The sequence below is a fragment of the Kribbella flavida DSM 17836 genome, from assembly GCF_000024345.1.
GTDB classification, from domain to species: domain Bacteria; phylum Actinomycetota; class Actinomycetes; order Propionibacteriales; family Kribbellaceae; genus Kribbella; species Kribbella flavida.
This window is the reverse complement of record NC_013729.1, coordinates 5086953-5141688: the sequence shown is the minus strand read 5'-3', so window position 1 is coordinate 5141688 and position 54736 is coordinate 5086953. Positions and strand designations below refer to the sequence as shown.

Sequence of the window (54736 nt, the reverse complement as noted above, 5' to 3'; positions counted from 1 at the left end):
ACGAAGGTGTCTCCGTTGGCGCAGGATCGGTGCTGACGACGATGGAGGCACAACGATGCTCACGAAGATCCTGCGGCGCGGCTGGACGGCCGCCGGCTACCTGCTCACGCGGTTCGCCCTCGGGATCGCCTTGCTGGCGGCGGCGCCGATCGGCCTGCTGCTGAGCTGGGCGGTGCCCGGCCTCACCGCGGGTCTGGTCGAGCTGGCCAACGCTGAACGCGCCAAGGCGAGCCGGTACCTCGGTCTGCCGGAGGAGCCGCCGCTGCCGAAGGCTGCCACCCGAAAGCCGGGTGACTTCGTCACCCTGGCCAAGGACCGCTCCGTACGACGCAGCCTGTGGTTGCTGCCGATGGTTCTGCTGACCGTGCCGGGGCTGTTCGTGGCCACGATCGCTCTGTTCGCCGCGCCCGGCGGCCTGATCGGGATCGCCCTGTGGCAGCTGGACCCCGGCGAGTTCACCATGATGGGCGTGCCGGTGGACAGCTGGCTGGACGCGCTGGTCCTCGGACCGGCGCAGGTGCTGGTCGGCCTGGCCTTTCTCGGGTGGGTCACTCCCGCAGTGGCGAGTGGATACGCCCGCGGGCTGCGCCGACTGCTCGCGCCGAGCCAGGCCGAGTTGGAGACCGCCAGACTCGCCCAGCGGGTGGACGAGCTCACCAAGAGCCGCGCCGGAGCCGTTGACTCGCACGGTGCCGAGCTGCGCCGCATCGAGCGGGACCTGCACGACGGCACGCAGGCTCAGCTCGTCTCCCTGGCGATGCGGATCGGTGTCGCCAAGCAACTGATGGCCAACGACCCGGAGAAGGCCGCTCAGCTCCTCGACGACGCCCGTGACGGCGCGGAGCAGGCGATGACCGAGCTGCGCGGCGTACTGCGGACCATGTACCCGCCGATCCTGCAGGACCGAGGCCTGGCCGGCGCGGTGTCGGCCCTGTCCGCGCGCAGCCCGATCCCGGTCGACCTGCGGGTCGGTGACCTCGGCCAGGTCCCCGCGGCGGTCGAGGCCGCGGCGTACTTCGTGGTGGCCGAGTCGCTGACCAACGTCTCCAAGCACTCGGCGGCCGGCCGGGTCGACCTGCTGCTCGAGCGCCGAGGGGCGGAGCTGTACCTGTCGATCACCGACGACGGCATCGGCGGGGCCCGGGTCGGCGACCAGCCGGACCTGCTCGGCCGGGGCAGCGGCCTGCGTGGCATGGTTCACCGGGTGGAAGCGATCGACGGACGGATGGAATTGACCAGCCCGATCGGCGGGCCGACGACGGTCGAGGTGATCCTGCCGTGCGGGTCGTGATCCTCGAGGACAACCCGATTCTCGCCGAGGGGCTCGGCCTGCTGCTCGGCAACTCCGGCTTCGAAGTGGTCGCCGTCGCCGGTGACGCCGCCGAGTTCGCCCGTGCGCTCGACGAGCAGTCGCCGCAGATCGCGATCGTCGACGTCCGGCTGCCGCCGACGTTCACCGACGAGGGGTTGCGCGCCGCGATCGAGGCCCGCCGGGTCCGGCCCGGGCTGCCGGTCCTGGTCTTCTCGCAGTACGTCGAGGAGGTGTACGCCGCCGAGTTGCTTGCCTCCGGCAGCGAAGGGGTCGGGTACCTGCTCAAGGACCGGGTCTCCCGGGTGGACGAGTTCCTCGAGGCGGTCCGCCGGGTCGCCGCGGGCGGCACGGTGCTCGACCCCGAGGTGGTCAGCCAGCTGATGACGAAGCGGAACGACCCGCTGGACCGGCTGACCCCGCGCGAGCGCGAGGTGCTCGCGCTGATGGCAGAGGGGTTGGGCAACGCGGCGATCGCCGACAAGCTGGTGATCAGCGAGGGCGCCGTGCACAAGCACGTCGGCAACGTCTTCCTCAAGCTGGACCTGCCGCCGACCGACTCCGGCCACCGCCGCGTCCTCGCGGTGCTGGCGCACCTCGGTCTGTAAGCGCTTGCTCTGACAACGAAAGCGCCGAGCCCTTGACGGCCCGTGCCGCATCGTCCACGCTGTGTCGCGAGAGCGCTCTCACCGCACCGAACCGCCCCTAGGTGAGGAGAGTCCGTCATGAAGATCTTGGTGTCCACCGCGCTGGTTGCGAGCCTGCTGGCCGTGCCCGCGCAGGCGATGGCCGCGTCCCCCGAGCAGCCGCTCGCGGTGCCGCGGCAGACCGCCGCCCTGCAGAAGGATCTCGGTCTGACCGAGCAGCAGGTCAAGGAGCTGCTCAGGGCCGAGGCCGCGGCGACGAAGCTGGTCCCGGCCGCCCAGCGAGCAGCCGGTACGGCGTTCGGCGGCACCTGGTACGACGCCGCCCGGCAGAAGCTGGTCGTCGGAGTGACCTCGCCGGCCGCGGCCGACGCGGTCCGTGCGACCGGAGCCGAGGCGTCCGTCGTGCCGGTGACCGCGGCGGTGCTCGACCGGCGCAAGGCGGCCGTCGACAAGCTGGCCGGCACGAACGTGCCGGCGGCGGTGAGCGGCTGGTCGGCCGACCCGAGGACCGGCACCGTCGTGGTCAACGTCCAGGCGGGCAAGCGCTCCGCGGCGGTCGATGCCTTCGTTGACAAAGTCGCCAAGGCCGGCGCGGTGAGCGTGCGGGAGGTCGCGGCCCAGGCCCCCCGGACCTTCGCGGCGGGCACGGTCGGGGGAGACCCGTACTACACCGGCAACGTCCGCTGCTCGATCGGCTTCTCCGTGCACGGCGGCTTCGTCACCGCCGGCCACTGCTCGGGTGCCGGGGCCCGGACCCGGGGCTGGGACGGTTCGGCCCAGGGTGTCTTCCGCGGATCGTCCTTCCCCGGCAACGACTACGCCTGGGTCCAGGTCGACAGTGGCTGGTGGACCGTGCCGGTCGTGCTCGGCTGGGGCCAGGTCAGCGACCAGCTCGTCCGCGGCTCCTGGGAGGCCCCGGTCGGTACGTCGGTCTGCCGCAGCGGGTCGACCACCCACTGGCACTGCGGCCACATCCGGGCCAAGAACGAGACGGTGAACTACGGCAACGGCCAGCTCTTCTACGGCGCGACCAAGACCAGCGTCTGCGCCGAGGGTGGTGACTCCGGCGGTTCGTTCATCACCGGTGACCAGGCCCAGGGCGTCACGTCCGGCGGTTGGGGCAACTGCTCCAGCGGCGGCGAGACCTGGTTCCAGCCGGTCAACGAGATCCTCGGAGCGTACGGGCTGACCCTGCACACCGCCTGACCACCAGCGTTGCGTCCGAAGAAGCGAGCGCAGCAGGCCCGGCTTCTTCGGACGCAACAGGGAGGTTCAGCAGATCGGGACGCCGGGCAGCTGCGCCGCCGGGTGGTCGATGTAGATGTTGGTGATGAAGCCGTTCTGGTCACGCAGCTTGGACCACCAGTTGTTGGTGTAGCCCTCGGCGGTGACCGTGTCGCCCTGCTTCTGGCAGACCACCCAGACCTGCGTCGGGCCGGCCAGCGTGCCCACGACCGGAGCGGACAGCCGGGCGTCGGAGCGGATCCGGATGCCGGATCCCCAGGTCATGAAACTGCCACCACTGCCGCCGCACCCGTTGTCGCTGGTGAGGAAGTACTGGTTGTACGAGCCGGGGTAGGCCAGACCTGATCCGTTGATGACGATGTTCTGGCCGACGCCGTTGTACAGCTGCTCGTAGTGGATGTGCGGGCCGGAGGAGTTGCCGGTACTGCCGGTGGTTCCGATCTGCTGGCCCTGGGCGACGTACGCGCCACTGGCCACGGAGAAGACGCCGAGGTGGAAGTAGTAGGTCTTCCAGCCGCCGCCGTGATCGATCGCGATGTAGTTGCCGGCTCCGCTGGGCTGGGAGTACCGGGTCGCGACACCGGCCGCCGAAGCGAGTACCGGCGTTCCGTTCGTGACGCCACCGTCCGCGCGGACGAAGTCCAGGGCGCGGCGGACCTCGGCGGAGTGGTGGCTGTAGGTCCAGCGCTGACCACAGGGGTAGGGGGCTTTGAAGTTGGGCGCGGCCTGCGCCTCGGTCGGTACCGCCACCAGCGTGGCGGCACCGACCAGGAGTGAGGCCAGAACACTGAGAATCCGTTTGAGCACGATGATCAGTCCCTCAAGCGACCGGTCACGGGCGGTGATGTCCGTGACGCCTGGAGTGATGGGCTCAAGCTAGCGCATCGCTGGTCAGCGAGAAACGGATTCGATTCAGGTGCAGTAACTGACTGACCGACGGTCGAAAACGTCAGGCCGTCTCGTTCTTCACCGGCTCCAAGGCGGGCTGCCCGTCGGCCGGCTTGGTGCTCAGCGAGTCGATCAGCTGCTTGGCCAGCGCGAAGCCGGAGCCACCCATCGTGATCGTCTTGACCAGGGTGTCCTCGATGCCCTGGGCACCGTTGAGCACGACCATGTTGCCGACCTTCTCGAACGAGCTGGCCGCGGCCTGAACGATCTGCGGGTACGCCTCGGCCAGCTGCTGGGCGACCACCGCGTCGGTGTTCGTCGCCAGCGCCTCGGCGCGGGCCTTGATGCCGGCCGCCTCGGCCATCGCCTTGGCCTGCACCGCGGCTGCCTCGGCCTTACCGGTCAGCTCGGTGGCCTTCGCCTCCGCCTCACCGCGCAGGGTGACCTCGCGGGCCTGCGCCTCGGCGGCGGCGATCTGCGCGTCGCGCGCGGCCGCGGCCAGCGTGCGCTGCTTGTACGCCTCGGCGTCGGCCGGCTTCAGCACGCTGGACTCCAGCTGCTTCTCGGCCAGCGACGCGTTCAGCTTGGCGGTCTCGGTCTCGGCGACCACGACCTCCTGGCGGGCCAGCGCCTCGGCCAGCGGGCCGGACTGCGAGGCCTTGGAGTTCGCCTGGTCGACCTCGGCCTGGTAGCCGGCCTGGGCGATCGAGCTCTGCCGGACGGCGGCGGCCTTCGCGGCGGCGGCGACCTGCTCGCGCTCGGTGGCCTCCCGGTCCCGCTCGGCCTGCGCGATCCGGGCCGCGGCCTCGACCGCGGCGGCTTGCGGACGGCCCAGGTTCTTGATGTAGCCGGACTCGTCGTCGATCTCCTGGATCTGCAGCGAGTCGACCACCAGGCCGAGCTTCTCCATGTCGCCGGCCAGCGAGCCGCGGATGTTGGTGGTCAGCGTCTCCCGGTCGTGCAGCATCTCCTCGACCGTGGTGGAGCCGACGATCGCCCGCAGGTGACCCGCGAACAGCTCGTGGATGGTGCCCATCACCTGCTCGTCGCTCTGCTCCAGGAACCGCCGCGCCGCGTTCGCGATCGAGCCGTAGTCGTCCCCGACCTTGTACGCCGTGACGCCCTTGATGTGCAGCGGGATGCCCTGGCTGGACACGCAGGTGACGGTCAGCGGTGTGGCCCGGATATCCAGCGGCAACCGGCGGACGGTCTGGAAGCCGGGCAGTACGGCGGTGCCGCGGCCGACCACGATCTTGAAGCCGAGGGTCTCGTTGACCTGCTCGTGGCTGGAGTGCGCGCCGAGGCCGGAGATGATCAGCGCCTCGTTCGGTTCCGCCACCCGCCAGACCATCCGGAACAGCAGCAGCAGGACCACCAGCGCGATGGCGCCGACGATCAGGTACGTCCAGAGCATTTCCCCTCCAGGGAACGAAGCGTTCAGAAGGCGCGGGCGACGTAGACCGAGCGGGGCGGATCGAAGTCGACGACCACCACCGGCGTGCCCACCTCGATCACCTCGTCGGCCGCCGGGTAAGCGTAGAAGGCTTCGGTGGCACCGCGGACCGGCAACATCACCTCACCGACGATGCCCGGACCGACCCGCCCGATCACGCGTCCCCGTTTCCCCACCATGACGTACCTTCCGACGCGCTCAGGACCGCTCTCGTTCCCGCACCCTATCGCCGGCCCGACCACCTACCGAGCGGCTGCACAGGTGCTGCATCGGCCGCGTTGGTTGCGCCGTGGTTCCCCAGCAGCGCGGCAAGGGACGGGTCTTCCGGGTGGTCGTGCTGCCAGGCGGCGAGGTCGGCCCAGCGCGGCGCCGCGTCGGCGCCACCCAGCCGGGTCACCGAGATCGCGGCGGTCAGCGAGCCGAACCGGACCCGCTCGGCCAGCGGCAGTCCCCACAACGTGGCGGCGATGAACCCGGCAGCGAACACGTCACCCGCACCGGTGGTGTCCACCGCCGGCACCTGGTAGGCCGGTACGACGACCCGTTCGCCGGTGCCGGCGTCGAGCGCCAGCGCGCCCTGGGCGCCGTTGGAGACGACGACGACCGGCACCAGCTCGCCGAGCCGGTCGAGGGCCTGTTCGGGACCGGCCGTGCGGGTGTAGTTCATCGCTTCGCCGGCGTTCGGCAGGAACACGTCGCAGTGCTCGAGCTGGTCCAGGACCGTGGGGTCCCAGCGCTCGGACGGGTCCCAGCCGACGTCGGCGAACACCACGCTGCCGGCCGCCTTGGCGGCGGCCAGCCACTCGTTCGGCCACGGGCCGATGTGGGCGGCGACCGCGTGGGCGGCCGGCGGCGTGGTGATCAGCTCGTCGGCCGACAGCGGGGGAGGGGTGCCCCGGGTGACCAGTGCCCGGTCGTTGTCGTAGGCAAGGGCCACCGTGAGAGGGGTCTGCCAGCCGGCGAGCGTACGGGAGAGCGACAGGTCGACGCCCTCGGTGGTGGTGAGCCGGTCGCGCAGCCGGTCGCCGAGATCGTCGGCGCCGAAGACCGCGGCCAGTCCGGTCCGGAGTCCGAGCCGGGCGAGCGCGACCGCGAAGTTCGCGATCCCGCCGGGGCTCTCGGCCGAGTCCGTCGCCCAGACCTCCGTGCCAGGGCGCGGCGGACCGGGCAGACCGAGCACGAGGTCGTGGAAGACCAGGCCGGACACCACCACATCCAGCTGGTCCATCGTCACACCCCTGCACGATCGCTCACACTCGTGCAAACAGTCTGGTCGGCTCGCGCGATCCGCGCAATAGGTCTGCATGTATTTGAGCGAATGTGACGGAGTTTGGGTGATACGGTCTTTGCTGTGTTGCCGAAGCAGCGTCAGGACCAGATCGTGCGCGCGCTCCGGGCCGACGGGGCCGGTGGCGTCAAAGTGCTGGCCGCCCAGCTGGGCGTGAGCGAGGCGACGATCCGCCGCGATCTGGAAGCCCTGCACGAGCAGGGCCGGCTGACCCGGGTGTACGGCGGTGCGCTGGCCGTCGACGGCGGTGACGAGCCGTTCGCCGAGGTGAGCGCGGTGCGGGCGGACGAGAAGAACCGGATCGCCCGCAAGGCCGCCGAGCTGATCGAGGACGGCGAGTCGGTGCTGCTGGACATCGGCACCACCGCGCACCAGCTGGCCCAGCAGCTGCACGGGCGCTCGCTGACCGTTGTCACCAGCAACCTCGCGGTGCTGGAGGAGTTGCAGAACGACGAGCAGATCGAGCTGATCGTGCTCGGTGGGTTGCTGCGCCGCAGCTACCGCTCCCTGGTCGGGTACTTGACCGAGGAGAGCCTGCGGCAGATTCACGTGGACACGTTGTTCCTCGGCACCAGCGGGGTCCGGCCGGACGGCAGGGTGATGGACAGCACGATGATCGAGGTCCCGGTGAAGCGGGCGATGATCCAGGCCGCCGACCGGGTGGTGCTGCTGGCCGACGCGAGCAAGTTCCCCGGCCACGGCGTCGCCAAGGTCTGCGACCCCGGCGAACTGACCACGGTGGTGACCGAACCCGGCGCCGACGAGGCGACCCGGGCCCAACTGGCGGAAGCGGGAGTGCAGGTGGTGCTGGCGTGAAACTGACCATGCTCGGCGGCGGAGGGTTCCGCGTGCCGCTCGTCTACCAGGCCCTGCTCTCGGATCGCGGTGAAGGCCGCATCACCTCGGTGACGCTCTACGACACCGACCGCACCCGCCTCGACGCGATCACCGCGGTGCTGAAGCAACAGGCCGACCGCACTGACGACAGTAGTTCGGCGCCCGTGGTGACGGCGACAACCGATCTGGACGAGGCTCTGCGCGGCACCGACTTCGTCTTCTCCGCGATCAGGGTGGGCGGGCTCGAAGGCCGTACGGTGGACGAGCGGGTGGCGCTCGACCTCGGCGTTCTCGGACAGGAGACGGTCGGCGCCGGCGGGATCGCGTACGGGCTACGCACGCTGCCCGTCGCCACCGCCGTCGCCCGGCGGGTCGCCGCCGTGGCGCCGGAGGCCTGGGTCATCAACTTCACCAACCCGGCCGGGATGGTGACCGAGGCGATGCTGCCGTACCTCGGCGACCGAGTGATCGGCATCTGCGACTCACCGTCCGGCCTCGGCCGGCGCGCCGCGCTCGCACTGGGACTGGACGCCTCGCAGACGTTCTACGACTACGCCGGGCTGAACCACCTCGGCTGGCTGCGTGGACTCCAGTCCGGCGGAGTGGATCACCTGCCGAAGCTGCTCGCCGACTCCGAATCGCTCGGCGACTTCGAGGAGGGCCGGCTGTTCGGCGCCTCGTGGCTGCGCTCGCTCGGCGCGATCCCCAACGAGTACCTGCACTACTACTACTTCGCCCGCGAGACCCTCGCCGCGGTGCAGTCGGTGGAGAAGACGCGCGGCAAGTTCCTGCTCGACCAGCAGTCCGACTTCTACGCCGAGACCACCCGCCGCCCCGGCGACGCGCTGGAGCTGTGGCAGAAGACCCGGGCCGAGCGCGAGTCGACGTACATGGTGGAGAGCCGGGAGGTCGCCGACGCGGGGGAGCGGGACGAGCGGGACATGTCCGCGGGCGGGTACGAACAGGTCGCGCTCTCGCTGATGCGCGCGATCGCCCACAACGAGCGCGCCTCGCTGATCCTCAACGTCCGCAACCGTGGCACGCTGAGGCACCTGGACGACGACGCCGTGGTGGAGGTCCCCTGCACGGTCGACGCCAACGGGGCCCGGCCGCTGACCGTGTCGCAGTTGACCGACCACCAGGCCGGACTGGTGAGCGCGGTCAAGGCGGTGGAGCGGTCCACGATCGAGGCCGCGGCGACGGGGTCCCGGTCGACCGCGCTGCGGGCCTTCGCCTGGCATCCGCTGATCGACTCGGTGAACACCGCCACGAAGCTGCTCGACGGGTACGCCGAGCGTCTTCCCGACCTGGCGGCGTACCGGTCCCGGATTGGTTGACGCCGGGTGGATCTGGCACAATGTCAGGCTGAGTCCGTCCGGATGTTGTGCAGCCCTCTAACTCCACCCGCCGGCCGGCCCATTCGAGCTTCCACCCGTTGTCCCCACGACGGCGTGCGGCTCACCCCATTTGTGATTCCGAGGAGACCCCACAAACGTGGCAGTCAAGATCCGTTTGAAGCGCATCGGCAAGAAGCGTGCGCCGCACTACCGCATCGTCGTGATGGACGCCCGCGCCAAGCGTGACGGCCGCGCCATCGAGGAGATCGGCAAGTACAACCCGAAGACCGAGCCGTCGTTCATCCACGTCGAGTCGGACCGGGCGCAGTACTGGCTGAGCGTCGGCGCGCAGCCGACCGAGGCCGTTCAGGCGATCTTCAAGGCCAGTGGCGACTGGCAGAAGTTCAAGGGCCTGGAGGCTCCGGCGCCGCTGCGGGTCAAGGAGCCCAAGCGGGACAAGCAGGAGATCTTCAACGAGGCCCTCGCCGAGGCGCACGGCACGCTGAAGACCGAGGCTGTGACGACCAAGAAGGCCGCCGCGAAGAAGGCCGACAAGAAGGACGACGCGGCCAAGACCGAGGCTCCGGCCGAGGCCGCCGCCGAGGCTCCGGCCGAGGCTGCTCCTGAGGCTGCCGCGCCCGAGGCGGCCGCCGAGGCCGCGCCGGCCGACGACGCCAAGGCCTGACCGTGATGGAGACCGAGGCGCTCGAGCACCTGGTCCGGGGCATCGTGGACAACCCTGACGACGTCAGCGTCCGCGCCCGGAACCTGCGCCGCGGACGCACCCTCGAGGTGCACGTGCACCCCGAGGACATCGGCAAGGTGATCGGCCGCAACGGCCGCACGGCGACCGCGATCCGTACCGTGGTCGGAGCGCTCAGCTCCGAGTCGTCGGTCCGGATCGACTTCGTCGACGAGCTCAACCGGCGCCCGCGCCGCTGAGCCGCAGCACGTCCTGGAGGGCCGTACCCGGCTGGGTGCGGCCCTTCGTCGTATCTTCGTTGTCGGATCCACGAGCGACCGGCCCGTCCGGGCCGGCGCGAGCAGAAAGAGGGACATGCGGTGTTGGTGACCGTCGGCCGGATCGGCCGGGCACACGGGATCAAGGGCGAGGTCGGGCTGGACGTCAGGACCGACGAGCCGGACCGGCGGTTCGCCGACGGCGCGACCCTGGTCACGGACACCAAGCCGCCCCGGACCCTGACCGTCGAGTCCAGCCGCTGGCACAGCGGGCGCCTGCTGGTGAAGTTCGTCGAGAGCCCGGACCGGACCGCCGCCGAGCAGCTGCGCAACCTGGTGCTGCAGGCCGAGATCGCCGAGGACGAGCGCCCGGAGGACCCCGAGGAGTACTACGACCGCGAGCTGATCGGCCTGAGCGTGCGGACGACCGACGGCGAGCAGGCCGGCGAGGTGATCGACGTCGTCCACCTGCCGTCCCAGGACCTGCTGGAGATTCGCCGCCCGGCCGGCAACGCCGTCCTGGTTCCGCTGGTCGAGCAGCTGGTGCCCAAGATCGACCTGGACGAGAAGTACGTGCTGGTGGCCGACCGGCCGGGCCTGCTCGACCCCGAGGGTGCTGAGGTGACTCCGACCGAGCCAGGCGACAGCTGATGAGGCTGGACGTCGTCTCGATCTTCCCGGAGTACCTGGCCGCGCTGGACCTCAGTCTGGTCGGCAAAGCGGCGAAGAGCGGGCTGCTGGACGTCCGGGTGCACGACCTGCGCGAGTGGACGCACGACCGGCACCGCACGGTCGACGACACCCCGTACGGCGGTGGTGCGGGCATGGTGATGAAGCCTGAACCCTGGGGGCAGGCGCTGGACGCCGTCGCACCGATCGACGGCCCGGCGCAGCCCCGGCTGATCGTGCCGACGCCTGCGGGTCGCCCGTTCACGCAGGAGCTGGCCTACGAGCTGGCGGCCGAGCCCTGGCTGGCTTTCGCCTGCGGCCGGTACGAAGGCATCGACGCGCGAGTGGCGTCGTACGCGGCTGAGCGGATGCGGGTGGACGAGGTCTCGATCGGCGACTACGTGCTGAACGGCGGCGAGGTGGCGGTGCTCGTCATGGTCGAGGCCGTGGCCCGCCTGCTGCCCGGTGTGATCGGCAACCCGGAGTCCCTGGCCGAGGAGTCCCACTCCGGCGACGGCCTGCTGGAGTACCCGGTCTACACGAAGCCGACGTCCTGGCGCGGCCACGACGTACCGGACGTGCTCCTGTCAGGTAACCACGCGCTGATCGCCAAGTGGCGCCACGAACAGGCAGTACGGCGTACTGCGGAGCGGCGGCCGGATCTCCTGGCCGCCTGGGGTGACGCCGTGACCGGGAAGGACGACGCGGCGTCGCTGGTCGAGGTGTTGCCGGCCGTGGAAAGCGACGCGGGGGAGATCCACACGCTGCAACGCGCGGCTTACCTGTCCGAGGCGCTGGCCTACGACGACTTCACCATCCCGCCGCTGGTGGAGCACCTGGACGGCACGGTCGAGCGGATCCGGCAGGGCCGGGTCTGGAAGGCCGTCGCCGGGACGAGGATCGTGGGCTCGGTGCACGTCGCCGTCGACGGGTCGGTGGGACGGATCGGCCGGCTGATGGTGGCCCCGGACTGGCAGGGCCGTGGGGTGGGGACCCGGCTGCTGAAGATCGCCGAGCAGACCGCGCCGGCCGAGGTCACGCAGTACGAGTTGTTCACCGGGGCGGACAGCGAGGGCAACCTGCGGCTCTACCGGAAGGCCGGGTACCGGGAGGTGCGCCAGGACGCGCACACCGCGAAGGTCGACCTGGTGCTGCTGGCGAAGCGACGGCGCCGTCGCTGATTTCGCCGCCGCTGCGCCGGTGTGGCAAACTTGGTCGCTGTTGCCATTCGGTGCTCCTGCCACAGGGGGTGACCACCGTCCGGCGACGCCAACCGATTCTGCACCACCGACTTTCGTGGGTGACCTGTGGCACGCGCGAGAAATGGAACACCTGATGAGCAACGTCCTGAACGAGCTCGACAACGCGAGCAAGCGCGACGACGTCCCGTCCTTCCGCCCCGGTGACACGGTGAACGTGCACGTCAAGGTGGTCGAGGGCAACCGGTCCCGCGTCCAGGTGTTCAAGGGCGTCGTGATCCGCCGCCAGGGTGGTGGCCTGCAGGAGACCTTCACGGTCCGCAAGGTCAGCTTCGGCGTCGGCGTCGAGCGCACCTTCCCGGTGCACACCCCGATCGTGGACAAGATCGAGGTCGTCACCCGCGGCGACGTCCGCCGCGCCAAGCTGTACTACCTGCGTGAGCTGCGCGGCAAGGCAGCCAAGATCAAGGAGAAGCGGGACGCCTGAGTCCCTAGCGACGACGGTCAGGTATGGCGCCGAGCACTGCGACTCGCGCTCGCCCGGTAGCCAAGAGGGCACGTCGCAGCAAAGGACGGCATCGCAGGCTGAAGCAGCGGAACCCGCTGCTCAGCCTGTTGATCGAGATGACCACGGTGACGGTGCTCGCCCTGGTCATCACGGTTGTTCTGAGGCTTTTTGTCGCCGAGGCGTTCTACGTGCCCTCGGAGTCGATGTACAACACGCTGACGACGAACGACCGCATCCTGGCCGAGAAGGTCAGTTACCTGCAGCGCGACGTCGACCGCGGCGACATCGTCGTCTTCAAGGACCCCGGCAACTGGCTGAACGAGGAGCAGGAAACCCCCGGTGCCCTGCGCCGTCTCGGTGAGTTCGTCGGCATCCTGCCGCGCAGCGGTGAGGGACACCTGGTCAAGCGGGTGATCGGCCTCGGCGGCGACCGGGTGTTCTGCTGCGACCGCTCCGGCCGGATCCTGGTCAACAAGATCCCGCTGGACGAGCAGGAGTACCTGCTGGAGGGCGCCAAGCCTTCGCTGCAGCCGTTCGACGTGGTGGTGCCGCCCGGTCACCTGTGGGTGATGGGGGACAACCGGGCCGAGTCGGCCGACTCCCGCGCCCACATGGGCGGACCCGGTGGTGGGTTCGTGCCGGTGGACAACGTGGTTGGCCGGGCCTGTTGCGTAATCTGGCCGTCTGACCGGATGACGATGCTGCGTCCTCCGGAAACCTTCAAGAAGCCGGGGCTGAAGAAGTGACCGATACATCGACGGAGACGCCGGACAAGACCCCTCGCCACCGGTCGGGACTCGCCGCCGCGGCGCGTGAGTTCGTGCTGATCGTGGTCGGGGCGCTGATCGTCTCGTCGATCCTGCGGGCCTTCGTGGGGCAGATGTTCATCATCCCCAGCGAGTCGATGCAGAACACGCTGCTCGTCGGCGACCGGGTCGTGGTCGAGAAGATCACCGACGTCGAGCGCGGTGACGTGGTCGTGTTCGAGGACCCGGGCGGCTGGCTGGGCACCGAGGAGAGCGGCCAGAAGCGCGGTTCGGTCGGCCGGTTCTTCGAGGTCGTCGGCCTGCTGCCGGACTCCAGCCACGGTCACCTGATCAAGCGACTGGTCGGCATGCCGGGCGACAAGGTCGCCTGCTGCGACGCCCAGGGTCGCCTGCTGGTCAACGGACAGCCGCTGGAGGAGTCCAGCTACCTGTTCCCCGGTGACGCCCCGTCGGCGATGGAGTTCCAGGTCACCGTGCCGGCCGGGCACGTGTTCGTGATGGGCGACCACCGCTCGGAGTCGGGCGACTCCCGGGTCCACCTCAGCGACGCCGGCTCCGAAGGCAGCACCCCCGGCGACGCGGCGTTCGTTCCGCTGGACAAGGTCACGGGCCGCGCCGTTCTGGTCGTCTGGCCGGCCAGCAACTTCGGCAAGCTCGGCGTGCCCGACACCTTCAAGAGCGTGCCGCCGGCCGTCGAACCGCCGCCCGCCAAGCCTTCGATCTCCCTGACAGCACCTCCCAAGTAAGCGGAGCACCCGTGCCCTCCACCGCACACCCGCCCACGGCACCACTTGGCGCCGCCCCGGCTCGCTCGGCCCCTCGTCCGGGGGATGCCGCCCGCGTCGGCGTACTTGCTGCGCGTCCCTCGGCTGCCGGTCTCGGTGCGGTCGCCGTACGTCGTACTGTTCTGAGCCGTGCTTCGATGCATGCTTCGATGCGTGGTGGTGTCCGCACTGTAGGGAGGACCGGATGAGCGCTCTGCCCCGCGGCAGCACCATCCGGCGGGACGCCGGTCTGTACGGCTACGAACGTGCCCTGCGCCGCGTCGGCCTCGACCCGATCGCCGGCGTCGACGAAGCCGGCCGTGGTCCGTGCGCCGGCCCGCTGGTCGCCGCCGCGGTGATCCTGCCGGACGGCAAGCGCGGTCAGATCCCCGAGCTCGCCGACTCCAAGCTGCTCACCGCCAAGGCTCGCGAACGCTGCTACGACGAGATCCGCAAGCGTGCGCTCGCCTGGTCCGTCGTCTCGATCGAGGCCGACGAGTGCGACCGCCTCGGCATGCACGTCGCCAACGTCCAGGCGCTGCGCCGGGCCCTGTTCCGCCTGGACGTGCGCCCGCAGTACGTGCTCACCGACGGCTTCGGCGTCGACGGTCTCGGCGTGCCCGGCCTGGCGATCTGGAAGGGCGACCGGGTCGCCGCCTGCATCGCCGCGGCCTCCGTCGTCGCCAAAGTGACCCGCGACCGGATCATGGAGCACTGGGACACGGTGTACCCCCAGTACGGTTTCGCGATCCACAAGGGATACTGCACCCCTGAGCACCAAGCGGCGCTGGACGAATACGGCCCGTGTCCACAACATCGACGGCGGTTCGAGAATGTCCGCCGCAGTCTGCGGCCCGATATGGGACAGAATGTGGCCAGTCCCACCGGAGTGGAGAGCCGATGAGCGAGCGTAGCGAGGTGAAGGCGTGAGCGCTGACGACCTCGAGAAGTACGAAACCGACATGGAGCTGCAGCTCTATCGGGAGTACAAGGACGTCGTCGGGATCTTCAAGTACGTCGTGGAGACCGAACGCCGGTTCTACCTGTGCAACGCGGTGGACCTGAAGGTCCGCACCGAAGGCGGTGACGTCTACTTCGAGGTGACGATGGCCGACGCCTGGGTCTGGGACGTCTACCGGTCCGCCCGCTTCGTCAAGAACGCCAAGGTCGTCACCTTCCGCGACGTCAACATCGAAGAGCTCGCCAAGTCCGACCTCGAGGTCCCCAAGGACTCCGACTTCGGCCGCTGACCCCGCAGCACTTCGTCGACGGCTTGTCGACGGGGCTGCTCCGCCCTGGCAGCATGACCTGGGCTCGCCAGGGCGCCCTGCCGCTCTCGCGATCCCACCGGTGCGACCAACGATCGGCCACGTCCCGAAGCCGCTCGCTGGTCCGCTCGTTCGAGCTCCTGCAACGCGATTGTGGTTCCAGGCGCCGAACCCGACTTCGGGGCGTCGGCTGCCGTCCCGGGGCGCCGACTTCGATCTCTGGGCGTCAACCGGGTTTCAGGGATTGGCGCGCCAGGACTGCGTCGATCGGCGGGCGATGACCCAGCGAAGCTGGTCGAGGGTGCGCCGGTCGTCGACAGAGAGCGGCTTGCGGCCGCCCAATGGTTCTGCGCCGAGCGGCGGCTGGTCATCGGGAGTCGCTGTGTCCGGCACGCGAGGCCGGGCCGCCCGATCGCGCGCGGCGGCAGCCTGGGTGGCGGCCAGGGTAGGCAGCCAGTCGGCGACCTCGCGGTCGTCCAGCATGCCCATTCGCGCGAGCGCGACGGTGGTCAGGAAGACTTCGGCCACCGCGTCACGGATCACCGCCGGCTCGGTGACCTCGCCCGCAACGATCGAGCGGACCCCGTCGACCTGCTCGCGAAAGAACCGCTCGAACTCGTCAGGATCGAACCCGATGGCCGACCATCCCCCATCGTGGTTCGTGCCGTTGCGCATCGCCATCATCCCTTTCCGAAAATCGCGTTCACCTGAGCGCACGAAGCACCCGTTCGGTTCGTGTATTGGCGCGCGAGCTGTTTGCTTACACCGAGGACGCCGGCATACCGTTTCGAGCAGGCGCGGACCGCGAAGGAAAGCTCGCGGGAACGATGAAGACGGCTCGGGGCCGCAATGGTTACCTTCCGCAAGCGGTTCGGCGGCCGGGCGTCGGACTTGTTCGCCGCCCGAGGTGGAGCCCGCAGCGCCGGGGGCGTGGACATGGCTGCCATCGAGGTCACGGCCTCGTCGGTCAAGATGATCTTCACACCGGGTAGTGCCCGTTCCGCACCCAAAGGCTGCCCAGAGCCACTCATGCGGCCGCTGTACGCAGTGATTTGGCGCTGTGGGCACTGATCGCTGTTTGCGGCCGGGAGGCGGGGCCGGGGTAGCGCGGCGCGGCTCGACAGCAGCGTCGCTCGTCGACCAACCCCGCAGCCCTCGGGGGTGTCAACAGCTCCCGAACCCCCGAGGTGAGCGACGACGAGCCGGTGCTGATTCCGACCATGTCTGGTGCCGGGCACCGGACATGGTCGCCGCCTGCTCGGACTCGTCAGGATCGATCCCAATGCTCGGCCATCCTTCGTCAGCGTCCCTACCGCTGGGCATCATGACTGCCCCCTTCTGGAAAGTCGCGTTCAAGTGACCCACCGTCTCCTCGATCGAACTGGTCTGTCCGCCGTAAAGACGTGCGCCGGGACCGATCTGCTGCGATGTCGTCAAGAAGACCGCCACCGTGCTGCTCCCCGACCCATCCGTCGGTCTCTGGCGCGCGAACCGTGCGATGACACGGAGGACGCCTTCCTCGGCCAGGCCGCTTGCCGGAGTGCTGCGGACTGCTCCGGCGTAGCGGTGGTGGCGCCACAACCTCTACGTGTCCGGGGCAGGCCACGTCCCGTTTTTCGATCCACCACTCCTGGAGGGTCGGAGGCCGCCCGCCGTAGCGCGTGTCCGAGCAGCTTGCGGTGCCGATCGTCGACTTCGGCCCGACCGGAACTCATGCACCGGTACGGCGCGAGGCGCGTCGCTTGAGGGAGACCGATCGTGTCCTCGTCATGCCGACCCACGTCCAGCAGCACACCAGCCCTCACAGGCTCCGGAGCAGCTCGTTCGCCTCGTCGACACCAGACCGGACCCGGCCGGAACAGGCGGACGCCCGGCTTGTCCGCCGCGCCGAGTGGGCCGGCCGCGCCCGAGGTCTTCAGCCGGGCCGCCATCGAGCTCCCGCCTCGTCGGTCAGACTGATTCTCACATCACTGGTACGCCGATGCTGGCCGGAAGGTTGCCCTACGGCCGGGCACAAGTGCCGATCCGGCAGCCCACCACGCCGTCGACAGGTCCGCACGCCGGCGTTCACGAGGACCAACAGCGGCCGGCGGTGCATCTCGTTCCAGGACCACGGCCGATGCTGTGGCGTACTCACCGGCGGAGGTGCGCCGCTGGCGACCTCGACCGCTGTCTCGTCATATCGGTCCGCGACACCCAGCTCGCACCGCCGTACGGGTCGTCGACGGCGTAGGCGCAGTCGGATGCCCACTTGAACCGCAACCGCTCAGGGTGCGCCCCGTTGCACGCGGCTCGAAAGCATGCGCCTGGTCGTTCGTGCGTGACCAGGAAGGGGCGTGGTGTCAGGCTGAGCCTTCTCGCGCACATGGAAGAAGAGCAGGCAGGAGCGTTCCTTCCGGTCAGTTGTCGACGGTGCTGCGTCCGCGTCGTACGGCCTGGCAGCACAGGGCTGGGTGACGGGCCGGCGGCGCGGCCTTCGGCGTTGGGTGTGGGGCGCAAGTGGCTGGACACGAGGCCGGCGGGTTGGAGCACTGCGGGAGAGGGGAACCGGCGGGAACCGACGATCCCAGGGGTCAGAGGTCAGAGGTCAGGGGTTTGGCGGGTGAGGTGCCAGCCGGTGGGGGTGTATTCGATGAGGTGCGCTTGGTCCAGGGTTTCCAGGCATTCCTGCACTGTGGCGAGGTCCAGGCCGGCGGTGATGGCTATGCGGTGGGCGGGGGCGGGGCGGAGGACCGGGACGGCGTCGAGGGTGCGGCGGAGGTCGTGGTCCAGGGCGTCGATGGGAGTGGGGGCGGCGTGGGGATAGGTGGTCAGGTGCTCGCCCAAGGGTGAGATGGCTTCGAGGATGTCGGCGACCGAGGTGGCGAGGGTGGCGTTGCGTTCCCGGATGAGGAGGTGGGCGCCTTCGGACATGCGGGAGGTGACGGCGCCGGGGACGGCGAGCACGGCGCGGCCGCATTGCTCGGCCCAGCCGGCGCTGTTGAGGGCGCCGCTGCGGATGGCGGCTTCGACGACGACGGTGCCCAGCGTGGCGGCGGCGATCAGGCGGTTGCGGGCGAGGAAGCGGAGTTTGGTGGGGGAGCAGCCGGGTGGGAGCTCGCTGAGCAGCAGCCCTTCGGCGGCGATGCGGTCGAAGAGAGCCGAGTTGCGCTTGGGATAGCTGACGTCGACGCCGCAGGCCAGGACGGCGATCGTGGTGCCGGAGCTGGCGAGGGCGCCTCGGTGGGCGGCGGCGTCGATGCCGTAGGCGCCGCCGGAGACGACGGCCGTGCCGTGGTCGCCGAGGCCGGCGGCCAGTTCGGCGGCGGTGTGCTCGCCGTACGAGGAGCAGGCTCGGGCGCCGACGATGGCTACGGAGTTGGCGAGCAGCTCGCGGAGGTTGGGGGTGCCGCGAACCCAGAGGCCGAAGGGGACGCCGCCGCGACGGCTTTGCTGTCCGGCGTCGGTGAGGACTTCGAGCTGGTCGGGCCATTCGTCGTCGCCGGGAATGATGAAGCGGCCGCCCGCCGCGTGGGCTCGGTCGAGGTCGCGGGCCGGGTCGACGTGGGGCAGGCGGGTCGACCAGCGTTCGAGGCCGGGGGCGGTGGAGTGGAGAAGGTCCCAGATCTCCAGTGGTGTGAGGCCGGCGAAGGTTGTGAGGGCGGCGGGGTCGCCGGGCTCGATGACGCGGGACAAGGCTGCTCTCGCGAACCGGTCCGAGTCGGAGGGCGCGGGGTGCGCGAGGGCTGTGGAGGGAGCCTTGTCGTCGGCGTGCGACGAGGGGTCGGAATCCCGCGTGTGCTCGGAGTCGTCGGCGGACCTCGAGCCACGGGGGTGCTCGGCGTCGGCCGCGGGGAACGTGGGAGCCAGGTGAGCGCTGGAAGGACTCGCTTGGGCTGTGGTGTCTTGTGGTGATGAGGTCGCGACAGTCGTGGCCATGGAAGAAGCCGAGGCCGGGGTGCGGCGTTGCCGGCCGCCACCTGGAGTCGGCATGCCTGACGCCGAGGTGGTGGTGATCTGGGGCGCGGTGGGGTGATTGGTCATGGGGTGAAGGGCTTTCTGAGGGGACGGGCGTCTTCGAGGGGAGTGAGGGCAGCGCCGCTGCGGAGTTGAAAGGCTTCGTTGGTGAGGGCCGGGGTCGGGGCGTCCAGGCCGGCCAGGTCCGTCAGAGTCCAGGCGAGGCGGACGACACGGTCGAAGCCGCGGGCGGTGAGGCGGCCTTCGGCGTAGTGGACTTCGAGGATCGACTGGCTGGTGTCGTCGAGCGGGTAGTCGCGGCGCAGGATCGGGCCGGGCACTTCGCAGTTCAGGTGCCACGCGGTGTCGCGGTAGCGGAAGCTCTGGCGATCACGGGCTGTGCGGACGCGAGCAGCGACCTCGGCGGTGGACTCGGGACGTTCGCCGGTGCCGACGCCGCGGGCCGCCGGAAGGATCTGGCGCTGGATGTCCATTCGGTCCTTGATCGGGCCGCTGATGCGTTGCCGGTAACGGGTGAGCACCTGCGGGGTGCAGGTACAGATGCCGGTCGGTGTGCCGGCCTGACCGCAGGGACACGGGTTCGCGGCAAGAACCAGGAGGAAGCGCGCGGGGAACTTGGCAACGGCCGCGGCTCGATGGACTTCGACGTAGCCGGACTCCAGCGGCTGCCGCAGGGTGTCGAGTGTCAGCGGGTGCATCTCGGGCGCTTCGTCGATGAAGAGGATGCCGCGATGTGCGCAGCTGATCGCACCCGGCCGCGGCATACCGGAACCGCCGCCGACCAGGCTCACCAGGGACGCGGTGTGGTGCGGTGCGATGAACGGCGGCCGGCGGACGAGCTCGGCGTCGTTGGTCAGCAGTCCGGCGAGCGAGTGCACCGCCGAGACCTCCAAGGACTCCTCGGTTTCGAGATCGGGCATCAACCCCGCCAGGCGCTCGGCGAGCATGGTCTTGCCGGAGCCCGGTGGACCGTGCAGGTACAGGTGGTGTCCGCCGGCGGCCGCAGCCTCGATCGCCCGGCGGCCTTCACGTTGGCCGAGCACGTCGTCGAGATCGACCTCGGGCACCCGGGTCAGCGACTCCGACATCAGTCGCGGCTCAGCCCGCGGCGGCTCCTCGTCGGGAATCTCGTCCCCGCGGATCATCGCGAGCACCTGCCGCAGCGAGCGGACGCCGTACACGGTGATGTCGGGGACGAGGCGGGCCTCGCCGGCGTTCAGCTCCGGGACGACGATCCGGGCGAAGCCGGAACGGGCCGCGGCCAAGGTCATCGCGAGGGCGCCGCGGACCTCGCGAACCCGGCCGTCGAGACCGAGCTCGCCGATCATCGCGCAGTGCCGCAATTCACCGCCGTTCAGGACGCCGCTGGCGGCGAGCAGCGAGCAGGCGATGGCAACGTCGTAATGACTTCCGGTCTTCGGCAGGGTCGCCGGGGACAGGCCGATGGTGACCTTGCGATCGGGGAATCGCTCACCGCTGTTGACGACCGCGGCGCGGACGCGGTCGCGGGCCTCGGAGAGCGAGGCGTCGGGCAGCCCGATCAGCGTCGTCTTCGGCAGGCCCTGGGCGATGTCGGCCTCGATCTCGACCAGGTGCCCCTCGAGGCCGACGAGCGCGACCGACCAGGCCTGGGCGAGGGCCATCAGCCCACGCCCCGAAGGTGCTCGACGGTCGGCGCACCGCCGGGTGGGACGAGCACGGACACCACGTCGATCCGGACCTCCGGCGGCCGGACCTCATGCTCCTGCAACCAGCGACCGACCAGCCGGCGCAGGGTGCTGAGCTTGCGATAGGTGATGGACTCCAGCGGGCTGCCGTAGTTCAGCCCGCGTCTGGTCTTCACCTCGCAGACGACCAACGCCCTGCCCTCACGGGCGACGATGTCGATCTCACCCAGCTCGCAGCGCCAGTTGCGCGCGAGAATCGCGAAGCCCGCCTGGGTGAGATGTTCCGCGGCGAGCTGCTCGCCGTACTGCCCGACTGCATCCTTGGTCCGCATCGATGACCACCTCCGACAAGAACATGCCGGGAAACGTGGCCGCTGCCGGAGCGGACTTCGGGTCTGTGGACAAGTCCGCCGGCGACCCACAAGGGGACGGCCGGCGGAAGCGTCAGCGACGAGTGCTCAGTTGCGCATGTGTTTGCCGCGGGTGGACTTCGGTGGGGTGCGGTTCGCGCGCAGCTCGTTGGACGGGTCCTGGCGCACCGGCTGCAGGCCGCCGGTGCCCGGATCGGTGTCACCGATCTCGAAGTCCCAGCTCTCCTCGTTGGCCAGGCGGCTGTGCCAGCGGCCGTACAGGCCGTAGATCGCGAGCCCGAGCAGCATCCAGACGCCGAACTTCGTCCAGGTGCTCGTCTTCAGGTTGAGCATCAGCCACAGCGTCGCGGCCAGCGACAGCAGCGGGATCAGCGGCACCAGCGGGACCCGGAAGCCGCGCTCCAGGTTCGGCTCGGAGCGGCGCAGGGTCAGGACGCCGACCGCGCAGAAGGCGAAGCAGAACAGCGCACCGATGACCAGCAGCTCCTCGAGCTCGAGGACCTTCGGGTACAGCGTGAGCGCCAGCGCGGCCAGACCGGCCGCCGTCGCCGCCCGGGCCGGCGACGAGTACACCCGGCTGACCCGGCCAAGGCTCTTCGGCAGCAGTCCGTCGCGGCCCATGTTGAACAGAACGCGGCTCTGGGCGATCAGCACCACCATGATCACCGTCATCAGCGCCAGGAGTGCGCCCAGGTTGACCACGTCTGCGGCCCAGCCGACGCCGACCGCTTCCAGCGCCTCCGACACGGGCGCACCGCCGCCCAGTTGGGCGTACGGGCGCAGGCCGACCAGCACGACCGCCATCGCGATGTAGAGGATGGTGACCACGCCGACGCCGAGCAGCATGCCCTGCGGGACCGTCTTGCGCGGGTTCCGGGCGTCCTCGGACGCGGTGGCGATCAGGTCGAAACCGATGAACGCGAAGACGATCGCGCTCGCCGCGGTGAAGATGCCCATCACGCCGAACGACCCGAACGAGGAGTCCAGGATCCAGCCCAGCAGGGTCGGACTCGCGGTCGCCGGAGCGGCCCGCGCCATCGGCACGAACGGGCGGAAGTTGTCCATGTTGATGTGCGTCGCGCCGATCACCACGACCAGCAGGATCACCGCGACCTTCGCCAGCACCACGATGGTGAGGACGCGCGCGGACAACTTCGTACCGGTGACGATCATCGCGGTGAGCAGCAGCAACAGCAGCGGGGCGACGAGGTTCACCTCGGCGTCGGGCCCGAAGAATTGTGCCAGTCCGTCGGGCAGGGTGACGCCGAAACCGTTCAAGGTGGCGAGGAAGTACGCGGACCAGACGCGGGCGACGATCGCCGCTGCGGTGACGAGCTCCAGCACCAGCGCCCAGCCGACCAGCCACGCCCACATCTCGCCGAAGGTGACGTAGCTGAACGTGTACGCGCTGCCGGAGACCGGGATCGTCGACGAGAGCTCGGCGTAGCACGCGGCGGCGAGCAGGCAGACGAGCGCCGCGATGACGAACGACAGGATGACGGCAGGGCCGGCCACGGTGGCGGCCTGCTTGCCGCTGAGGCTGAAGATGCCGGAACCGATCATCACACCGAGGCCGAGCACGACGAGGTCGCGTCGGCCGAACAGACGTGGCAGTCGGTGCCGCGCCTCCTCGACTCGAGTGAACGCCGACTCGACCGGCAGGCGCCGGCCTACGGTCTGTCCGTTCGCTGAGGGGGCCATGGTCAGGGGTGCCTCCGTTGCTACTAGGGCAATCGGGCCGAACAGTAGTCGACCAGTGGGCTACGGACCAGCCCTTCTCTGTCTCGGTTCCGCGCGGTGGCTTGCGATGCCGCGACCGCTCCCGCATGGTCAGGGGATGGCACCGGACGACGTCAGCGCGGACCCCTCCGTACCGGAGGATTTCGCTGCGTTACTGGCTGACTACGAACGGCACCTGACGGCGGAGAGAGGCCTCAGCGAGCACTCGGTCCGAGCGTACATGGGCGATGTCGCCGATTTGATCGACCATGTGACTCGGCTCGGTCACGATGATCTGAGCGCCCTCGACATCCGCGGACTGCGTTCCTGGCTGGCCAAACAGCAGAGTTTGGGCAAGGCGCGCAGCACCATGGCGCGGCGGGCGACAGCGGCTCGGGTGTTCACCGCGTGGGCCCAGCGCACCGGGCGGATCGCGACCGATCCGGGGGCGTTGCTCGCCAGCCCCAAGGCACACAAGACGCTGCCGGGCGTGCTCGGGCAGGCGGACACGCGCGCCGTGCTGGACGCCGCCGCCGTGGCCGCGGACGACGGGAGCCCTGTGGGGCTTCGCGATCTGACGATCATGGAGTTGCTGTACGCAACGGGTATCCGGGTCGGCGAGCTGTGCGCGCTGGACGTCGACGAGGTGGATCGGTCGCGGCGCGTGGTGCGCGTGTTCGGTAAGGGGCGTAAAGAGAGGTCGGTCCCGTACGGCGTACCGGCGGCCGAGGCGCTGGAGACGTGGCTCGCGGTGCGGCCCCGGCTGGTCCGGGACGGCAGCGGGCCGGCCTTGTTCCTCGGGGCGCGGGGTGGACGGATCGACCAGCGGACCGTACGCCGGGTCGTGCACGCCCGGATCGGCGCGGTCGAGGCGCCCGACCTGTCGCCGCACGGGTTGCGGCACACGGCAGCGACGCACCTGCTGGAAGGCGGGGCGGATCTGCGCAGCGTGCAGGAGTTGCTGGGGCACGCGTCGCTGGCGACGACGCAGGTCTACACGCACGTCTCGAGCGAGCGGTTGCGCAGCGCCTACGAGCAGGCGCATCCCCGGGCCTGATCGCAGAGCCCCGGTGCAAGCCATCGGGGTGGTGGCGGGTAGCGGGCCGGGCGATGGGGCAGACTTCGGGACATGCGGGTTTCGGCTAAATCTGACTATGCGTTGCGGGCGCTGATCGAGATCACCCAGCGCTGGGTGGCGAACGACCCCTCCGTGGTGTCCGCGGAGGAGCTCAGCCGGGCACAGGGAATTCCGCACGGCTTCCTGCAGGGCATCCTGGCCGACCTGCGGCGCGCCGGGGTGCTGTCGAGCCAGCGCGGGCAGTCCGGCGGGTGGAAGCTCGCGGTGGATCCGAACGAGATCTCCGTCGCCGACGTGATGCGGGCGGTGGACGGGCCGATCGTGAGCATCTCCGGGGTCCGGCCCGAGAGCGTGGCGTACAACGAGCGGGCCGTGGTGCTGCAGCGGGTGTGGATCGCGGCCCGGGCCAGTCTGCGGGACGTGCTGGAGCACACGACGCTGATCGACCTTGCCAAGGGCAAGCTTCCGGCCGGGGTCGAGCGGCGGTCCAAGGACGAGGACGCGTGGCAGGCACGCGTCCCCGGGAGCTGAGCTCACGGTCAGTGGTTCCTGATCAGCACGACGGCGCCGAGCGTCGCCAGAGCACTGAGCGTGACGATTGCGGTGGGAGCCGCGGTGCCGTGACTTCCTGCGGCCGGCGCGGGCGCAGTTGACGGCGGGGGCGGTGGGGCAGATGCTGCAGGACCCGGGACGGAGCCGCCGGCGGTGAGCGCGGGGACGGTGGGCAGCAGGCGGACGGGCAGCGCCTTGAGCAGCACCTGTGGATCCAGGTAGGCCGCGTCCCGCCGGAGACCCCAGTGCAGGCACGGGGTGGGCGCGCAGTGCGAGGCAGCGGCCGAGAGGCGGCCGATGGGTTGCGCGCGGCGAACTCGGGCGCCCGGCTCGACCGACGGAATCACCGGCTCGTAGGTGGTGCGCAGGTCGCCGTGCGTGAGGACAACGACGCCGCGGCCCGCGAGCGGGCCGGCGTACGTCACGGTGCCTTCGGTGGGGGCGAGGACCTGCTGGCCGGGGGAGCCGAAGAGGTCCAGGCCGCGGTGGCCGGGAAGCCAGGGCTTCGGCGGTGGGGTGTAGGCGCGGGCGATCCGAGGGCGCGGCTGGAGCGGCCAGACGCCGTCCGACGGGACCGCGTCCGGGGCTGCCAGTAGTGGGGCGAACAGGAGTGGGTTCATGCTGTCAAGGTGCAGCGGAAACCGGGTCCGGGCCGCGGTGATCCGGAGCCTGTGGACAGGGTGAAGGCCGGTTCGACCGGGGGTGGGGTTTCGCGTAGACTTCTGGCGGCGTCCCACCTCGGTGGGGCGACTTCGCACGCCCGCACACACCCGAATCCCATCGGTCCCGGTTCGCCGGGGAGGGGTTCGCGCGGGCGTCAGGCGCGACGGACCGACCGGTCCGCCGCGGGACAACCGAGACAGCGCCACCGGACGAGTGAGCCCGGCCGGCGCGACAGGAGGAACACCTCATGGCCGTCGTGACCATGAAGCAGCTGCTCGAGAGCGGCGTGCACTTCGGGCACCAGACCCGTCGCTGGAACCCGAAGATGAAGCGCTACATCCTCACCGAGCGCAACGGCATCTACATCATCGACCTGCAGCAGTCGCTGTCGTACATCGACCGCGCCTACGAGTTCGTCCGGAGCACCGTCGCCTCCGGCGGCGCGATCCTGTTCGTCGGTACCAAGAAGCAGGCCCAGGAAGCGATCGCCGAGCAGGCGACCCGGGTCGGCATGCCGTACGTGAACCAGCGCTGGCTGGGCGGCATGCTCACCAACTTCCAGACCGTCAACAAGCGGCTCCAGCGGCTCAAGGAGCTGGAGCTGATCGACTTCGACGACGTCGCCGGCTCCGGTGTCACCAAGAAGGAGCTGCTGCAGAAGCGTCGCGAGCACGACAAGCTGCTCAAGACCCTCGGCGGTATCCGGGACATGGGCCGGGTGCCCTCCGCGGTGTGGATCGTCGACACCAAGAAGGAGCACCTCGCGGTCGACGAGGCGCGCAAGCTGAAGCTGCCGATCATCGGCATCCTGGACACCAACTGCGACCCCGACGAGGTCGACTTCCCGATCCCGGGCAACGACGACGCGATCCGCTCGGTCGGCCTGCTGACCCGCGTGGTGGCCGACGCCGTCGCCGACGGGCTGATGGCCCGCTCCGGCCAGGGCGCTGCCGCTGCCGGTGAGGAGCTGGGCGCCGAGGAGCCGATGGCCGCCTGGGAGCGTGAGCTGCTGGAGAGCCAGAACGCCGCGGCCGCCACCCCGGCTGCCGAGGCCGCTCCGGCTGCCGAGGCCGCTCCGGCTGCCGACGCGGCTCCGGCCGCCGACGCCGCCGCGGTGACCGAGGCTCCGGCCGAGCCGGCTCCGCTGGCCGAGTCCGGCGCCGTCGCCGAGACGGTCGCCGCGGCCGACGACACCCCGGTCGAGGGCACCGAGGCGCCGAAGACCGAGGCCTGATCCGCTTCCGGGCTCGCCGACCCCGGTTCCGAGCTCCCGGTTCCCGCAAGGGTCCGGGAGCGACGGCCGGGGCCGACGGCGGCCCGGACCGGACGCCGGGGCGACCGCCCCGGCACCAAGGCCGAAAGGTCCCGAGCACGCGGTACTCCGGTCCGGGGTACCGCAGGCCGGAACCCCAGGTCGTCCGACCGGCGCCACCCTCCACGGTGGCGCTCCGGCCGGGCGGCGACCCACCCGCTGACGCACCGACAGGACGAGAGAACGAGGAATGGCGAACTACACCGCCGCTGACGTGAAGAAGCTCCGCGACGCCACCGGCGCGGGCATGATGGACGCGAAGAAGGCGCTCGAGACCACCGACGGCGACTTCGAGAAGGCGATCGAGGAGCTGCGCATCCACGGCGCGGCCAAGGCCGCCAAGCGGGGCGCCGAGCGGTCCGCCACCAACGGCCTGGTCGCCGCCGCGGAGAACGCGCTGGTCCAGCTGAACTGCGAGACCGACTTCGTCGCCAAGAACGAGCAGTTCCAGCAGCTCGCGGCCGACATCGTCGCGCACGCCGCCGCCAGCAAGGTCGGCGACATCGAGGGCCTGCTGAGCGAGAAGCTCGCCGACGGCAAGAGCGTCGCGGAGAACATCGAGGCGCTGGCCGCGGTGATCGGCGAGAAGCTGGAGCTCGGCAAGGTCGCCGTCTTCGACGGCAAGGTCGCGGCGTACATGCACAAGCGTGCCGCCGACCTGCCGGCCCAGGTCGGCGTGCTGGTCGAGTTCGAGGGCGACAACATCGACGCCGCCCGCGGTGCCGCGATGCAGGCCGCCGCGATGCGCCCGCTGTACACCACCCGCGACGAGGTCCCGGCCGAGACGGTCGAGAACGAGCGCCGGATCGCCGAGGCGACCGCTCGCGAGGAGGGCAAGCCGGAGCAGGCGCTGCCGAAGATCGTCGAGGGCCGGGTGAACGGCTTCTTCAAGGAGGTCGTGCTGCTCGAGCAGCCGTCGGTCCAGGAGAGCAAGAAGACCGTCAAGGCCGTGCTCGACGAGGCCGGCGTCACCGTGAAGCGGTTCGCCCGCTTCGAGGTCGGCGCCTGAGTCGTCAGCGGTTAGGACGAGCACGCAACACCATCGACGAGGAGGCCGGAATCGTGACGGAAACCCTGGGTACCGAGACGAGTCCGGCCTCTTCGCCGTTCGATCCGGCCTACCACCGGGTGCTGCTGAAGCTGTCGGGTGAGGTGTTCGGCGGCGGCAAGCTCGGCGTCGACCCCGACGTGGTGAACTCGATCGCCAAGCAGATCGCCGAGGTGGTCAGGGCCGGCGTACAGGTCGCCGTCGTGGTCGGTGGCGGCAACTTCTTCCGCGGCGCGGAGCTGCAGCAGCGCGGCATGGAGCGCAACCGCGCCGACTACATGGGCATGCTCGGCACCGTGATGAACTGCCTGGCGCTGCAGGACTTCCTGGAGAAGCTCGGGGTCGAGACCCGGGTCCAGACCGCGATCACGATGGGTCAGGTCGCCGAGCCCTACATCCCGCGCAAGGCCGACCGGCACCTGGCCAAGGGCCGGGTCGTCATCTTCGGCGCTGGTTCGGGCATGCCGTACTTCTCCACCGACACCGTCGCCGCCCAGCGCGCGCTGGAGATCGGCGCCGAGGCGCTGCTGATGGGCAAGCAGGGCGTGGACGGCGTCTACGACTCCGATCCCAAGACCAACCCGGACGCGGTGAAGTTCGACGGCCTCTCGTACGACGACTTCCTGGCCCGCGGCCTGCGCGTCGCCGACGCCACCGCGATCAGCCTGGCCCGCGACAACGCGCTGCCGATCGTGATCTTCGGCCTGCAGGACGGCAACATCGCCCGGGTCGTGCGCGGCGAGAAGATCGGCACGGTCGTCTCACCCGGCCAGTAGCCGGGTTCACGGGTCAGGTCCGGCAGCCCACTGGCCGCCGCCGGACATACCCTAGGATCATCGACACGCGGACCGATGTCCGCGATCTGGTAGACCAGCGTTCGTAGGGTTTGAGCGGCCGCGCCGAGCGGCCCCGAGGAAGCGAGGAATGTCGTGATCGACGAAGCACTCCGCGAAGCCGAGCAGAAGATGGCGAAGGCCGTGGAGGTCGCCAAGAACGACTTCGCCGCGATCCGCACCGGCCGGGCCCACCCGTCGATGTTCGCCAGCCTGCTGGCCGACTACTACGGTTCGCCGACGCCGCTGCAGCAGCTGGCCGGCTTCCAGGTGCCGGAGCCGCGCACGGTGCTGATCTCGCCCTACGACAAGGGCGCGATGGCCGCGATCGAGAAGGCCATTCGCGACTCCGACCTGGGCGTGAACCCGGGCAACGACGGCTCGGTGATCCGGGTCGTGATGCCGCAGCTCACCGAGGAGCGGCGCAAGGAGTACATCAAGGTCGCCCGGACCAAGGCCGAGGAGGCCAAGGTCTCGATGCGCAACATCCGCCGGCACGCCAAGGACGTGGTGGACAAGACCGTCAAGGACGGCCAGGCGGGCGAGGACGAGGGCAAGAGTGCTGAGAAGCGCCTCGACGGGTTGACGAAGAAGTACGTCGACTCCATCGACGAGCTGCTCAAGCACAAGGAAGCCGAACTGCTCGAGGTGTGATGGGCGTCGACCAAAGCACGCCCGCGCCGAGCCGCGCCGGGCGCAACCTGCCCGCCGCGATCGCGGTCGGGGCAGGGCTCGGCGCGGTGATTCTCGGCTCGCTGTTCTGGCTGAAGTGGCTCTTCATCTTCGTGGTGCTGGCCGGCGTGCTGGTGGCCGTCGACGAGATGATCCGCGCGCTGCGCACCGGCGGGGCCGTCGTCCCGCGGGTCCCGGTGCTGGCCGGGTCCATCGCGATGCCGGTCGCGGCGTACTTCGGCGGGCCGATGGCCCTGCTGGCCGGGCTGGCGCTGACGGTGCTGGCGACGATCTTCTGGCGGATGCCGGGCGGGTCGAACGGTTTCGTCCGCGACGTCACCGCCGGGGTGTTCCTGATCGGCTACGTTCCGTTGCTGGCCGGGTTCGCCGTGCTGCTCGTGCAGCCGGAGAGCGACGGCCCGCAGCGCGTGGTGACGTTTTTCCTGGTGGTGGTGGCCAGCGACGTCGGCGGCTACGTGGTGGGCGTCCTGTTCGGCAAGCACCCGATGGCGCCGACGATCAGCCCGAAGAAGTCCTGGGAAGGTTTCACCGGCTCGACGCTGGCCTGCATCGGCACCGGCATCGCGTCGGTCGTCCTGCTGCTCGACGGTCCGTGGTGGGCCGGTGCGATCGTCGGCGCGGTCGCCGTGCTGACCGCGACGGTCGGCGACCTCGGCGAGTCGATGATCAAGCGGGACCTGGGCATCAAGGACATGTCGAACCTGCTGCCCGGCCACGGCGGTCTGATGGACCGGCTGGACTCGGTGCTGGCCACCGCTCCGGCCGTCTGGCTGGTGCTGCACATTCTCGTTTGACGCCTCGCCCGTCCGCGGGTTGGCTGGTGCCATGACCATCGCCCCGGACGGCCGCCCGCTGATCGGCGACCACGTGCGCCTCGACCGTTTTGTTGCCGATGACATCGAAGCCCTGTACGCCGCGATCGACGACGCACGGGTGTACGCCGCGGGCTTCGGCGGCGGACCCGGCGGGCGCCCGGCCGGCGTGGACGAGATGCGGGCCCGTTGGCAGCAGGCTGCCCCGCAGCGCGTCGCGTACGTCGTCCGGCTGGCTCGCGACTCGGAGTTGGGGGCCGGGGGCACCGTTGTCGGTACGACGAGTCTCGGCGACGTGGACCTCGCGAACGAAGCAGTCCACCTCGGCTGGACCGGCTACGCGCCCGCGGTCTGGGGCACGGTGGTCAACCCGGCCTGCAAGTTCCTGATGCTGCAGCACGCCTTCGAAGACTGCGGCTTCACCCGGGTGAAGATCCAGACCAGCCTGGTGAACACCCGGTCCCAGGCGGCGATCGCCAAGCTCGGCGCGACGCGCGAAGGCGTGCTGCGCCGGCACATCAAGCAGCCCGACGGCACCTGGCGCGACACCGTGGTGTTCTCGATCCTCGCGGACGAGTGGCCCGACGTCCGCAAGGGCCTGCTGAGCCGGATCAGCTGACGGTGGTCCTCAGCCCGGCCAGCTCCGCCAGCAGCCGGTAGGACTCCAGCAGGTCGGCCCGGTCGTAGGTGTTGGTGGTGATCAGCACCTCGTCGGCGCCGGTCCGCTCGACCAGTCCACCCAGCACCGCGTCCACCTCGGGCGGGGTGCCATAGATCTGGCCCTGGAGTGACTGCTCGAAGAAGCCACGCTCCTTGTCGGTCATCGTTCGTTGCAGGTCGAGCGGTTCCAGCGGCGGGAAGACCCCGCGGGTGCGGGAGTAGGCGGTGGACCATGCCTCGGGCAGGAGAAGTCGCCGCGCTGCCTCGGTCGTCTCCGCAACGGCCGCAGTAACCGCCAGTACGACGTACGGTCGCGCGGCCCAGCCGGATGGCGTGAAGCCGGAGCGGTAGCGCTGCAGCGAGTCGAGCAGGGCCGACTCGCCACGGGCACCGGCCATCACCAGCGGCAGCCCGAGTGATGCGGCGAGTTGCGCGCCCTCACCGACCGCCAGCACGTACGCCGGTACGCGCAAACCCTCCCCGGGGCGGGCATGGACCTGCGGGTGGTTCTGCTGGGTGCCGGTGAAGTAGCCCAGCAGTTCGCGGACCTGATCGGCGAAGTCGTCGGCGGCGTCCTTCTCGACGCCGAGCGCGCGCCGGATCCCGTTGGTGAAGCCGACGGACCGGCCGAGCCCCATGTCGATGCGGCCGGGGAAGAGCGACTCCAGGACGCCGAACTGCTCGGCGACGACGAGTGGCCGGTGGTTCGGCAACATCACGCCGCCGGTGCCGACGCGGATCCGCTCGGTCGAGGCGGCGACGGCGGCCGCGAGCACGGTCGGCGCCGAACCGACCACGCCGGGCACGCTGTGGTGCTCGGACACCCAGAAGCGGTGGTACCCGAGCTCCTCGGCCTGCTGCGCCAGCCGGACCGTGGCGCGCAGGGTCTCCGCCTCGGTCTCACCTCCGCGAGTCCGCGAGCGGTCCAGGATCGACAGAGGGACACCGCTGAGCGACGCAGTCATGATGCTTGGTTCAACCACCTCCGCGGTGGCTGCCATTCCCGCCGACCACGGCTGGGATACTGGGCGGGTGACCAGGCAGCCGCGGTTGGAGATCGAGTACTGCACGCAGTGCCGGTGGTTGATGCGGGCGGCCTGGACGGCGCAGGAACTGCTGACGACCTTCTCCAAGGAGTTGGGGGAGGTCGCGCTGATACCGGGGACCGGCGGGGTGTTCGACATCCGGCTGGACGGGGAGACGCTCTGGTCGCGCAAGGCCGAGGGCAGGTTCGCCGAGATTCCGGCGCTGAAGCAGTTGGTGCGGGACCGGATCGCGCCCGGGCGGCACCTCGGACACTCGGACCGGCGGGAGCCGGCCGCCGAGGCAGTGATGGGTGACACGTCCCCAAATCGGGACGTGAATTTGTGAAAGCGGTCGGCCGCGAGGGACAATCGAGGGCGATGACTACCTCCCTTCCGCTCGTTTTCGACGAACCGCGCCGTGCCAAGAAGCCGCCGCGGCACCTGGCCGACCTCAGCGGGGAGGAGCGCCGGGCGGCGGTGACGGCGCTGGGAGAGCCCGCGTTCCGGGCCAAGCAGTTGTCGAACCACTACTTCTCCCGGCTGGTCTCCGACCCGGCCGAGATGACCGATCTGCCCGCGGCGTCCCGCGACAAGCTGGTCGCCGAGCTGATGCCGCCGCTGCTCACCAAGGTCCGTGACCTGGAGTGCGACAACGGCCAGACCCGCAAGTCGCTGTGGAAGCTGCTCGACGGCTCGCTGGTCGAGTCCGTGCTGATGCGCTACACCGACCGGACCACGATGTGCGTCTCGTCGCAGGCCGGCTGCGGCATGGCCTGCCCGTTCTGCGCCACCGGCCAGGCCGGCCTGACCCGGAACATGACCACCGCGGAGATCGTCGAGCAGGTCGTCGACGGCGCCCGCGCGCTGTCCCGCGGCGAGATCGCGGGCGGCCCCGGCCGGGTCAACAACATCGTCTTCATGGGCATGGGCGAGCCGATGGCCAACTACAAGGCCGTGATCGGGGCCGTGCGCCGGTTCACCGACCCGTCGCCGGAGGGCCTGGGCATCTCGGCCCGCGGCATCACCGTGTCGACCGTCGGCCTGGTGCCGCGGATCAACCAGCTCGCCGGCGAGGGCATCCCGGTGACGCTGGCGCTGTCGCTGCACGCGCCGGACGACGAGCTGCGCGACGAGCTGGTCCCGATCAACAACCGGTGGAAGGTCGACGAGGTGCTCGACGCCGCCTGGGGCTACGCCCAGCAGACCAAGCGCCGGGTCTCGATCGAGTACGCGATGATCCGCGACATCAACGACCACGCCTGGCGCGCGGACCTGCTGGCCGAGAAGCTCGCGGCCCGCGGCGACTGGGGCTGGGTGCACGTCAACCTGATCCCGCTGAACCCGACGCCGGGCTCCAAGTGGACCGCCTCCGACCCGGCCGACGAGCGCGAGTTCGTCCGCCGTCTGCAGGCCGGCGGCATCCCCACCACCGTGCGCGACACCCGCGGCCAGGAGATCGACGGCGCCTGCGGCCAGCTCGCCGCCGCCAACAGCTGATAGACGCGCCGCCGGTCCGCCGGGTCAAGTGGCAGCGGGCGCACTTCGCCGCTGTGCACGCCTTCGTGTCCAGGTTGCAGGCGAGGGGCATGCCGAGAACGACCGCGGCCAGCTCCGCCCCTGGAACCAGCACGACGTTCGCCGTACGTGTCACGGTGGACAGCGCCCCGACAGTTCGGGCTCAGGCGGGCGTCAAGGCTCGGTTCGGAGGGAAGTGGCATGATCGAGCGGTGAAAATCCTCTCGATCCAGTCCGCGGTCGCCTACGGGCACGTGGGCAACTCGGCCGCCGTGTTTCCGCTCCAGCGCAACGGTGTGGAGGTGCTGCCGGTGTACACGGTGAACTTCTCCAACCACACCGGCTACGGGGCGTGGCGTGGACCCTTGATCAGCCCGGACGACGTGCGGGAGGTCCTGCTGGGCATCGAGGACCGTGGAGTCCTTCCACAGATCGACGTGGTTCTGTCGGGCTACCAGGGCGGTGAGGGCATCGCCGACGTGATCCTGGAAACGGTGCAGCGGGTGAAAGCGGCGAATCCCTCGGCGGTGTACTCCTGCGACCCGGTGATGGGCAATGCGAAGTCCGGGTGCTTCGTCGCGCCGGCGATCCCGGTGCTGCTGCGCGACCGGGTGGTGCCGGCAGCCGACATCATCACGCCCAACCAGTTCGAGCTGGGCTTCCTCACCGGCACCGAGCCGGACACACTCGAGTCCACGCTGGCCTCGGTCGAGCTGGTCCGCGCGACCGGACCGCGCACGGTGCTGGTCACCAGCGTCGAGCGCCCCGACCGCGAGGACGGCACGATCGAGATGCTGGCCGTCGACGACAGCGGCGCCTGGCTCGTGCAGACGCCGTACATCCCGATGAAGGCGAACGGCTCGGGCGACGTGACGGCCGCGCTCTTCACGGCGCACTACCGCCGGACCGGTGATCTCGCCGACGCGCTCGCCCGGACCACGTCGAGCGTCTTCGATCTGCTCACCCGCACCCACGAGTCGGGTGAGCGCGAGCTGCAGCTCGTCGAGTCGCAGGACGCGTATGCGAACCCGCGGATGCAGTTCACCCCTGAGCGCGTGATCTGACCTGCACCCGACGCTTGCGGCCGCCTAGCTCACCAGTCGGGCGGCCTCTTCGATGGTGTCGACCAGGCGGACCGAGGCGGCCATCGGACGGTTGGCGGCGAGGGTCTGGAGCAAGGGCCAGACCGGAAGCGTCACCGACCAGTACTCCACTCCGACCAGGATCATCGGCACCTGGGTCGCGACGTCGCCGTAGTAGTTCGGGGTGACGGCCTGGAAGATCTCCTGGACCGTGCCGGCGGCACCAGGCAGGTAGATGATGCCGCCGCGGGCCCGGCCGAGCAGGACGTCCTCGCGCTGGGCGTTGGAGAAGTACTTCGCGATCGACGAGGCGAAGACGTTCGGCGGCTCGTGGCCGTAGAACCAGGTCGGGATCGAGACGCCGCCGTCGCCGGGGAACTCGCGGCGCACCGCCAGGCCGGCCGCGGCCCAGGCGCCGATCGACGGGCGGAACGACGGCACGGCGGCGAGGGCGGTGAGCGCCGTGTCGACAGCGGCCGCGTCGTACGCCGCGAGCGTGGCACCGAGGTTGGCGGCCTCCATCGCCCCGGGTCCGCCGCCGGTCGCCACGGTCAGGCCGTTGCGGGCCAGGCTGCGGCCGAGCTCCACCGCCGCCCGGTACGTCGGGTTGCCGCGCTGGATCCCGTGCCCGCCCATCACGCCGATCCAGGGCCGGCCATCGGGCAGTTCGTGCAGCGCGTCGGCGATCGAGTGGTCGTGCAGCGCGGCCGCCAGGGTCCGGCCGGTGTCGCCCTTCTCGTCGTGCTGCCGCGACCAGGCGTAGATCTGCGCGTCCGGCGTCGCGTCGTAGCCCGCGTCGAGGCCGGCGTACAGCTCCTCGGCGTCGTACAGGCTGCCGCGGTACGGGTCGAACGGCAGTTCGGGAATGGTCGGGAAGATCAGGCCGCCGCCGTCGCGGATCCAGGCCGCGGCCGGTTCCGCCAGCGTGCAGCCGAGGAACAGCGAGCCCGTCGGGGCCAGCCCGAGCAGGGCCGCCGTCCGCCCGGACAGGTCGACGGACTGGACCCGCCAGCCCGCCATCGAGGTCGCTCCCGCGGCCAGGATCTCGTCGAAACGGGCGAGGGACTCGATGTCCACGTGCGGGATGCTCGGCTGGGTCACCCGAGCACCTTAATAGCAGAGGGCTGTCAGTCAGCACCGAGATGCGGTATTGCTAGGACATGACACATGCGGAGCTGTGGGAGCGTCACCGGGCCGTGATGCCGGACTGGTTGGCCCTGTACTACGAGGAGCCGATCGAGATCGTCAGCGGGTCCGGCCGCCGGGTCACCGACGGCGAGGGCAACCAGTACCTCGACTTCTTCGCCGGCATCCTGACCAACGCGATCGGGTACGACGTGGCGGAGATCTCCGACGCGGTCCGCGAGCAGCTGGCCACCGGGGTCGCGCACACCTCGACCGTGTACCTGATCCGGCGGCAGATCGAGCTGGCCGAGAGGATCGCCGAGCTGTCCGGGATCAAGGAGGCCAAGGTCTTCTTCACCAACTCCGGCACCGAGGCGAACGAGGCGGCGCTGCTGCTCGCCACCCAGCAGCGCCGGTCGAACCAGGTGCTCGCGATGCGCAACTCGTACCACGGCCGCAGCTTCGGCACGATCGCGATCACCGGTCACCGCGGCTGGTCCGCGAGCAGCCTGAGCCCGGTCAACGTGCAGTACGTGCAGGGCGCGTACCGCTACCGCAGCCCGTTCCGCGACCTGCCGGACGCCGAGTACATCAAGGTCTGCGTCGAGGACCTGCGGACCGTGATCGACACCACCACCTCCGGGGACGTGGCCTGCCTGATCGCCGAGCCGATCCAGGGGGTCGGCGGGTTCGCCTCGCCGCCGGACGGGTTGTTCGCGGCGTTCAAGGAGGTGCTCGACGAGTACGGCATCCTGCTGATCTCCGACGAGGTCCAGACCGGGTGGGGGCGGACCGGCGAGCACTTCTGGGGTATCCAGGCGCACGACGTCGTACCCGACGCGATGACGTTCGCCAAGGGGCTCGGCAACGGGTTCGCGATCGGTGGGGTGGTGGCGACGCCGGCGATGATGGACAGCCTGAGCGCCAACTCGCTGTCGACCTTCGGCGGCAACCCGATCGCCACCACCGCGGCGAAGGCGACGCTCGAGTACCTGCTCGACAAGGACCTGCAGGCGAACGCGGCCAAGCGCGGTGCGCAGCTCGCCGACGGGCTGCGGGGCATCGCCGACGAGTTCCCCGAGCTGGGGGACGTGCGGGGCAAGGGGTTGATGCTGGCGGCGGAGATCGTGCGCCCCGACGACCGCGTGCCGGACGCGGCGACCACGGCGAAGCTGCAGCAGGAGGCGAAGAACCGCGGCCTGCTGATCGGCAAGGGCGGTCTCTACGGCAACGTGCTGCGGATGGCGCCGCCGATGACGCTCACCGAGCCGGAGACCACGGAGGCGATCGAGATCCTCAGGGACTCGTTCAACACCCTTCGCTGAGCAACTGCACGCGCCGGCTTCCCACGGGCGAGCCGGCGCGTGGGGGTTCAGGCGGTGGGCGTCTGGTGGTCGGCGAGGACCTCGTCGATGACCCGGCGGAAGCTGCCGGCGGTTTGCGGGTCGGTGTCGATGGTTTCGGCCAGCACGATCAGGGCCTTCCAGAGGGCCCAGCCGCGGGCGCGGGACCACGTGCCGGCGTCCTGGGCGACCGTACGCCGGAACGCCGCACGGCTCTCGCCGGACAAGAGGGTCCAGGCGATGACCAGGTCGCAGGCCGGATCGCCGACGCCGGAGGTGCCGAAGTCGATCACCGCGGACAGCCGGCCGTTCTCCACCAGGAGGTTGCCGCCGGCGATATCGCCGTGGAACCACGTCGGCGGCCCGTCCCAGGTGCTCGCCAGCGCGGCCTCCCAGACCTCGGTGGCCGCAGCGGTGTCGACCCGGCCGTCGAGCGCGACCAGCGCCCGCCGGGTTTCGTCGTCGTAGTACGCCGGTGGTGCGCCCCGGTAGAAGCTGTGCGCTGCGGCCACGGGTCCGCCGGTCGCGTCACAGCGTTGCAGCGCGAGGACGAACTCGGCGACCGAGACCGCGAACGCCGCCAGGTCGTCGATCCGCTCCGGAGCGGCCGTCTCACCCGGCAACCACCGGCGGATCGACCAGTCGAACCCGTAGCCCTCACCCGGAACTCCCCGGCCGAGCACCTCCGGCACCGCGACCGGCAGCTGGGGTGCGAGCCGCGGCAACCACTCGTTCTCCTTGGCCACCGCGGGCGCGTACGCCGCCGCGGTCGGCAGCCGGACCGTCATCCCGTCGCCCAGCCGGTACGTGCGGTTGTCCCACCCGTCGACCTTCACCGGTTCCACCGGCAGCTCGGCCCACTGCGGAAACTGCGCCTTGACCAGCCGCTTCACCAGTCCGGCATCGATCCCGGCCCGGCCGTCGGCACCCACGTTCTCGACCATTCCCGGCAGTCTTCCGTCCTCCCGCCGACCCCCGCAACGCGTTTTCGCGACCCCCTGCGGCCAGCCTTTGCGTGACGCCGTCAACAGCTTGCCTCGCCCCGGAGACCGCCACACTGTCCGGCATGACGGCCGCCGACGACTACCTCTGGACCCAGCCGGACCTGCAGAACTGCGACTGCGTCACGATGGTGCAAGACATCGCACCGGACGAGCTGCTCGACCGGCTCGGCGCGACCGAGCGTGGTGGCCCGGTCGACTTCGCCGGGCTTTGTCAGCTGCCGCCGGACGGCCCGATCGTCGTCGGTTTCGAGGTCGAGGACGGCGAGGACGACGACTACGAGATCGGCCCGGTCCAGGAGGCGTCGTACGCCTTGATGGAGCACCTGACCGGCGTACGGCTCACGCCGGAGCTGGTCACCGCCACGATCTTCACCACCGGTCCCGTCGCCGGGTGAAGCCCGGACGCAGCAAGCCGCAAACAGCAATCGGCCCGGTCCGCAGGAGCCTCGGACCGGGCCGACTGGCGTCAACTCAGAGGGGTGCTTCCGCCGAGGTGGCGGACTCGGCGGCGGCCGGGGGCGGCCCGCCGGTGACCTTGCGGGAGCGGCGCGACCGGCCTTCGAGGTAGCGGGCCAGCAGCGACAGCAGCGAGCAGAGGCCGATGTAGATGACCGCGATCACGATGTACGTCGGGATGTACGGGAAGCCGAACTCCAGCCGGCCGCCCATCTGCTTGGCCACGTACAGCAGCTCGTTGTAGGTGATGATGAAGCCGAGCGCGGTGTCCTTCAGCAGTACCACGAGCTGGCTGACGATCGCCGGCAGCATCGCCCGGATCGCCTGCGGCAGCAGGACCAGCCGGACCACCTGGTTCTTGCGCAGACCGGTCGCGTACGCCGCCTCCCGCTGGCCCTTGGGCACCGCGGCGATACCGGCCCGGAAGATCTCCGCGAGCACCGAGCCGTTGTAGAGCGTGAGCCCGAACACAACCGCGTGGAACGGGGACAGGCCGAGCTCGAACTCCAGGCTGCCGTAGTAGAAGAAGAACATCAGGATCAGCAGCGGGATCGCCCGGAACAGCTCGACGACGAACGTCGCCGGCACCCGCAGCCACCGGTGGTCGCTGATCCGTGCGGCCGCGAAGACGGCGCCGAAGATCAGCGCCAGCACGGTCGCCGCGCCCGCGGCCCGCAGGGTGTTCAGCAGACCGGTCAGCAGCTGCTCCTGAATCGCCGTGTACTGGAACTGGGCCCACCGCCGGCCCTCGAACTGGCCGGTGGAGTTCAGCCGCAGCACCAGCCACAGGATGCCCGCGGCCAGCAGCGCCAGCACGATGACGTTGAGGATCCGGTTGCGCGCCTTGGCCCGCGGGCCGGGTACGTCGTACAGGACCGCACTCATCAGGCCACCGCCGTCCGTCGCTCGGCCCACCGCTGCAGGAAGACCAGGGGAATGATCAGGATCAGGAAGCCGATGGTGATCCACAGCAGCGTGAGCATCTGGCTCTCACCGCGCTCGGCCATCGCCGCCGGGATCGCGCCGGCCTCCAGCACCGAGAACCCGGCCGCGATCGTGGTGTTCTTGAGCAGCGCGATCATGATGCTGGTCATCGGCGGCACGATCGCCCGGTACGCCTGCGGCAGCACCACGATCGTCAGCACCTGCACGAACGTCATGCCGACGGCACGGGCGGCCTCGGCCTGGCCGGGCGGGATGGTGTTGATGCCCGAGCGGACCACCTCGCAGACGAAGGCGGAGGTGTAGACCGTCAGGGCGGTGACCGCGGCCCAGAAGAACGTCGGCAGGCCGAGCTGCATCTTGGCCGCACCGAAGAACAGGAACGCGAAGACCAGCGTCAAGGGGGTGTTCCGCAGCGTGTTCACGTAGCCGGTGCCGATCCCGCGCAGCACGGTCACCGGTGCGACCCGGAACGTGGCCAGCAGGGTGCCGAGCAGCAGGCTCAGGACGCCGGACACCAGGAACAACCTGAGCGTCGTCCAGAACCCTTCCCGGAACAGTTCCCAGTTGTCGGTGAGGACCGAGAGCATCGCGACCTTCCAGAGGAGACGGACAGCAGTCGGCTACGGCGACCCGGGCACGCCCGGAGCCGCCGTAGCCGAGGTGGATCAGTACTTCTCGAGCTGCGGCGGCGTGCCGGCCGAGCCGGACTTGCCGAGCGTCTCGTCGTACACGGCCTTCCAGGTGCCGTCGGTGAAGGAGGCCTCCAGGCCGGCGTTCACCTTGTCCCGCAGCGCCTTGTCGGCCAGCGGCAGACCGATGCCGTACTTCTCGGTGCTGAACGGCTTGCCGACCACGCGCAGCTCGTCGGGCGCGTTGGCCGCGTAGCCCTTGAGAATCGCGTCGTCGGTGGTGACCGCGTCGGTCTTGTTGTCCAGCAGCTGGGAGACGCACTCCGAGTAGGTCTTGAACTCGGAGATGTTGTTCGGCTCGGTCAGGCCCTCGTCCTTGACCTTCTGGATCGGGGTCGAGCCGGTCGCCGAGCAGACCTTCTTGCCCTTCAGGCCGTCCTTGCCGGCGTCCATCGAGGTGTCGTCCTTGCGGACCAGCAGGTCCTGGCCGGCGATGAAGTACGGACCGGCGAACGAGACCAGCTTCTTGCGCTTGTCGGTGATCGAGTAGGTACCGACGTAGTAGTCGATCTCACCCCCGGCGATCGCGGTCTCGCGGTTCGCCGACGGGATCTCCTTGTACTCGATCTTCTCCGGGTCGAAGCCGAGCTGGGCCGACACCATCCGGGCGATCTCGATGTCGAAGCCGCAGCGCTTGCCGTTGGCGTCCTTGTAGCCCAGGTTCGGCTGGTCGGCCTTGACGCCGACGACGGCGTTGCCGCGGGCCTTGATCTTGGCGAAGGTCGCGCTGCCGGGCACGTCGACGCCGGTGGCGACGTCGAACTTGTGCAGCTCGCCGCAGTCGCCGGTGGTGCTGCCGCCACCGCCGCCGGCAGCGGGCTCGCCGTCCTTGCCACAGGCACCGACGGTCAGCGCGAGCGCCGCGACGCCGAGAGTGGCGACGAGGTTGCGCATTCTCATTGGGGATCCCCTTCGTGTGTTTGGTGCGGTAACAACCGGCTGAGGAGCCGGCGGGGCGTCTAGTGCTTCAGGATCTTCCCGAGGAAGTCCTGGGCGCGCTGGGACGACGGGTTGGTGAAGAAGGTCTCCGGGTCGGACTCTTCGACGATCTCCCCTTCGGCCATGAACACCACCCGGTTGGCCGCGCTCCGCGCGAAGCCCATCTCGTGGGTGACCACGACCATCGTCATGTTCTGCCGGGCCAGGTCGATCATGACCTCCAGCACTTCCTGGATCATCTCCGGGTCGAGCGCCGAGGTCGGCTCGTCGAACAGGAGGACCTTGGGGTCCATCGCCAGCGCCCGCGCGATCGCGACCCGCTGCTGCTGGCCGCCGGACAGCTGCGCCGGGTACTTCGAGGCCTGGTTCGCCACGCCGACCCGCTCCAGCAGCTCCATCGCGCGCTTCTCGGCGACCTTGGGGTCGGTCTTGCGGACCTTGCACGGGCCGAGGGTGACGTTCTGCAGGATCGTCTTGTGGGCGAACAGGTTGAACGACTGGAACACCATGCCGACGTCGGCCCGCAGCCGGGCCAGCGCCTTGCCCTCGCTGGGCAGCGGCTGGCCGTCCAGCAGGATGGTGCCCGAGTCGATCGGCTCCAGCCGGTTGATCGCGCGGCACAACGTCGACTTGCCGGACCCGGACGGACCGATCACCACGACGACCTCGCCCTGGCCGATGGACAGGTTGATGTCCTTCAGCACGTGCAGGTCACCGAAGTGTTTGTTCACGCCCGTCAGGGCGACCAGGCCGGTCTTCACCGGAACGGTGTTCGTCGAGGTGCCGGAATCGCTCATGGCGTGAACCTAGCGGAGCCGGGGGCTGCCTCGCACGGCCCCCTGGTTCCACCGTGGTAACGATCTGCGACACTGACCCGCGGACTGTGACCGTTCGATCACAGCCCGCGCGCGGAGCGTCCGTCAGTGTCCGGGGCGCCTCGTTCCGCAGCAACCACCCGCAGCCAGGGCCGGTGCCGCGGGTGCCTGCTGGACGGCTGCCTCCACGTCGGCGAGCATCCGCCGCCGCGCTGTGGGCGAGATCACCCGGCCGCGGGTCACCACGGAGTGGATCCGCCGCGTGTTGGCGATGTCGGTCAGCGGGTCGGCGTCCAGGACGACCAGGTCCGCGACCTTACGCGGTGCCACCGAGCCCAGGTCCTCGCCCAGGCCGAGGAACCGGGCCGGTTCCACCGTCGCGGCGTACAGGGCCTGGCGTGGGGTGGCGCCGGCGGCGACCAGCAGTTCGAGCTCGTCGTGCAGCGCGAAGCCCGGCACCATGTACGGCGTACCGGTGTCGGTGCCGGCCAGGATCGGCACGTCGTGGGCGAACAGCTCGCGGACGAAGCGCTGCCGGTAGGCCCACAGCTGGCGCTGCCGGGCGATCTCCTCGGCGGGCCGGTTGGCCTTGTAGAGGTGCTCGATCGCGTACTCGTAGGTGCCGACGGCATCGGCGCTCAGGTACTTGCGGGTGGCGGGGTCGAAGGTGGTGTGGTCCGGCATGTCGAGTACCCGGTGCATGGTGAGGGTCGGCGTGACACGGGTCCGGTGGCGGCGCAGGGTGCCGAAGACCTGCGCAGCACGTGCCCGGCTGAAGCTGTTCGCCGCAATCCACTCGATCGGGTGCATCTGGCGGAACCAGCCGTTGTAGTCCCCGGTCGAGATCGAGATCGCCCGCTGCAGCCGGCGTACCTCGGCCTCGCGGCTGGAGACGGACAGCGCGAGCGCGTGCAGGTGCTCGATGCTGCGCTGGCCGGCGGCGCTGACCTGCTCGACCGGGACCTGGTCCGGTCCGTGGCCGTGCACGGTGAGCCCCTGCCGCCGCGCCTCGTCGAGAATCGCCCGGTACGCCGTGGGGCTGAGCCGCGAGTACACCTTGACGAAGTCGGCGCCCTCCGCCTTGACCTGTCGTACGGCGGCCCGCGCGCCGGCCTCGTCGTTCACCACCAGCACCCGCAGCAGGTCCGGGTCCCACAGGGTCGGGTCGCCGTCGATGATCTGGCTGCCGACCACCATCCGCGGGCCGAGCAGGGTGCCGGCGTCGATCCGGTCCCGCCAGTCGTAGACCAGCGGGTCGGCCCCGGCCATCTCCCGCACGGTGGTCAGTCCGTTGGCCAGGTAGAGCGGTGGCGAGACGCGCTCGCTGCCGAGGCTGTGCACATGCATGTCGGCCAGCCCGGGGATGACGAACTTGCCGGTCAGGTCGAGCTCGGTGGCGCCGTGCGGCACCGGCAGGCCGCGGCCGACGGCGACGATCCGGTCGGCACGGATGAGCACCGTCTGGTTGCGCGACCGGCGGCCGGTGGCGACGTCGATCACGGTGACGTGGGTGAGTGCGGTCATCCGGGTGGTCCCGGCGTCCGCGAGCGGCTTGACCAGCGCGACGGCGGGGGAGGAGGTGAAGGTGCCGCCCGCCACCACGGCGGCGGCTCCGACGGCGGTCCGGGCGAGGAAGGAACGGCGAGAACTGTTCATACCCATCACTATTCCGCCCGTGTGCGTCAGGGTCAGGGGTCGCAGTCCCCCCGCCCCAGGTAGGGAAAAGTCCACCCGCGGACGTACTCTTGGTGGCTGTTATGCGTACATACGAGGTCCGCACCTACGGGTGTCAGATGAACGTCCACGACTCCGAGCGCCTGCGGGGCCTGCTGGAGGACGCCGGCTACGTCCGCGCGCCCGAGGGTGACCAGGCCGACGTGGTCGTCTTCAACACCTGCGCGGTCCGCGAGAACGCCGACAACAAGCTGTACGGCAACCTCGGCCACCTGGCGCCGGTGAAGGCGAAGAAGCCGGGCCTGCAGATCGCCGTCGGCGGCTGCCTGGCGCAGAAGGACAAGGCCACCATCACCCAGAAGGCGCCCTGGGTGGACGTCGTCTTCGGCACCCACAACATCGGCGCGCTGCCGGTGCTGCTGGAGCGGGCCCGGATCGAGCAGGAGTCCCAGGTCGAGATCCTGGAATCGCTCGACGTCTTCCCGTCCACGCTGCCGGCCCGCCGTGAGTCGGCGTACTCGGCCTGGGTGTCGGTCAGCGTCGGCTGCAACAACACCTGCACGTTCTGCATCGTGCCGGCGCTGCGCGGCCGGGAGAAGGACCGCCGGCCGGGCGACGTGCTCGCCGAGGTCCAGGCGCTGGTCGCCGAGGGCGTGCTCGAGGTCACCCTGCTCGGCCAGAACGTGAACTCCTACGGTGTCGAGTTCGGCGACCGGTACGCGTTCTCGAAGCTGCTCCGGGCCTGCGGTGAGATCGACGGGCTGGAGCGGGTCCGGTTCACCTCGCCGCACCCGCGCGACTTCACCGCCGACGTGATCGAGGCGATGGCCGAGACGCCGAACGTGATGCCCTCGCTGCACATGCCGCTGCAGTCGGGCTCGGACCGGATCCTGAAGACGATGCGCCGGTCCTACCGCCGCGACCGCTACCTGAAGATCATCTCCGACGTGCGCGCGGCGATGCCGGACGCCGCGATCACCACCGACATCATCGTCGGCTTCCCCGGCGAGACCGAGCAGGACTTCCAGGGCACGCTCGACGTGGTCCGGCAGGCCCGGTTCGCCGGCGCGTTCACCTTCCAGTACTCGAAGCGCCCCGGGACGCCGGCCGAGTCGATGGAGGACCAGGTGCCGCGCGAGGTGGTCCAGGAGCGGTACGAGCGGCTCGTCGCGCTGCAGGACGAGATGGCCTGGAGCGAGAACAAGGCGATCGTCGGCCGCTCGCTCGAGGTGCTGGTGGCCGAGGGCGAGGGGCGCAAGGACGCCGCCACCCACCGGCTGTCCGGCCGGGCCCGCGACAACCGGCTGGTCCACTTCGCGCTGCCCGAGGGGGTCGAGCCGCCGCGGCCCGGTGACCTGGCGACCGTCGAGGTCACCTACGGCGCACCGCACCACCTGGTCGCCGACGTGTTCGGATCAGTACGCCGTACGCGGGCGGGCGACGCCTGGGAGCGGGCGCAGGACGCGCCGTCCTCGTCGGCTGCGCCCGGCGTGATGCTCGGCATGCCCGTGATCGGCAAGCCGGCCCCGCTGGCGCCGGTCGCGAGCGCCTGCCAGGTCAACTGATGCTGCCGCCCGGGGCGGAGCCGTTCGCCTCGGGCCGGGACGCGGACGTCTACGCGCTCGACGACGACTGGGTGCTGCGCCGGTACCGCAACGGGCACCCGGTCGGCGACGAGGCGGAGTACATGCGGTGGGTCGGCAAGTACGACTACCCGGTGCCCGCGGTTCGGCAGGTGGACGGTGCGGATCTGGTGATCCAGCGCCTGACCGGTCCCACCCTCGCCGAGGCCGCTGTCACCGGAAGGCTCGCACCGGCCGAGCTCGGTGAGCTGCACGCCGATCTGCACCGCCGGCTGCAGGCGATCCCCGCGCCCAGCGGCACAAAGGGTCTGGTCGTCGTGCACGGCGACCTGCATCCCGAGAACGTCATCCTGACTTCCGACGGCCCGGTCGTGATCGACTGGTGCAACGCGACGGAAGGTCCCGCGGCATACGACGTGGCGATGACCGCGATCATCTTCGCCCAGGTCGCCCTCGATCCGGCGTACGCCGAGATCTCGCCGCTGCTGCGCGAGGCGCTGCGCAGCTACCTGGCCCACTCGATCGATCCCACCCCGCAGCTGCCGGCCGCGCTGGCCGAGCGCGGCCGCAACACGACGCTGACCGCCGAGGAGCTGGCCCTGCTCCCGGCGCAGGACCAGCTCATCCGCTCGCTGCTCTAGGGTGCCTCCACGCGTTCGCTGACGAGGCAGGAACTGTCGAGGTGGTTGCCCCCGGCATCAGGAACGCCGTACGACGCTCGCCCGGCGGCCGCGCGGGGCCGGAGCTCAGTCGGTGAAGCCCTGGGCGAGCACGGCGGGCAGCCGGCCGTCGCGCAGGGCGGCGAGCACGCGCGCTTCGTGCGGGACGACCGGGTCGGGCAGCCGGTCGAGCGGGAACCAGTCGAGACCGGCGGCCTTGTCCGGCTCCAGCAGGTGCGGTTCGCCGGTCCAGCGGGTGGTGGCGAAGAAGAAGTCGACCCGCTCGTCGATCGGATCGCCGTTGCCGCCGGTGCGGTGCATCGCGGTCAGCGGGACCAGGTGGGCCGGGTCAATCTCCACGCCGACCTCTTCGCGGACCTCGCGCCGGGCCGCCGCGAGCACGGACTCGCCTCGCTCGACGTGCCCGGCCGGCACGGCCCAGTACCCGTCCAGGTAGCCGGTGTTCGCACGCAGCATCATCAGTACCTCGTCGCCGCGCCGAAGGACCACGTACGCCGCCGGAACCAGCTGGAATCGATCCACGACCGAAACCCTAGACCGGGCCGCCCCGAGGACCGCTCCCGGTCCGGACGCGCCGAAGGGCCGCAGGAAGCCTGCGGCCCTTCGGGTGCTGCGGGACTCAGGCCGGCTTCGGGCCGTTGGCGATGTCGTCGTCCTGGCCGTCCAGGCCGTCGAGCCGGTCCTTGGCGACGCCGACGCCCCGGTCGATCTTGTCGCCGTGCTTGCCGCCGGTCTTGTCGTCAACGAAGTCGCCGGCCTTGTCCAGACCGCCGCCGACCTTGTCGCCGTGCTGGTCGACCAGGTCGGTGGCCTTGTCCTTCAGGCCCTCGGCCTTGCCCTTGAACTTGTCGAAGATGCCCATCGCGGGGGCTCCCATTCCTAGCGTAGTGAACTACTGACAGACAGCTAGCGGTGATCTTCGCACCATTGGGGCCCCGGGTGTGGGACTTCTCAGTTGCCGCCGCCGCTCTCGACGTCGCCACCGCTTTCGACGTCGCCACCGCTCTCGACGTCCCCGCCGCTTTCGACGTCGCCACCGCTCTCGACGTCCCCGCCGCTTTCGACGTCGCCGCCGCTGCTCTTCAGCTCCACGTCGCCGCCACTGCGCTTGGCGGCGTCGAAGCCGCCGTCCAGGTCCAGGGCTTCCTTGGCCTGCTCGGTCTCTTCCTCGAACTGATTCGTCACTGCGGTGTCCCCTCGAGTCGTGTGCGGATCTGCTGCCGGCCCCCCGAAGCGCGATGCGTCGCGGTACGGACCGCCGTCACTGCCCCTCGTTCCTATCGAACTCACCGGCTTCCCACAAGTCCCGTCCGGCGCTCTTGTCCCAGACTTCACGCCGCCCGTCACGGTGGGCGGCCACACTGTCACACTGGACCGATGGCCGCACCACTCGTCGTCGCCGTCGTCGGTCCCACCGCGGCGGGCAAGTCCGACCTGTCCGTTGCCCTGTGCAAGGAGCTGGGCGGCGAGGTGGTGAACGCCGACGCGTACCAGGTCTACCGCGGGATGGACATCGGCACCGCGAAGATCACCCCGGCCGAGCGTGCCGGCGTACCGCACCACCTGCTGGACGTGCTGGACGTCACCGCGACCGCGACGGTGGCGGAGTTCCAGCAGCTGGCCCGGTCCGCGATCGACGACTGCCTGCGCCGTCAGGTGGTGCCGGTGCTGGCCGGCGGCTCGGCGCTGTACGTGCGGGCGATTCTCGACGACTTCGAGTTCCCCGGCACCGACCCGGCCGTGCGCGAGCGGCTGGAGGCCGAGCTGGCCGAGCACGGCTCCGGCGCTCTGCACCGGAGGCTGGCCGAGGTGGACCCGCCGGCCGCCGCGCAGATACTGCCGAGCAACGGCCGCCGGATCGTCCGCGCCCTCGAGGTCGTCGAGATCACCGGGGCGCCGTACGCCGCGACGCTGCCCGCCCACACCTACGTCTACCCGGGCGCGGTGCAGCTGGGACTCGACGTGCCGCGCCCCGAGCTCGACGAGCGGATCGGCCGCCGGGTGGACCGGATGTTCGAGCAGGGCTTCGTCGACGAAGTCCGTGCACTGCTCGGCCAGGGCCTGCTCGACGGCCGGACGGCGAACCGCGCGCTCGGCTACCCGCAGGTGATCGCGTTGCTGCGCGGCGAGCTCACCGAGCAGCAGGCGCGCGAGCAGACCGCGCAGGCGACCCGCCGGTTCGCCCGGCGGCAGGACTCGTGGTTCCGCAAGGACCCACGGATCACCTGGCTGCGCTACGACGCGCCCGACCTGGTCGACCAGGCAATCGGCGTACTGCGAGGCAACCGAACCCCCGCTGCCGGCGTAGACGTGGTGGATGGTTCGGGGCGTGCCGATGCGAGGGGGTGACCGAGACGCCGAGTTCCGTGAGTACGTGCTCGCGGACCGGACCCGGCTGATGCGAACGGCGATGCTGCTCACCGCGGGGGATGCACACACCGCCGAGGACCTGGTCCAGACCGCGTGCACCCGGGTGTACGTGCACTGGCACCGGATCCGGCACGAAGGGGCCGGCCCGTACGCGCACCGCATCCTGGTCAACGCCTTCCTGGACGAACGTCGCCGGGCCGGCCGCCACCCGGAGGTGGTGACCGCCGAGACGTTCGAGCCGCGGCAGCCGGAGACCACCGACCAGGCCGACCTGCTGGCCGTTCGCCGGGCCCTGCTGGAGCTGGCGCCGCGGCAGCGTGCCGTGCTGGTGCTGCGGTACTTCCAGGATCTCGACGTGGCCACCTGCGCCCGGATCCTGGAGTGCACCGAGGGCACCGTGAAGAGCCAGACCGCGAAAGCGCTGAAGAGACTGAAGGATCTGATGGCCGACGACCAGGCCGCGGATCCGGCGACGGGGAGTAGTTGACGTGGACGACGTGAAAAGGCTGCTGGAGCAGTTCGCCGACCGGTCGGTCGACGCGCTGCCGCCGGCGGACGTGGAGGCGGACTTGACCCGGGGTCGCCGCGCGCTGCGCCGGATCAGGGCCCGCCGCCGGGTCACCGGCGTTCTGTGCGCGGCCGCGGCGACCGCTGCCGCGCTGGTCGCCGGTGAGCAGGCGCAGTGGCGCAGCGGTGGCGAGGCGGAGGTCGCCACCGACGCGCCGGCACCTGCGCCGGAGACCGCGCTGGGTGTGGTGTCGGCCGGCTCACCGACCCCCGCCGTACCGACGTCGGCGTCGATGGGCACGCCGTCGCTGTTGTCCGACTCGGCGGTCCAGTTGGTGTCCAACGGCCGCAGCTGGAATTCCATCGGCTGCACACTGGTGCCGCAGGGCTGGACGGCGGCCGCTGGCGCGGAGCGGGTCGTCCTGACGCCGCCGAGCGCCCGGACTGCCGACGCCACGTCGCAGCTGGAGCTGTTCGCAGCCGACCAGTCGCAGCCGCTGAGCGGTGTCCGGGCGGTCGAGGCGAGCGGCAGGGTCATCCACCTCGGCAGCACGGGCGGTCGGGCGGTCGGCCAGGTGAAGCTCGGCGAGCGCTGGCTGGTGGTCCGGCTGCCGGCCGCGCACCAAGCCTGGAACGACGAGACTCTGCGCCGCTTCCTGGGCTCCTGCACGATCTCCTGACGCGCGAGAACTGGCGCCCGCCGTCCCGACGGGGTAGGCAAGGGCTGTCCCTGTAAGCCGACCCCTGCGGAGGACCACGGTGACACCGAAGAAGCTGGCAGCATCCCTGACCGTGGGTGCGCTCGTCCTGACCGGCCTCACCGCCGGCGGAGCCCAGGCGGAGACCACCTCCGCGCCCACCGCGCCGTCGCGGGTGCCACAGCCACCGCCGAAGAACCCGACCGCGATCGGTTACGGCGGTGCCGTCGCCTCGGTCGACCCCGAGGCCACCAAGGTCGGCATCGACGTCCTGCGCCGCGGCGGCAACGCCGTGGACGCCGCGGTCGCGACCGCCGCCGCGCTCGGCGTCACCGAGCCGTACTCCGCCGGCATCGGCGGCGGTGGCTACTTCGTCTACTACAGCGCCAAGCACCGCAAGGTCTTCACGATCGACGGCCGCGAGACGGCTCCGGCGGCGATGCCCGCCGACGCGTTCATCAACCCGGCCACCGGCAAGCCGTACACGTTTTTCCCCGACCTGGTCACCTCCGGCGTCTCGGTCGGCGTACCGGGCACCCTGGCCACCTGGGACGCCGCGTTGCGGACGTGGGGCTCGCTGTCGCTGAAGAAGGCGCTCAAGCCGGCCGCGGAGCTGGCCGACCGGGGCTTCCTCGTCGACCAGACGTTCCGCAGCCAGACGCTGGACAACAAGGCGCGGTTCGCGGCGGTCGTGCCGACGGCCGAGCTGTTCCTGCCCGGCGGCGACGCGCCGCAGGTCGGCACGGTGTTCCGGAACACCGACCTCGCCGACACCTACGAGCTGATCGGCCGGCAGGGCCCGTCCGCGTTCTACCGCGGCCCGCTGGCCGCCGAGATGTCCGCGGTGGTGAAGAACCCGCCGAAGACGCCGGGCACCACGCTGCCGGTGATGCCGGGCCATCTCACCCCGGCCGACCTGGCGAAGTACAAGGTGCTGCGGCAGGACCCGACCCGGGTCAACTACCGCGGCCTGGACGTCTACGGCATGGCGCCGTCCTCGTCGGGCGGTACGACGGTCGGCGAGGCGCTGAACATCCTGGAGCCGAAGAAGCTGCACAGACTGCCCACGGCGGATGCCCTGCACAACTACCTCGAGGCGTCGGCGCTCGCGTTCGCCGACCGCAACGCCTACGTCGGTGACCCGGCGTTCGTGAACGTGCCGACCCGGGAGTTGCTGTCCAAGGGCTTCGGCGCCGAGCGGTCCTGCCAGATCGACCCGGACAAGGCCGCCGTGAAGCCGGTCAAGCCGGGCTCGCCGGACGGCTCGTACACGCCCTGCGCCGCCGGCGTGAGCACCACCGCGCGACCGGACAGCAAGGGCGTGTCGACCACTCACCTGGTCGCCGCCGACCGGTGGGGCAACGTGGTCTCGTACACGCTGACGATCGAGCAGACCGGCGGCAGCGGCATCACCGTGCCGGGGCGCGGCTTCCTGCTGAACAACGAGCTGACCGACTTCTCCGCGGTCCCGGACCCGGCCGACCCGAACCGGATCCAGCCGAACAAGCGGCCGCGCTCGTCGATGTCGCCGACGATCGTGCTCAAGCACGGCAAGCCGTTCCTGGCGCTCGGTTCGCCGGGTGGCTCGACGATCATCACCACGGTGCTGCAGACACTGACGAACCGGGTGGACCGGGGCATGTCGCTGCCGCGAGCAGTTGCCGCTCCGCGCGCGTCCCAGCGCAACACCGCGAACGTGACCGCCGAACCGGCGTTCATCGACGCGTACGAGGACCGGCTCACGCCGTACGGGCACAAGTTGGTGCTCGCCGGGGACGCGCTCACCTCGGCGGCGGAGATCGGCGCGGTGGCCGCGCTGGAGTTCCTGCCCGGCGGCGGCTACCTGGCCGCGGCGGAACCGAAACGCCGCGGTGGCGGATCCGCCGCCACGGTCCACCAGCTCTGGCCGCGCCGCTAACCCTTCTTCAGCCGGCGGGGTCCCGTCGGCAGCGGCGGTGGTGCTGGAGCCGGCTCCTGGTCAGCCGGCTCCAGCCAGCCGTCGTACTGCGCGACCACGGTTTCGACCTCGTCCGCGCCGGTCCCGGCGGGCAGTTCCACCACCCACGGGTGGTCCTCGTCGTCGTCCTCCCCGTGGAACCGGCCGCGTCGTAGCCGGCCACCCAGGCGCTGCAGCACGGCCTCGGCGTCCTCGCGTTCCCAGAAGTACGCAATCTGCACGACAACGAATGTACGGCCACCCGTCCGGCCCTTGGGCAGGCCGCCGGCGGTGAGAAGTCTCCGTGCAACGGATCGCCGTGCCACCTCGTAGACAGGGGGAGATCACGAGGAGCGGAGACCGGATGAGCGTCGAGGACGAGTTCGCGGAGTACGTGCACGGCCACTACGGCCGGATGCTGCGGACCGCGCGCCTGCTGACCGGGGGAGACGTGCACGGCGCCGAGGACCTGGTCCAGACCGCGTGCACGAAGCTCTACCTGCACTGGGACAAGCTCCGCCAGGACGAAGGGGCCGGGCCGTACGCCGACCGGATCCTGGTGAACACGTTCATCGACGAGCGCCGGCGGTTCTGGTGGCGCAGGGAGACGCCGACCGCCGACCTGCTGGACGCCGCGCCGGCACAGGGGCCCGACCCGGCCGTCCGGCTGACGCTGCAGGCCGCTCTGCGGCAACTGCCGCGCCGGCAACGGGCGGTCGTTGTCCTGCGCTACTTCCAGGACCTGGACGTGGCGACCGTCGCTGCGGTGATGGAGTGCAGCGAAGGCACGGTGAAGAGCCAGACCGCTCGCGCGCTCGGCAAGCTCCGTGATCTCGTCGACGACCCCCTGGAAACCCTGGAGCGTGTGCGATGACCGAACTGCGAACCCTGCTCGACGAGATCGCCGGACCCGACGCGGCGTCGCCGGACACCTTCGTCGCCGAGACGATCGCCCGCGGGCGCCGGACCCGGCGCCGTCGGCGGATCACCGCGGTGATGGCGACCGCTACCGCGGCGGCCGGTGCGGCTGCGGTGACGTGGACGCTGCCGCCGGTGAGCGACGTACCGGCGGCGAGTGATGCGGCCGCCCAGCCGACGACCTGTGCGCAGCTGACGGTCGACTACGGCCTGCGGGCCTTTCCACGCGAGGACCCGAACGCGCCCGGCGTGACCCTGGTGCTCGACGGGTTCGACTCGGCGCCGACGGAGGCGGCGCAGCGAGGGAGCGGGCGTACCGTCGTGCACGCGCCGCAGCTCACCATCGAGCCGAAGTCGACCGCGGTGCTCGAGGTACCGCCGCCCGGCCCGAACGGGTGGTCGGACGACGTCTGGCAGCAGGTGATCAACACCTGCTACCGGCCGAAGTGATCAAGGTCGTGCGGGCCTGCTTCCCGGTCGGCCAGACCACGGTTCGGGCAACCCACGCCCCTTCGCCTGGCCGGCCGGTGCAGGACTACCTCGCGGACGGCGCAGTCGAGTCGTCGTGACCGTCGTCATGGCCGTGGGCGTGGCCGTGGCCGGTGGTCGTCAGGTGGTCGTGCAGGTCGGCCAGCGCGTCGGCCTGCTGGGCGACCGCGCGCCGAACCGGGCGGGCCGCAGTCCCGTTCGGGCTGGTGGGCGGCTTGCCGGCGGTGTGGATCCAGGTGTCGAACACGTCGTCCAGTTGCCGCTGAGCGACCCACTCGGCATGCCGGACGAAGTCGGCGGTGGTGGCGTTCCGGTTCTTGTACTTGCCCGCGAAGCTCTGCAGGACGGCGAAGAAGGTGGCGTCACCGACTGCCTTGCGCACGGCGTGCAGAGCCATCGCGCCGCGTTGGTACACCGCGGTGCTGAAGATCCGCTTCGGGTCCGACACGATCGTCGACCAGAACGCGTCCTCGGCGGGATACCTGGTGTAGAAGGCTTCGGCGAGCTCGTCCGCACTGGCCTTGCCCTGCTGCTCCGACCAGAGCCACTCGCCGTACGTCGCGAACCCTTCGTTCAGCCACATGTGCTGCCAGGTCGCCAGCGAGACCGAGTCGCCGAACCACTGGTGGGCCTGCTCGTGGGCGATCAGCCAGCTCGGGTCCGTCTCGCTCCAGGCGAAGTCTCCGTAGACCGAACGCGTCTGGTTCTCCAGCGCCAGGTTCAGGTCGCTCACCGCGACGCCGCCGGTCGCCTCGAACGGGTACGGCCCGAAGCGGGTCCGGAAGAAGTCGGTGATCTCGTCGCTGCGCCGCAGGTTCGCCTTGGCGATCTCCAGGTGGCCCTTCTCCTTCAGCCCGAGGTCGTAGGCGCGCAGGGACGGCAGACCGTGGTACGTGTCCTTCTCGACCTCGAACTGACCCATCGCGAGGAACGGGAGGTAGCTGACCATCGGATGCGCCGTGGCGTCCCAGTGCCACCGGGTCCAGCCGGGCTTGTCGGCGGTCTTGCCGCGCAGCACGCCGTTCGAGATCGCGGAACTGCCGTTCGGCACCGCGACCGACACCTGGTACGTCGCTTTGTCCGACGGATGGTCGTTCGCCGGGTACCACCACTCCGAGGAGCGCGGCTGGTTGGTCGAGATCGTGCGCGTCGGGCGCCAGTTCCACAGCTTGTGCGTGTCGACGGCGACGGTCGACGGGATGTCGGCGTAGCTGACCAGCACGGTGAACGCGGCCTGCTTCGGCAGCGCGGCGGCCGGGGTGACGATCAGTTCGCTGCTGTCGGTCGGGTCCTTGCTGAACGTCGCCGGGACCCCGTTGACGTGCACCGAGCTGACGCGGAGCGCGAAGTCGAGGTTGAAGCGGGACAGGTCCTGAGTGGCCGTGGCCGAGATCTTCGTGCGGCCCTCGAGCTCGTCCGTGGCCGGCTGGTAGCTGAGATCGATGGCGTAGTGGGCGACGTCGTACCCGCCGTTGCCGGCGAAGGGGTAGTACGGGTCCCCGGCTCCCGGGGCGCCCGGCGCCGGGACCGCCGACGCGGTGCCGGGAACGGACAGGGTGACGGCAAGGGCAAGAGCGACTGCCCCCGCGCCGCGGCGGACGAGCATGGTGCCTCCTGAAGCTGGCGAGTGGATCCGCCGGACCGTAACGAGTCCCCGGCCACGCACCAAGGAGTTGCACCCTGGTCGAACCGACGAGGCGGTGGCCGAGGCCCGTACGATCGTCGCCATGAGCACCTTCCCCTGGCTGAAGGGGCACGGGACGGAGAACGACTTCGTGCTGCTGCCCGATCCCGACGGCTCCGTGCACGGGGACCTCGACCCGGCCCTGGTCCGCTTCCTCTGCGACCGGTACGCCGGGATCGGCGCCGACGGGGTGCTGCGGGTGATCGAGGGGTCGCGGCAGACCTACGTCGAGGACGGCGGCGAGTGGTTCATGGACTACCGCAACGCCGACGGCTCGACCGCGCAGATGTGCGGCAACGGGATCCGGGTCTTCGTCCGTTACCTCGTCGACGAGGGCCTGACCACGGCCAAACCGGTCCGGATCGGGACCCGGGCCGGGGTCAAGGAGGTGGTGCTCAACGACGACGGCACGATCACCGCCGATCTGGGCGAGCCGGCGCTGCCCGGCCCGGCCGGCATCGTCGTGGAGGCGGACGGGCACCAGTGGCCGGCCACCCACGTCGACATGGGCAACCCGCACGCGGTCGTGTTCGTGGACGACCTGCGCGAGCCCGGACCACTGGTCGACCCGCCGGGCTGGTCCCCGGAATCCGCTTTCCCGCACGGCGTGAACGTCGAGTTCGTCACCCGCCAGGGTCCGCACGCGGTGACGATGCGGGTGCACGAGCGGGGCGCGGGGGAGACCCGGTCCTGCGGCACCGGGACCTGCGCCGTCACGGTGGCCTCGGCCCGGGCGGCCCGGCAGGAGCGGCCGG

At 70.5% G+C, this 54736-nt stretch carries 59 protein-coding genes (1 of these 59 running past the window's edge); 36 read left to right on the top strand and 23 right to left on the bottom strand.

Features of this window, described 5'->3' with window-relative positions:
- The first annotated feature begins 55 nt into the window (after nt 1-55).
- The 3 genes from KFLA_RS23640 to KFLA_RS23630 all read left to right on the top strand — a co-directional run bounded on the left by KFLA_RS23640 (nt 56) and on the right by KFLA_RS23630 (nt 3162).
- Nucleotides 56-1291, top strand: coding sequence for a sensor histidine kinase (locus KFLA_RS23640; protein WP_012922342.1), 1236 nt, complete (start codon nt 56-58; stop codon nt 1289-1291).
- Nucleotides 1279-1917 (top strand): LuxR C-terminal-related transcriptional regulator, encoded by a 639-nt coding sequence (locus tag KFLA_RS23635; RefSeq protein ID WP_012922341.1) that lies wholly within the window; start codon nt 1279-1281, stop codon nt 1915-1917. The genes KFLA_RS23640 and KFLA_RS23635 overlap by 13 nt, the downstream gene beginning before the upstream one ends.
- Nucleotides 1918-2034: 117 nt before the next feature.
- Nucleotides 2035-3162, top strand: coding sequence for a S1 family peptidase (locus KFLA_RS23630; protein WP_012922340.1), 1128 nt, complete (start codon nt 2035-2037; stop codon nt 3160-3162).
- A gap of 66 nt (nt 3163-3228) precedes the next feature.
- Here the strand turns inward: KFLA_RS23630 and KFLA_RS23625 are convergent, their stop codons facing one another.
- The 4 genes from KFLA_RS23625 to KFLA_RS23610 form a co-directional block, all read right to left on the bottom strand.
- A complete protein-coding gene (locus KFLA_RS23625; protein ID WP_012922339.1) occupies nt 3229-4008 on the bottom strand; it encodes a peptidoglycan DD-metalloendopeptidase family protein in 780 nt (259 codons plus the stop codon).
- 142 nt (nt 4009-4150) lie between these two features.
- Entirely contained in the window at nt 4151-5503 is a 1353-nt protein-coding gene (locus KFLA_RS23620; RefSeq protein ID WP_012922338.1) for an SPFH domain-containing protein, read from the bottom strand.
- Nucleotides 5504-5526: 23 nt separating this feature from the next.
- Nucleotides 5527-5721 (bottom strand): hypothetical protein, encoded by a 195-nt coding sequence (locus KFLA_RS23615; RefSeq protein WP_012922337.1) that lies wholly within the window; start codon nt 5719-5721, stop codon nt 5527-5529.
- Between the two features lie 44 nt (nt 5722-5765).
- Nucleotides 5766-6770 carry a carbohydrate kinase family protein gene (locus KFLA_RS23610; protein ID WP_012922336.1) on the bottom strand — a complete coding sequence of 335 codons (1005 nt, stop codon included), beginning with the start codon at nt 6768-6770 and terminating at the stop codon, nt 5766-5768.
- 123 nt (nt 6771-6893) lie between these two features.
- Here KFLA_RS23610 and KFLA_RS23605 point away from each other — a divergent pair, with 123 nt between their 5' ends.
- The 11 genes from KFLA_RS23605 (at nt 6894) to KFLA_RS23555 (ending at nt 15121) form a co-directional block, all read left to right on the top strand.
- Nucleotides 6894-7646, top strand: coding sequence for a DeoR/GlpR family DNA-binding transcription regulator (locus KFLA_RS23605; RefSeq protein WP_012922335.1), 753 nt, complete (start codon nt 6894-6896; stop codon nt 7644-7646).
- The gene (locus KFLA_RS23600; RefSeq protein WP_041289461.1) at nt 7643-9004 is read left to right on the top strand and encodes a 6-phospho-beta-glucosidase; all 1362 of its coding nucleotides are present in this window, start codon (nt 7643-7645) and stop codon (nt 9002-9004) included. Before KFLA_RS23605 ends, KFLA_RS23600 begins: the two co-directional genes overlap by 4 nt.
- Before the next feature lie 157 nt (nt 9005-9161).
- Nucleotides 9162-9689 carry a 30S ribosomal protein S16 gene (gene rpsP, locus KFLA_RS23595; RefSeq protein ID WP_012922333.1) on the top strand — a complete coding sequence of 176 codons (528 nt, stop codon included), beginning with the start codon at nt 9162-9164 and terminating at the stop codon, nt 9687-9689.
- 5 nt (nt 9690-9694) lie between these two features.
- Complete coding sequence (locus tag KFLA_RS23590; RefSeq protein ID WP_012922332.1) at nt 9695-9946, top strand: RNA-binding protein; 252 nt, start codon at nt 9695-9697, stop codon at nt 9944-9946.
- Nucleotides 9947-10066: 120 nt separating this feature from the next.
- Nucleotides 10067-10615, top strand: coding sequence for a ribosome maturation factor RimM (rimM, locus tag KFLA_RS23585; RefSeq protein WP_012922331.1), 549 nt, complete (start codon nt 10067-10069; stop codon nt 10613-10615).
- Complete coding sequence (gene trmD / locus KFLA_RS23580) at nt 10615-11814, top strand: tRNA (guanosine(37)-N1)-methyltransferase TrmD (RefSeq protein ID WP_012922330.1); 1200 nt, start codon at nt 10615-10617, stop codon at nt 11812-11814. Before rimM ends, trmD begins: the two co-directional genes overlap by 1 nt.
- 154 nt (nt 11815-11968) lie before the next feature.
- Nucleotides 11969-12319, top strand: a complete 351-nt coding sequence (gene rplS / locus KFLA_RS23575) for a 50S ribosomal protein L19 (RefSeq protein ID WP_012922329.1) — start codon at nt 11969-11971, stop codon at nt 12317-12319.
- 137 nt (nt 12320-12456) lie between these two features.
- Nucleotides 12457-13086 (top strand): signal peptidase I, encoded by a 630-nt coding sequence (gene lepB, locus KFLA_RS23570; protein ID WP_041290429.1) that lies wholly within the window; start codon nt 12457-12459, stop codon nt 13084-13086.
- The gene (gene lepB, locus KFLA_RS23565; RefSeq protein WP_012922327.1) at nt 13083-13853 is read left to right on the top strand and encodes a signal peptidase I; all 771 of its coding nucleotides are present in this window, start codon (nt 13083-13085) and stop codon (nt 13851-13853) included. The genes lepB (KFLA_RS23570) and lepB (KFLA_RS23565) overlap by 4 nt, the downstream gene beginning before the upstream one ends.
- A gap of 223 nt (nt 13854-14076) precedes the next feature.
- Complete coding sequence (locus KFLA_RS23560; RefSeq protein ID WP_012922326.1) at nt 14077-14775, top strand: ribonuclease HII; 699 nt, start codon at nt 14077-14079, stop codon at nt 14773-14775.
- 22 nt (nt 14776-14797) lie between these two features.
- Nucleotides 14798-15121, top strand: a complete 324-nt coding sequence (locus KFLA_RS23555) for a DUF2469 domain-containing protein (RefSeq protein ID WP_012922325.1) — start codon at nt 14798-14800, stop codon at nt 15119-15121.
- A 255-nt stretch (nt 15122-15376) separates the two neighbouring features.
- Here the strand turns inward: KFLA_RS23555 and KFLA_RS23550 are convergent, their stop codons facing one another.
- From KFLA_RS23550 to KFLA_RS23530, 5 genes are all read right to left on the bottom strand, one after another.
- A complete protein-coding gene (locus tag KFLA_RS23550) occupies nt 15377-15814 on the bottom strand; it encodes a hypothetical protein (protein WP_041289460.1) in 438 nt (145 codons plus the stop codon).
- A 1905-nt stretch (nt 15815-17719) separates the two neighbouring features.
- Nucleotides 17720-18814 (bottom strand): DNA-processing protein DprA, encoded by a 1095-nt coding sequence (gene dprA / locus KFLA_RS23545; RefSeq protein WP_041289459.1) that lies wholly within the window; start codon nt 18812-18814, stop codon nt 17720-17722.
- Nucleotides 18815-19158: 344 nt separating this feature from the next.
- Nucleotides 19159-20739, bottom strand: a complete 1581-nt coding sequence (locus KFLA_RS23540) for a YifB family Mg chelatase-like AAA ATPase (RefSeq protein WP_012922322.1) — start codon at nt 20737-20739, stop codon at nt 19159-19161.
- Complete coding sequence (locus KFLA_RS23535; RefSeq protein ID WP_012922321.1) at nt 20739-21095, bottom strand: YraN family protein; 357 nt, start codon at nt 21093-21095, stop codon at nt 20739-20741. Before KFLA_RS23535 ends, KFLA_RS23540 begins: the two co-directional genes overlap by 1 nt.
- A 126-nt stretch (nt 21096-21221) precedes the next feature.
- Nucleotides 21222-22835, bottom strand: a complete 1614-nt coding sequence (locus KFLA_RS23530; RefSeq protein WP_012922320.1) for an APC family permease — start codon at nt 22833-22835, stop codon at nt 21222-21224.
- Between the two features lie 136 nt (nt 22836-22971).
- Between KFLA_RS23530 and KFLA_RS23525 the strand changes: the two genes are divergently transcribed.
- Together KFLA_RS23525 and KFLA_RS23520 are read left to right on the top strand one after the other, a co-directional pair.
- Nucleotides 22972-23910: a tyrosine recombinase XerC gene (locus KFLA_RS23525; RefSeq protein WP_012922319.1), complete on the top strand. Its 939-nt coding sequence runs from the start codon at nt 22972-22974 to the stop codon at nt 23908-23910.
- Nucleotides 23911-23982: 72 nt separating this feature from the next.
- A complete protein-coding gene (locus tag KFLA_RS23520) occupies nt 23983-24462 on the top strand; it encodes an RrF2 family transcriptional regulator (RefSeq protein ID WP_012922318.1) in 480 nt (159 codons plus the stop codon).
- An 8-nt stretch (nt 24463-24470) separates the two neighbouring features.
- Here KFLA_RS23520 and KFLA_RS23515 read toward each other — a convergent pair whose 3' ends face one another.
- Nucleotides 24471-25103: a M23 family metallopeptidase gene (locus tag KFLA_RS23515; protein WP_049797420.1), complete on the bottom strand. Its 633-nt coding sequence runs from the start codon at nt 25101-25103 to the stop codon at nt 24471-24473.
- Nucleotides 25104-25393: 290 nt separating this feature from the next.
- On the opposite strand from KFLA_RS23515, the gene rpsB reads away from it, so the two are divergent.
- The 6 genes from rpsB (at nt 25394) to KFLA_RS23485 (ending at nt 30463) form a co-directional block, all read left to right on the top strand.
- The gene (rpsB, locus tag KFLA_RS23510; protein WP_012922316.1) at nt 25394-26380 is read left to right on the top strand and encodes a 30S ribosomal protein S2; all 987 of its coding nucleotides are present in this window, start codon (nt 25394-25396) and stop codon (nt 26378-26380) included.
- Nucleotides 26381-26648: 268 nt separating this feature from the next.
- Nucleotides 26649-27467 carry a translation elongation factor Ts gene (gene tsf / locus KFLA_RS23505; RefSeq protein WP_012922315.1) on the top strand — a complete coding sequence of 273 codons (819 nt, stop codon included), beginning with the start codon at nt 26649-26651 and terminating at the stop codon, nt 27465-27467.
- Nucleotides 27468-27520: 53 nt separating this feature from the next.
- The gene (gene pyrH / locus KFLA_RS23500; protein WP_012922314.1) at nt 27521-28282 is read left to right on the top strand and encodes a UMP kinase; all 762 of its coding nucleotides are present in this window, start codon (nt 27521-27523) and stop codon (nt 28280-28282) included.
- Between the two features lie 156 nt (nt 28283-28438).
- The gene (gene frr / locus KFLA_RS23495) at nt 28439-28993 is read left to right on the top strand and encodes a ribosome recycling factor (protein WP_202797265.1); all 555 of its coding nucleotides are present in this window, start codon (nt 28439-28441) and stop codon (nt 28991-28993) included.
- A complete protein-coding gene (locus KFLA_RS23490; protein ID WP_012922312.1) occupies nt 28993-29826 on the top strand; it encodes a phosphatidate cytidylyltransferase in 834 nt (277 codons plus the stop codon). The genes frr and KFLA_RS23490 overlap by 1 nt, the downstream gene beginning before the upstream one ends.
- Before the next feature lie 31 nt (nt 29827-29857).
- A complete protein-coding gene (locus tag KFLA_RS23485) occupies nt 29858-30463 on the top strand; it encodes a GNAT family N-acetyltransferase (RefSeq protein ID WP_012922311.1) in 606 nt (201 codons plus the stop codon).
- Here the strand turns inward: KFLA_RS23485 and KFLA_RS23480 are convergent.
- Complete coding sequence (locus KFLA_RS23480; protein WP_012922310.1) at nt 30456-31469, bottom strand: LLM class flavin-dependent oxidoreductase; 1014 nt, start codon at nt 31467-31469, stop codon at nt 30456-30458. The genes KFLA_RS23485 and KFLA_RS23480 overlap by 8 nt on opposite strands.
- Before the next feature lie 67 nt (nt 31470-31536).
- Between KFLA_RS23480 and KFLA_RS23475 the strand changes: the two genes are divergently transcribed.
- From KFLA_RS23475 to pdxY, 3 genes are all read left to right on the top strand, one after another.
- Nucleotides 31537-31875, top strand: a complete 339-nt coding sequence (locus KFLA_RS23475) for an Rdx family protein (protein WP_012922309.1) — start codon at nt 31537-31539, stop codon at nt 31873-31875.
- 32 nt (nt 31876-31907) lie between these two features.
- On the top strand, nt 31908-33026 hold the full coding sequence (gene rlmN, locus KFLA_RS23470) for a dual-specificity RNA methyltransferase RlmN (RefSeq protein WP_012922308.1): 1119 nt from the start codon (nt 31908-31910) through the stop codon (nt 33024-33026).
- A gap of 230 nt (nt 33027-33256) precedes the next feature.
- Complete coding sequence (gene pdxY / locus KFLA_RS23465) at nt 33257-34108, top strand: pyridoxal kinase PdxY (protein ID WP_012922307.1); 852 nt, start codon at nt 33257-33259, stop codon at nt 34106-34108.
- 24 nt (nt 34109-34132) lie between these two features.
- Here pdxY and KFLA_RS23460 read toward each other — a convergent pair whose 3' ends face one another.
- The gene (locus tag KFLA_RS23460) at nt 34133-35227 is read right to left on the bottom strand and encodes an LOG family protein (protein ID WP_012922306.1); all 1095 of its coding nucleotides are present in this window, start codon (nt 35225-35227) and stop codon (nt 34133-34135) included.
- 59 nt (nt 35228-35286) lie between these two features.
- On the opposite strand from KFLA_RS23460, the gene KFLA_RS23455 reads away from it, so the two are divergent.
- The gene (locus KFLA_RS23455) at nt 35287-36576 is read left to right on the top strand and encodes an aspartate aminotransferase family protein (protein ID WP_012922305.1); all 1290 of its coding nucleotides are present in this window, start codon (nt 35287-35289) and stop codon (nt 36574-36576) included.
- A 47-nt stretch (nt 36577-36623) separates the two neighbouring features.
- Here KFLA_RS23455 and KFLA_RS23450 read toward each other — a convergent pair whose 3' ends face one another.
- Complete coding sequence (locus KFLA_RS23450; RefSeq protein ID WP_012922304.1) at nt 36624-37538, bottom strand: aminoglycoside phosphotransferase family protein; 915 nt, start codon at nt 37536-37538, stop codon at nt 36624-36626.
- A gap of 122 nt (nt 37539-37660) precedes the next feature.
- On the opposite strand from KFLA_RS23450, the gene KFLA_RS23445 reads away from it, so the two are divergent.
- Nucleotides 37661-37993, top strand: coding sequence for a DUF6461 domain-containing protein (locus tag KFLA_RS23445; RefSeq protein WP_012922303.1), 333 nt, complete (start codon nt 37661-37663; stop codon nt 37991-37993).
- A gap of 76 nt (nt 37994-38069) precedes the next feature.
- Here the strand turns inward: KFLA_RS23445 and KFLA_RS23440 are convergent, their stop codons facing one another.
- The 5 genes from KFLA_RS23440 to KFLA_RS23420 form a co-directional block, all read right to left on the bottom strand.
- Complete coding sequence (locus KFLA_RS23440) at nt 38070-38939, bottom strand: amino acid ABC transporter permease (protein ID WP_012922302.1); 870 nt, start codon at nt 38937-38939, stop codon at nt 38070-38072.
- Nucleotides 38939-39586, bottom strand: a complete 648-nt coding sequence (locus tag KFLA_RS23435; RefSeq protein WP_012922301.1) for an amino acid ABC transporter permease — start codon at nt 39584-39586, stop codon at nt 38939-38941. The genes KFLA_RS23440 and KFLA_RS23435 overlap by 1 nt, the downstream gene beginning before the upstream one ends.
- A gap of 78 nt (nt 39587-39664) precedes the next feature.
- Complete coding sequence (locus KFLA_RS23430) at nt 39665-40588, bottom strand: glutamate ABC transporter substrate-binding protein (RefSeq protein WP_012922300.1); 924 nt, start codon at nt 40586-40588, stop codon at nt 39665-39667.
- A 59-nt stretch (nt 40589-40647) separates the two neighbouring features.
- On the bottom strand, nt 40648-41376 hold the full coding sequence (locus tag KFLA_RS23425; RefSeq protein ID WP_202797262.1) for an amino acid ABC transporter ATP-binding protein: 729 nt from the start codon (nt 41374-41376) through the stop codon (nt 40648-40650).
- Nucleotides 41377-41547: 171 nt separating this feature from the next.
- A complete protein-coding gene (locus KFLA_RS23420) occupies nt 41548-43098 on the bottom strand; it encodes an amidohydrolase family protein (RefSeq protein ID WP_148256718.1) in 1551 nt (516 codons plus the stop codon).
- A 101-nt stretch (nt 43099-43199) separates the two neighbouring features.
- On the opposite strand from KFLA_RS23420, the gene miaB reads away from it, so the two are divergent.
- Together miaB and KFLA_RS23410 are read left to right on the top strand one after the other, a co-directional pair.
- Nucleotides 43200-44681: a tRNA (N6-isopentenyl adenosine(37)-C2)-methylthiotransferase MiaB gene (miaB, locus tag KFLA_RS23415; RefSeq protein WP_063822788.1), complete on the top strand. Its 1482-nt coding sequence runs from the start codon at nt 43200-43202 to the stop codon at nt 44679-44681.
- Nucleotides 44681-45340, top strand: a complete 660-nt coding sequence (locus KFLA_RS23410; protein ID WP_012922296.1) for a phosphotransferase — start codon at nt 44681-44683, stop codon at nt 45338-45340. Before miaB ends, KFLA_RS23410 begins: the two co-directional genes overlap by 1 nt.
- 105 nt (nt 45341-45445) lie before the next feature.
- On the opposite strand, the gene KFLA_RS23405 is transcribed toward KFLA_RS23410, so the two are convergent.
- The 3 genes from KFLA_RS23405 to KFLA_RS23395 all read right to left on the bottom strand — a co-directional run bounded on the left by KFLA_RS23405 (nt 45446) and on the right by KFLA_RS23395 (nt 46564).
- Nucleotides 45446-45901, bottom strand: a complete 456-nt coding sequence (locus KFLA_RS23405; protein ID WP_012922295.1) for an NUDIX hydrolase — start codon at nt 45899-45901, stop codon at nt 45446-45448.
- A 97-nt stretch (nt 45902-45998) separates the two neighbouring features.
- A complete protein-coding gene (locus tag KFLA_RS23400) occupies nt 45999-46241 on the bottom strand; it encodes an antitoxin (protein WP_012922294.1) in 243 nt (80 codons plus the stop codon).
- Nucleotides 46242-46330: 89 nt separating this feature from the next.
- Nucleotides 46331-46564 (bottom strand): hypothetical protein, encoded by a 234-nt coding sequence (locus KFLA_RS23395; protein ID WP_012922293.1) that lies wholly within the window; start codon nt 46562-46564, stop codon nt 46331-46333.
- Nucleotides 46565-46756: 192 nt separating this feature from the next.
- On the opposite strand from KFLA_RS23395, the gene miaA reads away from it, so the two are divergent.
- The 4 genes from miaA (at nt 46757) to ggt (ending at nt 50872) form a co-directional block, all read left to right on the top strand.
- On the top strand, nt 46757-47728 hold the full coding sequence (gene miaA, locus KFLA_RS23390; protein ID WP_012922292.1) for a tRNA (adenosine(37)-N6)-dimethylallyltransferase MiaA: 972 nt from the start codon (nt 46757-46759) through the stop codon (nt 47726-47728).
- Nucleotides 47715-48236, top strand: coding sequence for a SigE family RNA polymerase sigma factor (locus tag KFLA_RS23385; RefSeq protein WP_012922291.1), 522 nt, complete (start codon nt 47715-47717; stop codon nt 48234-48236). The genes miaA and KFLA_RS23385 overlap by 14 nt, the downstream gene beginning before the upstream one ends.
- Before the next feature lies 1 nt (nt 48237).
- Nucleotides 48238-48936, top strand: coding sequence for a hypothetical protein (locus KFLA_RS23380; protein WP_012922290.1), 699 nt, complete (start codon nt 48238-48240; stop codon nt 48934-48936).
- Between the two features lie 79 nt (nt 48937-49015).
- On the top strand, nt 49016-50872 hold the full coding sequence (ggt, locus tag KFLA_RS23375; protein WP_012922289.1) for a gamma-glutamyltransferase: 1857 nt from the start codon (nt 49016-49018) through the stop codon (nt 50870-50872).
- Here ggt and KFLA_RS23370 read toward each other — a convergent pair.
- Entirely contained in the window at nt 50869-51132 is a 264-nt protein-coding gene (locus KFLA_RS23370; protein WP_012922288.1) for a hypothetical protein, read from the bottom strand. The genes ggt and KFLA_RS23370 overlap by 4 nt on opposite strands.
- Nucleotides 51133-51254: 122 nt before the next feature.
- Here KFLA_RS23370 and KFLA_RS23365 point away from each other — a divergent pair, with 122 nt between their 5' ends.
- Together KFLA_RS23365 and KFLA_RS23360 are read left to right on the top strand one after the other, a co-directional pair.
- The gene (locus KFLA_RS23365) at nt 51255-51764 is read left to right on the top strand and encodes a SigE family RNA polymerase sigma factor (RefSeq protein WP_012922287.1); all 510 of its coding nucleotides are present in this window, start codon (nt 51255-51257) and stop codon (nt 51762-51764) included.
- Entirely contained in the window at nt 51761-52258 is a 498-nt protein-coding gene (locus tag KFLA_RS23360) for a hypothetical protein (protein ID WP_012922286.1), read from the top strand. Before KFLA_RS23365 ends, KFLA_RS23360 begins: the two co-directional genes overlap by 4 nt.
- An 85-nt stretch (nt 52259-52343) precedes the next feature.
- Here KFLA_RS23360 and KFLA_RS23355 read toward each other — a convergent pair whose 3' ends face one another.
- Nucleotides 52344-53903, bottom strand: a complete 1560-nt coding sequence (locus KFLA_RS23355; protein WP_012922285.1) for a M1 family metallopeptidase — start codon at nt 53901-53903, stop codon at nt 52344-52346.
- Between the two features lie 121 nt (nt 53904-54024).
- Between KFLA_RS23355 and dapF the strand changes: the two genes are divergently transcribed.
- Nucleotides 54025-54736 carry the 5' portion of a diaminopimelate epimerase gene (dapF, locus tag KFLA_RS23350; protein ID WP_041290421.1) on the top strand. 161 nt of this gene lie beyond the right edge of the window, so 712 of the gene's 873 nt are visible here — the first part of the coding sequence; its start codon is at nt 54025-54027; its stop codon lies off the right edge, out of view.

What these genes read in the sequence shown, in the direction of transcription:
- KFLA_RS23640 (WP_012922342.1), top strand. Translation starts at nt 56, where the DNA reads ATGCTCACGAAGATCCTGCGGCGCGGCTGGACGGCCGCCGGCTACCTG.
- KFLA_RS23630 (WP_012922340.1), top strand. Translation starts at nt 2,035, where the DNA reads ATGAAGATCTTGGTGTCCACCGCGCTGGTTGCGAGCCTGCTGGCCGTG.
- KFLA_RS23620 (WP_012922338.1), bottom strand. Translation starts at nt 5,503, where the DNA reads ATGCTCTGGACGTACCTGATCGTCGGCGCCATCGCGCTGGTGGTCCTG.
- KFLA_RS23615 (WP_012922337.1), bottom strand. Translation starts at nt 5,721, where the DNA reads ATGGTGGGGAAACGGGGACGCGTGATCGGGCGGGTCGGTCCGGGCATC.
- KFLA_RS23610 (WP_012922336.1), bottom strand. Translation starts at nt 6,770, where the DNA reads ATGGACCAGCTGGATGTGGTGGTGTCCGGCCTGGTCTTCCACGACCTC.
- KFLA_RS23590 (WP_012922332.1), top strand. Translation starts at nt 9,695, where the DNA reads ATGGAGACCGAGGCGCTCGAGCACCTGGTCCGGGGCATCGTGGACAAC.
- trmD (WP_012922330.1), top strand. Translation starts at nt 10,615, where the DNA reads ATGAGGCTGGACGTCGTCTCGATCTTCCCGGAGTACCTGGCCGCGCTG.
- rplS (WP_012922329.1), top strand. Translation starts at nt 11,969, where the DNA reads ATGAGCAACGTCCTGAACGAGCTCGACAACGCGAGCAAGCGCGACGAC.
- lepB (WP_041290429.1), top strand. Translation starts at nt 12,457, where the DNA reads ATGACCACGGTGACGGTGCTCGCCCTGGTCATCACGGTTGTTCTGAGG.
- KFLA_RS23560 (WP_012922326.1), top strand. Translation starts at nt 14,077, where the DNA reads ATGAGCGCTCTGCCCCGCGGCAGCACCATCCGGCGGGACGCCGGTCTG.
- KFLA_RS23550 (WP_041289460.1), bottom strand. Translation starts at nt 15,814, where the DNA reads ATGCGCAACGGCACGAACCACGATGGGGGATGGTCGGCCATCGGGTTC.
- KFLA_RS23540 (WP_012922322.1), bottom strand. Translation starts at nt 20,739, where the DNA reads ATGGCCCTCGCCCAGGCCTGGTCGGTCGCGCTCGTCGGCCTCGAGGGG.
- KFLA_RS23535 (WP_012922321.1), bottom strand. Translation starts at nt 21,095, where the DNA reads ATGCGGACCAAGGATGCAGTCGGGCAGTACGGCGAGCAGCTCGCCGCG.
- KFLA_RS23530 (WP_012922320.1), bottom strand. Translation starts at nt 22,835, where the DNA reads ATGGCCCCCTCAGCGAACGGACAGACCGTAGGCCGGCGCCTGCCGGTC.
- KFLA_RS23525 (WP_012922319.1), top strand. Translation starts at nt 22,972, where the DNA reads ATGGCACCGGACGACGTCAGCGCGGACCCCTCCGTACCGGAGGATTTC.
- KFLA_RS23520 (WP_012922318.1), top strand. Translation starts at nt 23,983, where the DNA reads ATGCGGGTTTCGGCTAAATCTGACTATGCGTTGCGGGCGCTGATCGAG.
- KFLA_RS23515 (WP_049797420.1), bottom strand. Translation starts at nt 25,103, where the DNA reads ATGAACCCACTCCTGTTCGCCCCACTACTGGCAGCCCCGGACGCGGTC.
- rpsB (WP_012922316.1), top strand. Translation starts at nt 25,394, where the DNA reads ATGGCCGTCGTGACCATGAAGCAGCTGCTCGAGAGCGGCGTGCACTTC.
- tsf (WP_012922315.1), top strand. Translation starts at nt 26,649, where the DNA reads ATGGCGAACTACACCGCCGCTGACGTGAAGAAGCTCCGCGACGCCACC.
- KFLA_RS23490 (WP_012922312.1), top strand. Translation starts at nt 28,993, where the DNA reads ATGGGCGTCGACCAAAGCACGCCCGCGCCGAGCCGCGCCGGGCGCAAC.
- KFLA_RS23485 (WP_012922311.1), top strand. Translation starts at nt 29,858, where the DNA reads ATGACCATCGCCCCGGACGGCCGCCCGCTGATCGGCGACCACGTGCGC.
- KFLA_RS23480 (WP_012922310.1), bottom strand. Translation starts at nt 31,469, where the DNA reads ATGACTGCGTCGCTCAGCGGTGTCCCTCTGTCGATCCTGGACCGCTCG.
- rlmN (WP_012922308.1), top strand. Translation starts at nt 31,908, where the DNA reads ATGACTACCTCCCTTCCGCTCGTTTTCGACGAACCGCGCCGTGCCAAG.
- KFLA_RS23455 (WP_012922305.1), top strand. Translation starts at nt 35,287, where the DNA reads ATGACACATGCGGAGCTGTGGGAGCGTCACCGGGCCGTGATGCCGGAC.
- KFLA_RS23450 (WP_012922304.1), bottom strand. Translation starts at nt 37,538, where the DNA reads ATGGTCGAGAACGTGGGTGCCGACGGCCGGGCCGGGATCGATGCCGGA.
- KFLA_RS23445 (WP_012922303.1), top strand. Translation starts at nt 37,661, where the DNA reads ATGACGGCCGCCGACGACTACCTCTGGACCCAGCCGGACCTGCAGAAC.
- KFLA_RS23440 (WP_012922302.1), bottom strand. Translation starts at nt 38,939, where the DNA reads ATGAGTGCGGTCCTGTACGACGTACCCGGCCCGCGGGCCAAGGCGCGC.
- KFLA_RS23435 (WP_012922301.1), bottom strand. Translation starts at nt 39,586, where the DNA reads ATGCTCTCGGTCCTCACCGACAACTGGGAACTGTTCCGGGAAGGGTTC.
- KFLA_RS23430 (WP_012922300.1), bottom strand. Translation starts at nt 40,588, where the DNA reads ATGAGAATGCGCAACCTCGTCGCCACTCTCGGCGTCGCGGCGCTCGCG.
- KFLA_RS23420 (WP_148256718.1), bottom strand. Translation starts at nt 43,098, where the DNA reads ATGAACAGTTCTCGCCGTTCCTTCCTCGCCCGGACCGCCGTCGGAGCC.
- miaB (WP_063822788.1), top strand. Translation starts at nt 43,200, where the DNA reads ATGCGTACATACGAGGTCCGCACCTACGGGTGTCAGATGAACGTCCAC.
- KFLA_RS23410 (WP_012922296.1), top strand. Translation starts at nt 44,681, where the DNA reads ATGCTGCCGCCCGGGGCGGAGCCGTTCGCCTCGGGCCGGGACGCGGAC.
- KFLA_RS23400 (WP_012922294.1), bottom strand. Translation starts at nt 46,241, where the DNA reads ATGGGCATCTTCGACAAGTTCAAGGGCAAGGCCGAGGGCCTGAAGGAC.
- miaA (WP_012922292.1), top strand. Translation starts at nt 46,757, where the DNA reads ATGGCCGCACCACTCGTCGTCGCCGTCGTCGGTCCCACCGCGGCGGGC.
- KFLA_RS23385 (WP_012922291.1), top strand. Translation starts at nt 47,715, where the DNA reads ATGCGAGGGGGTGACCGAGACGCCGAGTTCCGTGAGTACGTGCTCGCG.
- KFLA_RS23365 (WP_012922287.1), top strand. Translation starts at nt 51,255, where the DNA reads ATGAGCGTCGAGGACGAGTTCGCGGAGTACGTGCACGGCCACTACGGC.
- KFLA_RS23360 (WP_012922286.1), top strand. Translation starts at nt 51,761, where the DNA reads ATGACCGAACTGCGAACCCTGCTCGACGAGATCGCCGGACCCGACGCG.
- KFLA_RS23355 (WP_012922285.1), bottom strand. Translation starts at nt 53,903, where the DNA reads ATGCTCGTCCGCCGCGGCGCGGGGGCAGTCGCTCTTGCCCTTGCCGTC.